Origin of the sequence: Cytobacillus sp. Bac17 (assembly GCF_024519925.1) — a bacterium.
GTDB lineage: Bacteria > Bacillota > Bacilli > Bacillales > Cytobacillaceae > Cytobacillus > Cytobacillus pseudoceanisediminis.
Map to the genome: position 1 here is coordinate 55,843 of NZ_JALJRC010000004.1, position 57,671 is coordinate 113,513.

Here is a 57,671-nt window from a genome sequence, read left to right on the forward strand (position 1 = left end):
TCATTCCTTTGCCAAATTCCTTCTCTCATATGGTACAGACCATGATAATTTAAAAATTGGATTGTGGAATTATTATAAACGCGATAAAGCTGTCGGCATCATTATCGGCAAAGCCCAAATTTATAAGCAGTTCGGCCGCCTTGATCTTGATGACCACACCTTCCCTGTCCCTTTGAGGAGCAATTACAGCTACAGAAATACCTGGGGTGACGCCAGAGGATGGGGCGGAAGGCGGATTCATGAAGGAACAGATATTTTCGCTGATTACGGGGTGCCCGTCCGGGCTACATCTTATGGAATAGTGGAAATGAAAGGCTGGAACAAATATGGAGGATGGAGAATCGGCATCCGTGATATTAATAATAACTATCATTACTTTGCCCATTTAAGCGGATTTGCAAAAGATCTGAAAGTTGGGCAAATCGTTGAGCCCGGGATGATGATAGGAGGGGTAGGAAGCTCCGGCTACGGGCCTCCGGGTACATCAGGTAAATTCCCTCCCCATCTCCATTATGGCATATACAAAGACAATGGCTATACTGAGTGGTCCTATGATCCATATCCTCATTTAAGATTATGGGAAAGACAGGATCGGATAAAAGCAAGAAGAAAATAAACATAAATAAAGGACTGCCTATTTAATTAGGCAGTCCTTCATTATTTATTATTTAGCTTTTTTTGCTTTAGATACTGCATTCATTATACTTGCTGCCAGACCGCCCCAGATAATGAGCATCCCAACCACCATCATTGTAATTGCGCCACCAGACATTATTGAGATACCTCCTTATCATTTGGGATCGTAAGCTTAGTCTGTGTTTCGTTCTTTTTAATTGCCATAAACACAAAGCCCATAATCAATGCAGCTATTGCAACTCCCCATCCTGAATAGAGCAGGAAGCTTGTAGGATATCCTTCATAATTATCTTTCACATTTGTTATAATGTTTTGAATCATCATATAACCAAGCACAATTGGTGTAATTCCAATTAAACACACTTTCCACCATGCCCCAAGTTTTATATCGGAAACAGCATCTGCATGGTTTTGAAGATTTTTCAATTCTTTTAATACCCATCCAACAATTACAACCTGGACAAGTCCTGCCAGGGCAACTCCAAACTGGTTAATGAAATAATCCGCTGCATCAAGGAAGTATAATCCGCCCTGTGTCGCAAAAAGGATTGAAATAACAGCAGATAAACCGCCGCCAACAAGAACAGCTTTATTACGTGATACATTAAACTTATCCTGTACACCGGCAACAAATGTTTCAACAATTGAAATTAGCGAAGTTAAGCCCGCCAGTGTTAAACAGATAAAGAAGAAAGACCCGAATAACCCATTTAAAGCAGGGAATTCGTTAATGATTTGCGGGAATACCACGAATGCTAATCCTACACCGGATGATACAACTTCATTAATACCCACACCCTGCTGTGCAGCCATGAATCCTAATGCGGCAAAAACTCCGATCCCTGCAAGAAGTTCAAATCCAGAGTTTGCAAAACCTGTAATGAAAGCACTGTTTGTCAAATCCGTTTTCTTAGGAAGGTAGCTTGAATATGTTACCATGATGGCAAATCCAATTGATAAACTAAAGAAGATCTGGCCATATGCCGCAACCCAAACCTTAGGATCTGCTATCATCTCCCAGTTTGGCTTAAAGAATGCATCCAATCCGGCAATAGCTCCATCAAGTGTCAATGCGCGAACAACAATAATTAAGAATAAAACTACAAGGACAGGAATAAAGATTTTGTTCGCGATTTCAATACCTTTTTTAATTCCCTTGAACAGGATGCCAAGTGTTACTACCCAAACAATAACTAAAGGAATGAAAACTCCTGGGACAATCCCGCCTATATCTCCTGGCGTTTCAGAAAGCTTCAAATATTCTCCAAAGAGGAATCCGTTTGGATCGTCACCCCATTTGAGATTAAACGAGAAGCCTGCGAAAGACATTGCCCATGCGATAATAACCGCATAATATGTTGAAATGACAAATGAGATGGCTACCTGCCACCAGCCTAACCATTCGTATTTTTTACTTAATCTAGCATAAGACAGTGGTGCTGAACCCCGATACCTATGGCCAATTGTAAATTCCATAATCAGAAGCGGTATTCCTGCTGTCAGCAGAGCAAATAAATACGGAAAAAAGAATGCTCCCCCTCCATTTTCATATGCAACTGCAGGGAAACGCCAAATGTTTCCTAGACCAATTGCAGAACCCACCGCTGCCAATATAAAGCCAGCTCTGGATCCCCACTGCGGACGATTATCCATAGTAATTACTACCCCCTGTAAATATTCCCAATTAAAAAGAACAATGGGAACTTTTTATATTTTCAGATAATTAAATCTAACTAAGCCTAGTATAGCTAGTTTTTGATAATCTGTCAAAACATTATTTTCCTAATAGTATTATTTTTCGAAATAATTTATTTTAGTACATTGCCAGAGTAAAGCACATAACCAAATTAGTATACTCGTATTTTAATTATCATTAGAATTCAACTCGGCCAGGAGTTATTCCACCAAAGCTGATCAATATATTCTTTGTCCTCACCCCCTTAGTAAAATTTATTCTTAAAAGCTAAAAACTTTCATTTTTTATTCAGAAAATTCAAAATAAAATTGGTAAGATGCCAAAATTAACCTTGTTTGCTCTTCCAAGACCCGGGAATATAACCAATGTGCTTAACCATTACCAAATATAGCATAAAGCACTGCAAAGGAGGTTTTTACAAATGGATGCCAATATTATCGGAGTTTATAATTCACAAAGGGAAGTAGTAAATGCCATTCAAGAACTGCAAAATGACGGATACCCTGTTCAGGATCTATCCATCATTGGGCAGACAGAACACCTGGATACGTCTCTTGAAGATAAAACCGGTGTTCATACAGAGACCTTCGAGACTAAAGATAGAGACAGCAGCGAGAGCGCGGGATTCTTAAATAGTCTCGCATCATGGTTTGATGATGATCGCATGACCAGCGACTCTGCAGGTGAAAAGTTCAGGGAACTGGGCATGTCAGATGATGAAGCACGCAAGTATGAAACTTATGTAAACGAGGGAAAAATCATTTTATACAGCGATAGAATGGATACTGCAACAGGCTTTACCAATGCAGGAACTGCTGAAGCCAACGTGGACAGCACTTACAATGGGGGATATAGCCAGCAGAGAAATCCCGCTGAAGAAGATGAACAATCATTAAAACTCCGGGAAGAACTGCTGGATGTGTCAAAAGAACGTGTTCAAGCCGGAGAAGTTGAAATCCATAAAGATGTTGTGGAAGAACAAAAAGCAATTAATGTACCGGTAGAGCATGAAGAAGTGTATGTAGAAAGAAGAAAAGTGGACGATCCAACTGGCGCAAGCACATCACCTATATCAGATGAGGAAACAATCAGGATCCCAATTACAGAAGAGCGTGTAGAAGTCTCCAAAAGGCCTGTTGTCACCGAAGAAATTGTCGTAGGCAAACGGGAAGTTCAGGAAACCCAGCAGGTTAAAGAAAACCTCAAGAAAGAAGAAGTGCATCTAGAAGGCGGCCAAGAATATGTTACTGACGATGAAGACTTAGATCGTTCTCTTAATAGAAGAAATAATGACAACCTATAATTAAAAAGGTCCCTTCCCGGGGACCTCTTTAATATGATGGATGAACACCAAAAGGCTTTCTCAAAGAGAAAGCCTTTTTCTATAGGTTTTTAACTAGCATTATTTTCCTGCCAGGCTTCTTTTTTACCACGGCCAAGGAAAGCAAATGCCGCTACAAGAACAGCCACTGTAAGTAATGCGATAGCAGTGCTGCCAGTAAACCCGACGATTAAATAACCAACAGCTGCGATTCCCGCTGAAATCAAGGCATATGGAAGCTGAGTCATCACATGGTCCATATGGTTACACCCTGCCCCGGTTGAGGAAAGAATCGTTGTATCGGAAATCGGTGAACAATGATCCCCGAAAACCGCTCCGGCAAGGACAGCTGACATAGCCGGCAATAACAGCGTGATATCTGTTGCAGCAGCAATATCTCCAGCAATCGGAAGCAGGATGCCGAAAGATCCCCATGAGGTTCCAGTACTGAATGCCATAATTCCCGCGATGAGGAAAAGTAAAAGCGGAAGCCATGAAGTGCTCATATTGGAACTTTCCACAATACCTGCCAAATACTTTCCAGTTTCCAGACGGCCGATCAGATCAACAATCGCCCAGGCAAACAGCAAGATATAAACAGCTGGAAGCATGGATTTTATGCCTTCCCATACCCCTTTGCCAAAAACATTTGCGTTAACACCTTTCAAAACAAAGGCCTGACGGAAGAATAATCCCATTGAAACCACTAGACCTACGAGGCCGCCAAGGATAAGTGACTTCGATACATCTGTGTTTTCAAAAATTTGCAGGATCGTCGCATTTCCTTCAACCGCCTGTGACCCCGTCCAAAGCATCGCACCAACTGTACCAATGACAAGGGCAATAATCGGCCACACAAGATCTCCGACTGATCCTTTTGAACTTGTTGGAAGGTCGTCTTTAAGCTCACCAGGTGCAGGCTTCTCAGGATCCATTACAAGTCCCTCTTCAACTGCCCGCTTCTCATGTACCCTCATTGGCCCAATTTCGATGCCCCTTATTGCAACAATAAACACAATAGCGAGTGTAGCCCATACATAAAGATTCATTGGAATCATTTGAATAAATGCCGAGAAAGCTGAATACTCGCTAACATTATGGGCAGCAAGGATAGTTCCAATCAGCGCAATGATGTATGCTCCCCAGCTTGATACTGGTGAAACCACACAAACAGGTGCTGAAGTCGAATCAATCAAATAGGCAAGTTTCGCACGGGAAACGCGCTGCCTGTCAGTAATCGGACGTGAAATCTGGCCGACTGCCAGAGCATTGAAATAGTCGTCAATGAATATGATAATACCTAAAACAGCTCCGACAATCTGTGCGCCTGCACGGGTCTTGACCCGCTTCATCGCCCATTCTCCAAATGCGCGGCTTCCGCCTGAAATAGATATAAATGCAGTAATAACTCCTAATACAAGCAAGAATAAAATAATATATACATTCCAGGTGTTCAGCTCTCCGTCTGAAACAAAAATTCCTTTTACAGCATCCCAAATGATGCTGAATGTTTCTGTGATGCTAAATTCAGCCAGCAATAGTGCGGCTGTTACGATTCCCACTCCCAATGACAGCAATACACGCCTGGTCAGGATAACCATGGCGATTGCTACCAAAGGCGGAAGCAGGGAGAAAATCGTGTTTGCCATTACTTGTCCTCCTCTGAAATTTGATTGGTGTCCAGCTACAGGCGCCGATAAGCGGGCGCCTGTAGCTTTTCGTAGGGGAAACAACAAGGATGATGACAGAGTCAAAATAAAAAAAGAGTAACGATAGAGAAAAATCTATCATTACTCTTTTGAAGTAATTAGTTTCTCCATCACGATCTGTAGCTCCCCATTATGAAGGCTTTGACAAAGTATATTCATACTTTCCCCTCATAATGACAGTGTTACTCCTATTCGAAGTAACCCCAGCAAGATTAGTTCTGACTCACTAATCATGCTTCGGCAACATTCCCTTTCGGCTGCGGTCTTAGTTGTCATCCTCGCACAGCGTACTCTTGAATCTTGCGCCTCTACCCCATCGGATATGATAAGGTTTTTATGAAATTATATTGAAATTTTATCAAAATACTAATCTATTTGCAAGTGTTATTGGCCGGCCGGTATTTCTATTGATGGTGAGGTGCCCCCTCCGCCATTATAAAATTGCGGGACCTTTCCTGGGTAAATACCATAAGCGGCAAGCACATCCTCCTGTACAGTGATAATTTTGGTGGCAAAAGGAATAATGATTTGAACCTGCACATCCAGGCGTACCAGAACCTTTACTTCAACATTATTAATGCCATGATCCTTTGTTTCAGTTATAAAATTGGAGGTAACAGAGCCCACTGCATTAAATTTTACCGGTATCCGGGGACCCAAGTTTCCGAGAAGCGCATTATTGGTTGCCTGGCCAAGCGGCACATAATAAACAATTCCATTTGTATTCTCCATTTGTTCCGTGTTGATTTCCACGTCTGTAAAGGACTCCAAAGCATCCAAATCGCCCTTTTCCGCTTTCTTAATATTATCCTGAACCAGTTCGGTTACTTCCGCTTTGACCCTGTTCAGCTTTTCAACATTGATGCTGACAACACCGCTTTCACTTGCTTCAAACATATCTTCCAAATCCATCACATTGGTAATTTTTTTATTAATCGCATTGTTTATCACCAATGATGCGATTTTCCTTGTCTGTGAATCGGCATAGCTCATAAGTGTGGGCTTAAGCCCTTCGTTGATAATCCATAGGCCGGCAGCAGTTGAGATGACGAAAAATATAAAGGTCAATAGAAATACATAGCGAAATGGCAGAGGACCTTTCCGGGGCAGCCGGCCGCGAAATTTTGCCAAAACAAATCCCCCCTTTACAAGCTATATGTATGCTGTAAAGGAGGGAACTAGGCTCAAAAATCCAAAATAGTTTATTGTTGTACAAAAGTCGTATCGCATCCTATAATGACAGAATTCAATTCAATCCTCAAATCTGCTTCATATGGCTCGACATTCCTGCCCTTTTCTTCAAGTATGCGGATGACAGGCCTATCACTCAGACCCGCGTTCTGCCGGCAGACAACGCCTTTCCTGCCATCATTCAGCTCGACTGTAACACCCACAGGATATACAGCGACCGCTTGACGAAAAACTTCGATTATCCTCTTATCAAATAACTTTTCTGCCCCTGCATACAAAATCTCCAGACCTTCATGCGGAAGCATAGCCTGTCTGTAAATGCGATTAGATGTTACTGCATCAAACACATCGGCAATCGCAATAATCTTGCCGAAATCATGTATCTCGTCTCCCTCAAGGCCGCGCGGGTAGCCGGTACCATTCAAACGCTCATGATGCTGAAAAGCACAATGTGCAACAAGGAGCGGAATCGTCTCTACTTTTCTTAATATATTAAATCCATCTTCAGGGTGCTTCTTTATTGATTCAAATTCTTTCACTGTCAATTTACCCGGTTTCAAAAGAATATCTGCCGGCACCTTCATTTTTCCTACATCATGGAGAATAGCACCTAGCCCCAGGATTTCAAGTTCCTTTGGCAGGAGCTGAAGCTTCATCCCGATTGCCAGAGAATAAAGGGTTACATTCAGGGAGTGTGTGAAAATATAGTGGTCATATGTATAAACATCTGATAAGATCGTAAGCAGCTCTCTATTTCCCCTTATTTCATCGATTAGCTGACGAATTAGCCCTGATAGCCGTTTAGAGGCTTTCTCAATCACTAAAGAGCCTGATAAATCTTTATTTGCTCCTACTTCCTTCAGAACCGATTCTATGGTTTGGATAGCCATCGTTCGCATTTTGGCAGACAGAGGGTCCTTATATTGGATATCTTCAGTGCGCCAATCCCTGATATACACATACGTAATACCCATTTCCTGCAATTTATGTATCAATTTATCAGCCAGCTCCACACCTTCATGCAAGAGGACCTGACCCTTGTCATTATATATTGCCTTGGCCAAAACGCTGCCAGTCTCAATTGTATTGGTTGCTGCTAATCTCATATGTATCTCCCATATCCTTTTTTCAGTGCTACTTTATATTTCGGGTATAATTTGGTTTTATTTACATTATACGACAAAATTCCGGCATTGGCCGATGCTCTCTAATTTTTTATGAAAGTTGATTTTTAAGGATAACATAGGGTGCTCGCCTTCATTCCAGGGAGACTTTTTCTTCAATTTATGTTTTTTGTGTGCGGATAGCCAATTTTTACATGCGGATAAAAAAATTTATGTGCCGATAACCGTTTTTTATGTTCGGATAAAAAACTTCATGTGCGTATAACCCGTATTAAAAAAATTTATGTCCGAAGTAAGCTCTTAATATAGATCCAATAAAAAAGACAGCCCTGTCAAGGCATGCCTTTAGATCATTTTAAGAAGTGCTTCTTTTCCTATCGTCCCTTTAACAATGCCCAGTTCCTCTGCCTCAAATGTGACAGATTCAAGGGGGGCATTTAACAGCTGCTCTATGGTTTTTACGCCGACCGCCCTGCCGGCAATTACTTTGCGGTCCTTAAGCTTCTCATTCAGCAAAGCTACATCAAGGGCGCCGCACATGATATACCCTTTATCATTCGTTACCACCAGCAGATTGGTCTTCGGCAATTGCACCGATACACTCAAAAAAGTATGGCCATCTATATCAATCGGTTTTAAATCAATCATACTTGCCGCCACTCCTTTCCTTTTCCATTAACACAATATGTGAGGACAAGGAAAAGGGTGAAAGTGCCTGGCATCGCTTAAAATAAATCAAGCTGTCTGGGAGCGAGCTGCTGGTATTCGATATCAAGAAGTCCGATCATTTGTTTAGCATTGTCTGCAGCGTCACCGCCAGAGTTGTTATTGAAGACGACGAATACATTTTTACAATTTTTCTCAAGTTGTTTTAGATGTTCTGCCCATTCAGCCAGTTCTTTTTCGTTATAGCGGTAAAGATATCGGACCTCTCGCCAGTTATCTCCATTCTTTTTCTGCCAGCCATGAAAATTCCGGCCATGAAACCGAACAAGCACCTTATCAGGACTGGTTGATTCCAGGACAGTTGGAACAGAACCCTCACCGGCTTGCGGCTCGTCACAGATGCTGTGAATCCAGCCTTCTTCTCTCATAAATCTTAATGTACTTTCCTTTAACTCCGGTCGAAACCATGATTGATGTCTGAATTCCAGGGCACAAGGGATATCCCCCATCTGCCCTTTGCACCAGCGAAGATAGTCGACATTGGCTTTTTTGCAGTCAAACCATGGCGGGAATTGAAACAGCACCATAGCCAGCTTGCCGGATTGGATATAAGGCTCTAATGAGTCCTTGAAAGCTGCAAACATTTCTTCTTTGCTTTCAAAGGGGATTTCGCCTCTCTGATGGCCGGTCATGCCCTGGTACGCTTTTACTATGAATTGAAAAGATTCAGGTGTGTCTTTTACCCATTTGGAAGAGTTGCGCTTTGGCTGCACCGCATAAAAAGCAGAGTCCACCTCGACAGTTGGAAAATGGCCGGCGTACTCCTTTAATTTATCTCTCGGCGATATATTGCCTGTATAAAGGCTATCATGGTCGCCCCACCCTGTTACGCCTATAATAATCATTAAAACACCTCCGTTTTTTTGCCATAAGTATTTTAAGAATAATAATTTAAAACCGTTTTTCACAAAGGGTTATATCTTCACTTTAGCAATTAAATCATTAATTTTCCAAAATTTAAACAGTTTCTGCCCTTCTCAGCCTCTTACCATTAAAAAACCCGCTTACCATGGCCGGTAAACGGGTTTTCATAAAATATCTATTAACCGATAGAACCTTCCATTTCGAATTTAATCAGGCGGTTCATCTCTACTGCGTATTCCATTGGAAGTTCTTTCGTAAATGGCTCGATGAAGCCCATTACGATCATTTCTGTTGCTTCTTCCTCTGAAATTCCACGGCTCATTAGATAGAATAACTGTTCTTCTGATACTTTTGAAACCTTCGCTTCATGCTCAAGAGAGATGTTGTCGTTCAGGATTTCATTGTAAGGAATCGTATCTGAAGTTGACTGGTTATCCATGATTAAAGTATCACACTCGATGTTGGCACGTGCACCTTCCGCTTTGCGGCCGAAGTGAACGATTCCGCGGTAAGTTACTTTACCGCCCTGCTTGGAAATCGATTTCGATACAATCGTCGAAGAAGTGTTTGGTGCAAGGTGGATCATTTTCGCACCTGCATCCTGGTGCTGTCCCTTACCTGCTAATGCAATGGAAAGGGTCATGCCGCGTGCACCTTCCCCTTTAAGAATAACTGCCGGATATTTCATTGTCAGTTTTGAACCGATGTTTCCGTCAATCCATTCCATTGTTGCGTTTGATTCACAAACAGCACGCTTCGTAACCAGGTTAAATACGTTGTTCGCCCAGTTCTGGATGGTTGTATAACGGCAGTATGCGTCTTTTTTAATGATGATTTCAACAACCGCACTGTGAAGTGAGTTTGTTGTGTAAACAGGTGCTGTACAGCCCTCTACATAGTGTACATGTGCGCCTTCATCAACAATGATTAATGTACGCTCAAACTGCCCCATGTTCTCAGAGTTAATGCGGAAATATGCCTGCAGCGGCGTATCAACCTTAATCCCTTTAGGAACATAAATGAACGATCCGCCAGACCAAACCGCTGAGTTTAATGCAGCGAATTTGTTATCTGTTGGAGGGATAACCTTTGCCCAATGCTCACGGAAAATATCTTCATTTTCGCGAAGAGCGGAATCGGTATCTTTGAACACAATTCCTTTCGCTTCAAGGTCTTCCTGCATGTTATGGTAAACAACCTCTGATTCATACTGGGCAGAAACACCTGCAAGATACTTCTGCTCTGCTTCAGGAATACCCAATTTATCAAATGTCTGTTTAATTTCGTCTGGAACCTCATCCCAAGAGCGTTCAGTTTTTTCAGAAGGCTTTACATAATACGTAATTTCATCAAAGTTTAATGACGCTAAATCTCCGCCCCATTGCGGCATAGGCATGTTATAGAAATGCTCCAATGATTTTAAACGGAAGTCAAGCATCCATTGTGGCTCTTCCTTCAATTTTGAAATCTCTTCAACAATTTCTTTTGTCAAACCGCGTTTTGATCGGAAAATGGAAACGTCTTTATCGGCAAAACCATACTTGTAATCGCCGATCTCAGGCATTTTTTTTGCCATCGTCGTATTCCTCCATTCGTATGAGAAAGGGTCTTCACACCCCATCATTTCATTATATTTTAGCACACAAGGCAGATGAAAAAATTTTTAATCAAACGTTTGATTGATTTATTCCTGTTCTTCTTTCTCCGTGCTAACGCCTTTTTCCATTGCTTTCCATGCCAATGTAGCGCATTTGATTCTGGCAGGGAATTGGGAAACTCCCTGGAGAGCTTCGATATCGCCAAGATCCAGATCGTCTTCATCATATTCTTTTCCCAGCATCATGTCTGAGAAAACTTTGGAAAGCTTTAATGCTTCTTCAATATTTTTGCCCTTGATGGCTTGAGTCATCATGGAAGCCGAGGACATGGAAATGGAACATCCTTCGCCTTCAAACTTCGCATCTGCCACTTTGCCACCTTCAAGCTTCAGCGTCAATTGAATCCGGTCTCCGCAAGTGGGGTTATTCATATTGATCGTCAGGCTGTCATCTTCAAGTACCCCTTTATTACGAGGGTTTTTATAATGATCCATTATAACCTGGCGGTAAAGGGTATCTAAATTTTTAGAAGACATCGCTGAAATACTCCTTTGTTTTGACAAGCCCTGAAACAAGCTTATCAATATCTTCTTCCGTATTGTACAGATAGAAGCTTGCACGTGCAGTTGCCGACACCTTGAGCCACTTCATCAGCGGCTGTGCACAATGGTGGCCGGCCCGGACTGCAATTCCTTCTGCATCCAATACAGTAGCCACATCATGAGGATGGACATCATTTATATTAAAAGTAATTACTCCGGCGCGTTTTGACGCTTCTTTTGGACCATATATGGTCATTCCGTCTATAGCAGACATTTTTTCCAAGGCATATGCAGCCAGTTTATGCTCATAGGCTTCAATTTCATTCAGGCCGATCTGCTCCAGGAAATCAATGGCTGCTCCTAATCCAATCGCACCTGCAATAATTGGCGTACCGCCTTCGAATTTCCAGGGAAGCTCCTTCCAAGTTGATTCATAAAGGCCTACAAAGTCAATCATTTCACCGCCAAACTCAATCGGCTCCATTTTTTCAAGATGCTTTTTCTTTCCATACAGAACACCAATGCCTGTAGGGCCGCACATCTTATGGCCGGAAAAAGCAAGGAAATCACAAGCCAGGTCTTGAACATCAACTTTCAAATGTGGAGCACTTTGTGCACCATCTACAACCATGATTGCTCCATTTTCATGGGCAATTTTCGCAATATCCTTGATTGGATTTATCACACCAAGTACATTCGATACTTGCATGATAGACACAATTTTCGTATTGCTTGTCACAGTTTCCCTAACATCATCAAGAGATATTGTTCCATCTTCCTGAAGAGGAAGGTATTTTAAGGTGGCACCCGTTTGTTTTGCTACCTGCTGCCAGGGAATGATATTGCTGTGATGCTCCATATAAGAGATAACAATCTCATCGCCTTCGTTCAGGTTGTCACGCCCATAGCTTGCTGCTACAGTATTGAGTGCAGTTGTTGTTCCTCTTGTAAAAATAACTTCCTCAGTCGATTTAGCGTTAATGAATTTACGCACCTTTTCCCGGGCGCCTTCATAGCCATCAGTCGCTCTAGTACCCAGGGTATGGACTCCTCTATGAACATTCGAGTTGTATTCCCGGTAGTATTTGTCAAGCGCTTCAATCACCGGAACAGGTTTTTGGGAAGTAGCGGAACTGTCTAAATAAACAAGAGGCTTTCCATTGACTTCCTGGTCCAGAATGGGAAACATTTGCCGAATCTCACGGGCATTCATTATTTTACTTTCCTTTCAATAACGGCTGTCAGCTGCTTTTTAACCCCTTCGATAGGAAGAGCATTCACAACTGGCGCTAAGAAGCCGTGAATAACAAGACGCTCTGCCTCTTTTTGCGAGATACCGCGGCTCATTAGATAGTAAAGCTGCAATGGATCCACACGGCCAACTGAAGCGGCGTGTCCTGCTGTTACATCATCTTCATCAATTAATAGGATGGGGTTTGCATCGCCGCGCGCTTTTTCGCTTAGCATCAGTACGCGTGATTCCTGCTCAGCATTTGACTTAGAAGCTCCATGCTCAATTTTGCCGATTCCATTAAAGATAGATGATGCAGAGTCTTTCATAACACCATGCTTTAAGATGTATCCTTCAGAATTCTTTCCGAAATGAACAACCTTCGTTGTAAAGTTTTGAGTCTGTTCCCCGCGACCTACAACAACTGTTTTTGTGTCTCCGAAAGACCCGTCTCCAATAAGGTTGGTTGTGTTTTCAGATACTGTATTGCCATCATTCATGAGGCCAAGAGCCCATTCAATGCGAGCATCACGTCCTGCAACACCACGGCGGTTCACATAAGCTGTTGTTCCTTTAGCAAGTGTGTCAACAGCACCATACTGAACGCTTGCATTTGCATTGGCAATTACTTCTGTAACTATATTGAATATGCCGTTTGCTTCCTCAACTGTAGAAACATAGTTTTCTACATACGTCACAGAGCTGTTATCATCAGCTGCAACCAATACGTGGTTGAATAAGTTGGCTTCTTTATCATCATGAATATATACAGCCTGAATAGGCGCCGAAACTTCCACGTTTTTCGGAATATACAAGAACGCTCCGCCGTTAAAAAGTGCCGCGTGCAATGCAGTTAAACGGTGTTCATCCGTTTTGACGCCGTCCTTCATAAAATACTTCTGAAGCAGGTCGCCATGTTCTCTTGCCGCCGTAAAGATATCTGTGAAAATAACACCTTTTTCCTGCAACTCTTTAGAAACAGCCAAATAGGTTGGTCTATTATTACGCTGAATGTATAGGTTCTGATCGCCGGCTTCAGTGTCAATCAGATTTCTGACATCCTCAGGAAGGTCGTTTAATGAAGAAAAATCTTCGCTTCCAACGATGTGCTTTTCAAACTGTGTAAAGTTCCATTTATCTATCTTGGTTTTATCAGGCTTTGGCATTGGCAGGTTTTCCGCGTTTGCAAGCGCATTTAGACGGAGTTCTGTCAGCCATGCCGGCTCGCCCATATCTTTTGAAAAGGAACTAACATATTCCTTATCAAATGGTAATTTTATTTCCGTTGTCATAGTGATCCCCCTAACGCTTACGCTTCTTGCCCAACTGTTTCGTCTTCAATGCCCAGTTCTTTTTTAATCCAGTCATACCCTTCAGCTTCTAAGCGCTGTGCAAGCTCTGGACCGCCAGATTTTACAACGCGTCCCTGCATCATCACGTGAACATGGTCAGGAGTGATGTAGTTTAGAAGGCGCTGGTAGTGTGTGATGATTAAGCAGCCAAACTCTTCGCCGCGCATTTCATTGATTCCTTTAGAAACAACCTTCAATGCATCGATATCCAAACCGGAATCAATTTCGTCAAGGATCGCAATTTTAGGCTCAATCATCATTAATTGAAGAATTTCATTGCGCTTCTTTTCACCGCCTGAGAAGCCTTCATTTAAATAACGCTGAGCCATATCAAGATCCATTTCAAGAAATTCCATCTTGCTGTCCATTTTGCGGATGAATTTCATAAGAGAAATTTCATTGCCTTCCTCAAGGCGGCTGTTAATTGCAGAACGTAAAAAATCGGCATTTGTTACACCGCTGATTTCACTTGGATATTGCATTGCAAGGAATAGGCCCGCTCGTGCGCGTTCGTCAACTTCCATTTCAAGAACATCTTCACCATCTAATGTGATGCTTCCCTGTGTAACTTCATATTTAGGATGGCCCATGATTGCAGAAGATAGAGTTGATTTACCTGTACCGTTCGGCCCCATAATGGCGTGAATTTCTCCGCCTTTGATTTCAAGGTTTACACCTTTTAATATTTCTTTTCCCTCAATAGCAACATGAAGGTCTTTAATTGTAAGTACTGATCCTGCCATAATATATACCTCCGTCAATAAAAGAAGATTTGTAAATCGGCCTGCAGCCGCAAATCTCTATTCTCATTTTATTCTCATTACAATCTTATAACAAATCAAATGTCATAGCAACTCTTTAAGACCATTAACAAACTTTTCAAACAAAAATGTTTAGAAAGCCTGTAAATATAGATTTTATCATATTAACTTAATGGCATCAAAGTGAAAATAACCGGGAACCTGGCATGTCCTATCTATTTTTTCCCGGGACTGTAATTTCATGTATTGCAAAAAAGAAAACCAGTGCATAATTGGCACTGGTTTCTATTTTCTTCATTATTATATATACCATTAACCTAGGAATGAATTTTTCTTTCAAGATCTGCAACTAAGCGCTGGCTTTGAAGATAATCTTCTTCGCGTTTTTTTTCAACTTCCATTCGAATATCATGTTTCCGGCTGTACACTTCATATCCAACTCCATGGGCAGCTTGCATAGCTTTTTCCATTTCACTCGTGTAGTTCAGCTGTAACTGACTGATAATGAATCAATCCTTTCGGTTTTTATGCTTTCGCATTTAGTTTTACATCTAAAATCTTAACACTCACCATATACCCCGCACAAAGCGGAAAAAACCTGATTTTTTTAGCAAAATAAGGAACGAGAACCCATGAGGCGCTTTCATAATGCGCATTCTTAAAATACTGGCCATATCCTCTGGATTAATGGTTGTTTCAATAATTTTCTGAAATTATCATAAAAAAAATAAAACTCCTGCTATTGAGCAGGAGCTGCTTATTAATGATTTTGCTGATTTAATTCTGTCATAGCCTCCTGGACAAGCGTAACCGCCTGGCTTATTGCGGCACCGCCGCCAAAAGCTGCAGTAACTCCTACTGCCTCTAGAATTTCTTCTTCTGACGCACCTTGATCGATGCATCCTTTCGTATGATAAATAATGCAATATTCATCCTGAGAATATAAGCTGATTCCAAGGGCAATCAGCTGCTTCTCCTTTTGGGATAAAACCCCTTCCTTAAAACAGGCTTCTGTAAAAGCATTATAATGCTGTGCTAAATCAGGCATTTTTTCAGTGAAAACACCCAATCCAACTTTATAGTCATGAAGGGCTGCTTCTATCGAGTTTGAAGGTTCATGATAATGTTCCATTCGGCTCCACTCCATTTCGAAATAGTTTCAAGGTTAGTATGTTTGATTACTATTCAATCTATACGGGAAGCGGGCCTGAGATATGGCAATTAAAGCGGAAGCGCCCTGCCCACTCCCGACCTTCGAGGAGGCAGGCGCTAGAACTGGACTGTTATCGACGTTCAAAAATTATACCTATACTATAAAAAAAACAGGCGCATAGACGCCTGCTTTTTTAACTCTTACTCAGATACCGGTACAACGGCACCTTCATATTTTTCAAGAATGAAATCCTGAATTTCTTTAGAACGAAGCACTTCTACAAGAGCTTTAATTCCTTCTTTTTCTTCATCGCCTGAGCGGACAGCAATTACATTTACGTATGGGGAATCTTTGTCTTCAATTGCAATTGAATCCTTAAGAGGATTCAATCCGGCATCAATTGCATAATTGGAGTTGATCAGGACTGCATCCCCTTCTTCATTATTGTAGATTTGAGGAAGAAGTGAAGCTTCATATTCAGTATCAAACTTTAACTTTTTAGGATTGTCTTTAATATCTTCCAGAGTTGCTTCGGTTTTTTCTACATCTTCATTTAAAGTAATAAGTCCCTCTGCTTCAAGCATGGAAAGTATACGGCCATGGTCTGCTACTGAGTTGCTCATGATGATAGATGCACCCTCAGGAAGTTCGTCAAGGCTCTTATATTTTTGAGAATATACTCCGATTGGCTCGATATGAATTCCGCCTGCATTTGTAAAATCATATCCATGTTCAGCTTTCTGTGACTCAAGGTAAGGAATGTGCTGGAAATAGTTTGCATCCAGCTCCTTAGACTCAAGAGCCTGGTTTGGCAATACATAATCCTGGAATGGTACAACATCAAGTTCAAAGCCTTTTTCTTCAAGTAATGGCTTTGCCTCTTCAAGGATTTCAGCGTGTGGGACGTTGGAAGCCCCTACTGTAATTTTAGTGCTTTCTTTACTTTCTCCGCCTTCACCGGCATTGCCGTCTTCTTCTGACGTTCCGCAAGCTGCAAGAACAAGTGCTACTGCAAGTGCAAGAGCAAGTGATAACCATTTTTTCATATGAATCTCTCCTTAACGTTTGTCTAATTTAGTTGTTATGATATCTCCAATAAACTGGATGATAAATACGATGATTAGAATAATGACAGTCGCCATAAGCGTCACATCACTGCGGCTCCTCTGGAATCCTTCCAGGTAAGCAAGGTTTCCAAGTCCGCCAGCACCGATGACACCGGCCATGGCCGTGTAGCCAACAAGCGCGATGGCTGTAACGGTAATTCCTGAAACAAGGGCGGGCATTGATTCCGGAAGCAGAACCTTCCAGATAATCGTGCTTGTTTTTGCCCCCATAGACTTGGCCGCTTCAATTACACCTTTATCTATTTCCCTCAAGCCTATTTCCACCATACGGGCATAAAAAGGGGCGGCACCAATAATTAATGCAGGCAGTGCTGCATCTTCCCCGATCATTGTTCCTAGAAGAAACTTGGTAAATGGAATCAATAACACGATCAGAATAATAAACGGAATTGAGCGGAATATATTGACGAAAGCAGAAATAACTTTATTAATTGCTGCGTTTTCCCAGATGTTACCCTTGGAAGTCAGGAAGAGCAGCAATCCCAGAATTGCACCTAAAATAAAAGTTGCGAGAACAGAAATAGCTGTCATATATAGGGTTTCCATTGTAGCTTCCCACATGGAATCCCATTTCACATTTGGAAACCATTCGTTAAGCATTGGAAATCACCTCCACGCCAACCTGCTGAGAATGAATAAATTCAATGGCTTTTGCAACTTCCTCTGCTTCTCCATCAACATGGATGAATAAAGTACCGTAAGAACCATTCTGTGTCTGGGAAATCTTTCCTTGAAGGATATTTACGGTTACCTGGAAATTACGGATCAGGTTTGTAATCAACGGCTGTTCAGCTGATTCGCCGACAAACCCTAATTGCACTACTTTTCCTTTTGGATACAAATCGACCAGATGATCAATCGTTTCCTTAGTTTCTTCAGGCTCTGTCACCTGCTGTACAAACCGCTTTGTAATCACAGCTTTGGGATTCCTAAATACATCCAATACAGGCCCGATTTCAACAATTCGGCCGCCTTCCATGACTGCAACCCGATGGCAGATTTTACGGATAACGTGCATTTCATGAGTAATTAGGACAATCGTTAAGCCCAGACGCTCATTGATGTCAACAAGCAGCTCCAAAATGGAATCTGTAGTCTGCGGATCAAGTGCAGATGTCGCCTCATCACAAAGCAGTACTTTTGGATTGTTGGCAAGGGCTCTAGCAATTCCAACCCTTTGTTTTTGACCGCCGCTGAGCTGGGAAGGATAGGCATCTTCTCTTCCTTCGAGGCCAACGAGTTTAATGAGCTCGTCTACCCTTTTCAGCCTTTCCTGCCGGGAAACACCAGCAATTTCAAGCGGAAAAGCGATATTCTCTCTTACCGTTCTCGACCATAATAGGTTGAAATGCTGGAAGATCATGCTTATTTCCTGACGCGCTTTTCTTAGCTTGCTTCCCTTTATCTTTGAAACCTCATTTCCTGCAACTGTCACACTGCCATGGGTAGGAAGCTCCAGCCCATTCAGCATGCGGATCAAGGTACTTTTACCTGCACCGCTATATCCGATAACTCCGAAGATTTCTCCTTCCTTTACTTCCAGGTTTACATTGTCAACAGCTTTTACCTGGCCTTTTTTTGAAGAGAAAATCTTCTGTACATCTTTTATAGAAATCAACGTGAATTGTCACCTCTTTAATCGAAAGATACAGATTATAATTATTAGACTGCTTATATTCCCCTATTTTTTACTCCTTATAGGCTTTCATGCGCTAAAAGCAAAAATGCCTTTCTGCACATGAGCAGAAAGGCATTAAAAATTAAGTCCTTTCTCTCATCTGTCAAAGCTATGCTTTGAGTGAATTGGCACCATTTCAAATAATTGACGGTTGCCGGGCTTCATAGGGCACTTCCCTCCACCTCTCTTGATAAGAGCGTAACGATTTATATTCAATTAATATTTTAATAAATTAAGCAGTTTATTAATTACGTTTGCTATCGTATCATAGCCATCAAAAAGGTGTCAACGAAGAAATTTTAAACTTTCGGAAAAAAATGAATGGTAAATTTTCCTTTATGCTTTTGCAGAAAGTGATGTAATGCCTGCAGCTGCTTCGATCGCCTGTTCCAGATCTTCAATCAAATCTTCCGCATTCTCGATTCCGATAGAAATTCGAATTAGATCCTCCGGCACTCCCGCAGCTTTTAAACCTTCTTCATCAAGCTGCTGGTGAGTTGTACTTGCAGGGTGGATAATCAGGCTCTTTGCATCCCCGACATTTGCCACATGTGCCCAAAGCTTCAGGCTGTTTATTAGCTTGGCACCTGCTTCTCTTCCGCCAGCAATTCCAAACACAGCCACAGCTCCTGCTCCTTTCGGCATGTATTTATCCGCCAATTTTTTATCCGGATGGCTTTCATTTCCAGGATACAGGACCCAATTAACAGCTGGATGCGCCTCTAGATACTCCACTACTTTTTTCGTGTTGGCAACATGCTCTTTCATCCGTACATGCAAAGTTTCAAGCCCCAGTGTGAATTGAAATGCACTTTGCGCACTCATAGCAGGCCCTAAGTCTCTCAAAAGCTGTACGCGTGCTTTGATAATATAAGCCGCCTCGCCAATTGCTTCGCTATAGACAATATCATGGTAGCTGGGATCTGGCTCTGTAAAGCCCGGGAACTTATGGGAATTCCAGTCAAATTTTCCTCCGTCTACAATAATTCCTCCCATTGTTGTTCCATTGCCTAGCAGCCATTTAGTCGCAGAGTGTATAACAATGTCAGCCCCATGTTCGATCGGCCTGCATAGATAAGGTGTAGCAAAAGTGTTATCGACAATCAGCGGCACACCATTCTCGTGTGCAATTGCTGCTACCTTTTCAATATCCAGGATTTTTAAGCTTGGGTTCCCTATCGTTTCGGCAAAGATGGCCTTTGTTTTATCTGTAATCGCGTTACGGAAATTTTCCGGCTCTTTTGGATCAACCAGTTTCACTTTAATTCCATACTTGGGAAGTGTGACTGCAAACAAATTATAAGTACCGCCATATAAATTGGACGCAGCAATAATTTCATCCCCTGCTTCAGCTATGTTTAAAATGGCAAGCGTAATGGCAGATTGTCCGCTTGCAAGAGCCAGGGCACCAACTCCTCCTTCAAGCAAGGCCACTCTTTCCTCAAATACACTTACAGTCGGATTATGTATCCTGCTATAAATATATCCTGGCTCTTTAAGAGCAAAGAGATCTGCAGCGTGATCTGTATTCTTGAACTGGTAAGCATTGTTCTGGTAAATCGGTACCGCCCTTGCGCCAGTTACAGGGTCTGGCTTCAGTCCCCCATGCACTCCAATTGTTTCAAAACGGTAATTTTTTTGTTTATCAGTCATTGCTTTCTCTCCTCTATAAAAATTTTAGTATTTCTTATCGAAAAACTAAGAAAAATGCAAGGTGCCTGGAGCTAGACAGTTATCAAATTTCAAAGAAAAAAGTCTGATATTATGAAAAAACCCTCTTCATAAGAAGAGGGCTGTATCGTCTCTTCTTATCTTCCAGAGCATCCCGCTCTGCTGGATTTAGCACCGTGTACTTTACCGGTTGCCGGGCTTCGCTGGGCCAGTCCCTCCGCCTCTCTTGATAAGAATATTCAGTTAATTGATATTAAAACGATATTATCATACTATTTAAAAAATGGTCAAGTATTGTGATATGAAATTTTCCCTAAACAGAAAAAGGATTCGAGGAGCAATTTTTTTCTGAAGGTGGTTTCCATCTTTATTTTATTTTGGAAAATAGCATCCCTTAACTTTAACTCGCCTGAAATCAGTGACAGCACAGATTCTTCAGAGCCCGAGACCTCCACATCAAAATGACTGGTGTGACTGGCCTTCCGGATTTCCCCATTCATAATTTCCAGAGGAATGCTTATATTTCCCGCCTTAATAAGCAAAGAGAAATTTGATTTTCTTAAAAAGTATCCAAGATGACCTTTAGACTTTAATTCCCGGATAAATACATCAGGTAAATCCTTCACAGCCTCACCTCTTTTAATGGGTTTATCATCTTTAATATTCAGTAATAAATGGCTTCAATCCTTTAATTTTCTTTCGACAAAATCAGAAGATCGCTGGAGCCAGACAGTTCTCGCATTTCAAATTTATTAATTCTGGAAGAACCAGAAAGACAATACCTGTTTATTAGGCATTGTCTTTCATTTCCCGAGAAATATGTCAGATTATACTGTTTTTACGGAAGGTGATGCAGTTTTTGTCTTTTTATAGTTTTTGAAAACAAAGAAAAAATAGAGAGAGCCAATCAAATATAAAGAAGCTGTAATGGAGAATACGAGTGCATATCCCCAATAATCTCCATATCTCATGACAATTCCTGTTGAAATAGGCCCCATTACAGCCCAGCCCAGATTGAAAACCATCTGATTAACGGAGTTTGCCAGCCCTTTCATCGAATCATTTACCCTAGACATCATCAGCGACATTTGTATTGGGTTTCCAGCATTCATTAATGCCTGCCGGAACAAAAAGCCGATGGCAGCCAGCCAAAGATTCTCTGTATAAGCAGTTAAAAGCAGAAAAGGAAGTGACATGAGCTGCAGGATTACAACTGCTCTGACTTCTCCCACCTTCCTTACCACAACCGGGCCGATAATCATTGCAAAAGCTGTGGCAGCCTGCCCTAATGAAATAATAATGCCAATGGCTGAATTGGAAGCTTCAAAACGGTCTGCGAAGTATAGATTTAGATAAGGGATAACCAGTCCTGCTCCAATTCCTATCAGCAGCTGCGCAAAAGCAAACATGGCGATAATTTTGACGCCTTCATTATTAGCGGATAGGTTTTTGAACGAAAAACCTTTTATGCCTCTTACATCGTTTTTATCTTTCGGAGCTTCTGCGAAACGAAGGATGGGAACAAGGCCTGCTATGAAGAAAACACTTGCAATCAGAAGTGTAATCCGGATGCTGGTGAGCTGGTCCACAAATAAAGAAAATACATCCGTAAAGATGCCTCCGCTTAAGTTTCCGATTACATTTGCACCCGTCATAATGGCAAAATGGATGCTGAATAAATGAACCCGTTGGTCAGCCTTAGAATTCTCAGCCAGCCATGGTATGCCGGATACTTGCAGAAATGCTGTAGTCAGCCCTGTAAAAAAGGCAAATAAAATCAGGAGTTCCTGCATTTCAACCATACTTCTGAAAAGCATAGCGACACCCGTTGCAACAGCCCCGAACAGCATCGCTCTTTTTCTTCCAATTCGGTCGCTTGCGATTCCTGCCGGCACAAGAATCAGTGCTGTGGCGAGTGCAGTCATAGATATGATTTGCCCATTAACACTTTCGGAGTAGCCAAGCTCCCTTATGTAAAAATTATAGATTACCATGAATATCCCAAAGCCTATTTGTGTAAGGGTATTCGCCATAAAAGCCAATTTTATATTGCGGTTATAGCCTTTAAATTGGCCTGCCCACTCCTTGTAAAATGCCATCCGGATCCCTTCCTGCACTGTATGATTATTTCGATTCCCTAAGTATCATACTCTTTCAAAAGGGTTTTGTAAATATATTTAGAATATTGAAAAGGCTAATTTCTATATTTTTTAAAATGCAAAAAACCAGGAAGCTTTGCTCCTGGCTTTCTCAATAGATGCTTCTGATTCTATCCAACAAATAGGGAACTGATCGGAATGCATATAATTTTTCCTGTAAATTTCCTTCTTTAAAGATGAGAAGACAAGGTACGCTTTCCACTCCCCATTGTTCAGCCAATTGCGGCATATAATTTAAGTCCGCTTTCCCAATCTTTTGCTCAGGCAGCAATTGTTCTGTAACTGTCAGCATCTTTCCTGCCATCTGACAGGTTCCGCACATAGGCGTGTACAAATAGATAAGGGCAGTTTCTTGCCCGTTAACCGCTTCCTCAATCTCCAGCTGCGACCATTCCTGCATTTTATCATCCTTACTTTATCTGTCTAAATATTGTGTATAAACGTCAATATTAGCTCCCAGCAGCACTGTAGCCAAATGATGTTCCGGTGCTGTCGCTACTTCTCTGTACATTCTATCGATGTATAGATGCTCTGCCTCTGGAAATTCCCTTTTAAACTGTTTTCTCAGCTTTTCACCGGCTGAATCGGCATCCACCAATATATATACATCCTTATCAAACAGTGTGTCAATTAATTCATCCAGCTTGGTAATGCTTATTGTTCCATTTGTGCAGATAATCTCTACAGGTTCTCTTATTATGTTTTTAACCTTCGTTTTATCTGACTTTCCCTCGACAATAATAACTTTTTCCGGAATTCCCTCGTTCATCGTCATCACCTGAAAGGAGTTATTTTGAAACTGTTGCTTTAATGTTAGCTGTTTACTCATGAGATTGATCTTAGATTGTAAATGAATCCCGTTGATTTCCGCTGGGAGAAATGAGAGCCTCCTGCAGGATATTGAATAAGCTTCCTGAATTAGCATCTGTACAAAGAAAATGCGGAAGCTTTTTCGAGGATCAAGTGCCCTCCGACCCAATCAACTCAGTTGACAAACTTAGTTTATCGTAAGCTAAGTTTACAAAACAGCCAAATTTAAAAAACCAGTCTTACATTGGTACTTATCTTAATATATTCAATATTCTCGGTTATGGTGTGAATCTCCTGCCCATATTGGAGGTTAGGACTGCGCTGATTTTACATATTATTCTACAGCTTGATAAAGGAAATATTTTTGAAGAAAAATAATCATTGTAGTACTCTTAAACAGCCTATTTCATTGTATGCCGGGTAATATTGCTTTAGCCTATTAAATAAACAGCGGAATCCATTCCGCTGTTTACAGTAGTCAGCACCAGCCGCCTTCGTCACAGTCTGTGTAGCGCTCTTGCGCTTTATCTGGAACGGAGACATTCTGATATATTTTTTGGTGGTCGGTCTCAAAATGATGGGCCAGGTTAAAGGAAGAGCCTTCAGGAAGACTGATTTGGCCAATTTTTTCGTTCTCAAGATAAAGATCAATCCCATTACTTTTAAGCTTGCCGACAACCCGATCTGTAATATCGATTTTCTGCTGATTCAATGTCATGGGTAACCAATCCTTTCATGCTTTTGGGTATCTATAGTTTGCCCTTTCTCTGCAAAAGAAAAAATAGCAATTAAAGCCAGTTAGAAAAGCGCAAGCGCCTTGTCCACCCCGACAATCACAAGACGAGCCTCACAGAAAGGCGTCCTTTGCCTTTTTGGGAGGATTGCCTGAAATGTGGAGGCGACTGCCCAGGCACGACAGGCATAAGACGGTTCCTGTAAGAAGGCGTTTTTCCTTCTGAAAGTAATCGGCTTATGCTTCCGAGTCCCTAGGAGCCGCAACTAGACAAACCGAAATGTGGAGGCGACTGCTCAGGGACGACAAGCATAAGACGAGCCCTGCAAGAAGGTGTTCTTTCCTTCTGGAAGGGATTGGCTTATGTCTCGAGTCCCTAGAAGCCGAAACAAGACAAGCTTGTGACCTCGAGGGGGTAGGCGCTGTAGCTAGACAGGTCTCGAAGTACATAGATACAAATTCTAATAGCAGAACCCTTGATCAGCCCCTCAGTTACATAAACAGCATGAAAGCCGGTTCTTATAGAACCGGCTTTCATACATTAGTCTTCGTTTGTCATTTCTTCATATTGCTCAGCAGTCATCAAGCTCTCTACTTCGCTTAAATCTGAAGGCTCCACCACAACCATCCATGCTTTTTCATATGGGGATTCGTTTACGAATTCAGGGTTGTCGTTAAGGTCTTCATTTACTTCAACCACTTTACCGCTTAATGGCGCATAAAGTTCAGAAACTGTTTTTACAGATTCTACGCTTCCGAATGGCTCGTTTGCACTTAGCTCATCGCCAACTTCAGGAAGCTCAACAAATACGATGTCACCAAGTTCTGATTGCGCGAAATGCGTAATCCCGATACGTACTTTCCCATCTTCTGTTTTTACCCACTCATGCTCTTCTGAATAACGTAATTCTTTTGGTGTGCTCATTATGTATCCCTCCAAATTAATATTTCAATTTATGATCAGTAAATCGATCTCATGGTTAAATATGGCTTAAAAGGCTAAAGTCCAGCGCTTAGGAAAGCCATGTCTTTTCATATTCCTCTTCTTTGAAGCCCACTGTTACCTTTTCTCCATCTGTCAGCAGCGGACGCTTAATCAGCATGCCGTCTGTTGCCAAAATATCAAGCAGTTCTTCTTCCATAGAGGTCTTCACCTTGTCCTTCAGTCCGAGTTCCCGGTATTTTTGACCACTCGTATTAAAGAACTTTTTCAGTTCTAAACCGCTCTTTTTATAAAGCGTTTCAAGTTCGCTTCGAGAAGGCGGATTGTCTGTTATATGTATTTCTTCATAGGACAGATTATGTTCATCAAGCCATTTCTTGGCCTTTCGGCATGTCCCGCATTTAGGATACCAATAAAAAGTCAACGCCATTTTTTCACCACCCATTTTAGCAAATTCAGGCTTATCCAAAATTGCTGCCTTTTAATTGAATAGTAACATAAATGGATGACAAAGCATAACATTGATCTCCAAATTTATATTCGACAAATTTCTATATTATCCTTCTGGCAAAAAAAATTTTTTGAAGGGTTATTTTTGGCAAAAAATAAAGCTCCCTTCATGATGAAGAGAGCCTAAGATCAATTAAACTGTAAAACGTTCCGCGTCGATCAGTTTTTCTGATGCTTCACGCTTCTTTGCAATGACGTTGATTGGGGTGTGGCGGGTAAATTTGCGAAGTGCTGACATCATCATGCGCAGAGCATCGCCGTTTTCTACTGCCACAAGTGTTTCTTTTGCATCCTGCTCGATTTTGTTAAATGCTTCCTGGCAGAAGATTTGAGTGTAAAGAAGTTTTTGCTTGTTCTTTTCAAGCCCTGCCTTTTCAATAGCCTTTTCCGTACGGAGAACAACCGACTCCATTGCATAAGCATTTGATATAATATCCGCAATGTTTACGAGCACTTCCTGTTCTTTTTCAAGAGCTTTTCCGTACTTCTGTGCTGCTAAACCAGCTGCAAGCAAGCCGATTTTCTTTGCATTTTTCACCAGATATTTTTCCTGTGCAAGCGGCTCGTCACCAGGCTCTTCAGGCATCAACATCATAAGCTCTTCCTGCAGTGCCTGGGCTTTCTGGAATAATGGAAGCTCTCCTTTTAATGCTTTGCGGAGGTACGTGCCCGTCACCAATAGACGATTGATTTCGTTTGTTCCTTCGAAAATACGGTTAATGCGTGAATCACGGTAAGCTCTTTCAATCTCATATTCAGCCATGAAACCGTAGCCTCCGTGGATCTGAACACCCTCATCTACTACATAGTCGAGGACTTCCGTATTAAAGAATTTATTCATGGAGCACTCTATAGCATATTCAGCGATTGACTTCGCCACTTCTTTTCCATCTTTCACTTCTTCGTCCGAAAGCTTGCTCATACGGTCCTCGAATAAGCCTACAGTCCGGTATACTGCACTTTCAGCGGCATATATCTTAGACGCCATTGTTCCCAGTTTCTCTTTTGTCAAATTAAACTGAGAGATTGGTGTCTTAAACTGCTGGCGCTGATTGGCATATTGAACAGCAAGTTCGAATGCCCGCTTCGCACCGCCGACTGCTCCAACACCTAACTTATAGCGGCCAATATTTAATATATTAAATGCAATCACATGTCCCTTGCCAAATTCACCAAGAAGGTTTTCCTTTGGCACCTGGGCATCTTCAAGAATTAACGTACGGGTAGAAGAGCTCTTAATTCCCATTTTCTTTTCTTCTGCTCCTACAGAAACACCCGGGAACTCCCTTTCAACGATAAATGCTGAGAAGTGTTCACCGTCAATTTTTGCGTATACTACGAATACATCTGCGAAGCCTGCATTCGTTATCCATTGCTTTTCCCCGTTTAATACATAGTGCGTACCTTCTGCATTCAGCTTGGCAGTCGTCTTTGCTCCAAGAGCATCAGAACCTGAGCTTGGCTCCGTCAATGCATAAGCAGCAAGTTTTTCGCCAGTAGCTAATGCAGGAAGGTATTTTTGCTTTTGCTCTTCATTTCCGAAAAGAACAATTGGAAGGGAACCAATTCCAACATGTGCACCATGCGAGATGGAAAAGCCGCCTGCACGCGCCATTTTCTCGGCTATAAGTGCAGAGCTAACTTTATCTAAAGCAAGTCCGCCGTATTCCTCTGGAACATCTGCGCCTAATAGTCCGAGGTCTCCAGCTTGCTTCAATAACTTTACCGAACGGTCAAATTCGTGGTTTTCCAGATGCTCAATTTGCGGAACAACTTCATTTACAACATAATCTTCAGTCGTCTTAGCAATCATAACCTGCTCATCTGTATAGTCTTCAGGCGTAAAAACCCGGTCATAGGAAACATCTTCGATTAAAAAGCTTCCGCCTTTGATAAGGTTTTCAGTTTGGTTTGACATTTTCTTATTTCCTCCATTCTGTTTTGCGGAGAAGCCTTTGGCTTCTCTCCAAATTCCGGCTCAATTTATAAAAGTTCAAATACTCCGGCTGCGCCCATTCCGCCACCGATGCACATTGTTACAACTCCAAATTGCTGATTGCGGCGCTTCATTTCATGAATTAGAGATAGAGTGAGCTTGGCACCGGAACAGCCCAGCGGGTGTCCAAGTGCAATGGCCCCTCCATTTACATTTACTTTCTCTTCATCTAAGTCCAGCTCACGGATAATTTGAATGGATTGGGACGCAAAAGCTTCATTCAATTCAAATAAACCGATATCAGAAAGCTCCAGCCCTGCAAGCTTTAATGCTTTAGGAATGGCCACAACTGGACCGACACCCATGATTTCAGGAGGAACACCGCCTACTGCAAAGCTTCTGAATTTAGCCATTGGCTTCAACCCAGAAGACTCCGCCTTTTCCCTGTCCATTACCATTACTGCTGCAGCTCCATCACTTGTCTGCGATGAATTCCCAGCTGTGACACTGCCGGTTACCGAGAATGCCGGACGCAGTTTTCCGAGTGTTTCAACTGTGGAATCTGAACGGACGCCTTCATCCTGGCGGAACTGGATTGTTTTTTCTTTAAGCTTATTGTCTTTTCCAACGGATCTAAACGTTACGTCTACTGGCACAATTTCTTCTTCAAATTTGCCATCCTGGATTGCCTGTGCAGCTCTCTGATGACTTCTGACCGCAAATGCATCCTGGTCTTCTCGTGTAATGCCATACTTCTTTGCAACTTCTTCAGCTGTATGTCCCATACCCATATAGTATTGGGGGGCTGTTTCGGCAAGTTTGGCATTCGGGCGGACTACATGCCCCATCATCGGCACAAGGCTCATAGATTCCGCTCCGCCTGCAATGATTGTATCAGCATGGCCAATCATGATTTTTTCAGCTGCATAAGCAATTGCCTGCAGGCCTGAAGAACAATAGCGATTAATTGTTATTCCCGGCACTTCATGTGAAAGTCCGGCAAGAGCTCCGATATTCCTTGCCATGTTCAGCCCCTGTTCGGCTTCAGGCATAGAACAGCCGATAATTAAATCATCGATGTTTCCTTCATAATTTCCTGCGCGCTTAAGGGTTTCCTTTACTACAAGTGCACCTAAGTCATCCGGCCTGACGTTTGCAAGCGTACCTTTTTTGGCTTTTCCGACCGGTGTCCTGGCACCTGCAACTATTACCGCTTCTCTCATTATTTTCCCTCTCTTTCTCTTAATGTCTCAAACTATTACTTTAATTACGCAACGGTTTCCCTTTTAAGAGCATGTGCTGCATCCGCTGCTGTGATTTCGGTTCAGCTACAAGGCTTAGGAATGCTTCTCTCTCCAAGTCAAGCAAATATTGCTCATCCACTTCTGTACCGTATGGCACTTTTCCGCCTGCGATTACATAAGCAAGCTTCTTCGCGATTTTTAGATCATGCTCTGAGATATACCCTGAGTAGAGCATTGCCTGCGCTCCAAGCAGGAGTGTTGCATATCCTGTTTCGCCGACAACCGGCACCTTCTTCCTTACAGGAGGCTTATAGCCTTTTTTGTGCAGAGCAAGAACTGCCTGCTTTGCATCATAAAGGAGATGGTCACCATTCACACTGATGCCATCTGCCAGGTTCAGAAAGTTATTATCCCTAGCTTCCTCGCCTGATGTTGAAACCTTTGCCATTGCAATCGATTCAAATACTTTATTGGCAACCTTTTGAAGGTCAAATTCCACACCATTTGGCATATTTTTAAGATGCTTAATGTAGAGCTCTTTGTTACCGCTTCCTCCTGGAATCAGGCCTACCCCCACTTCAACAAGTCCCATATATGTTTCGCTTGATGCCTGAATATGTGCTGCCGGCAGACAAACCTCAGCCCCGCCGCCAAGTGTCATGCCAAATGGAGCAGCAACTACCGGTTTCGCACTGTACTTAATTTTCATCATGGCATTCTGGAACTGACGGACTACCATATCCAATTCATAAATATTGTCATCCTGCGCTTCCATGAGGATCATTCCGAGGTTGGCGCCTACACAGAAATTCTTGCCCTGATTCCCGATAACAAGTCCTTTGTAGTTCTTCTCCACTTCATCCACTGCAAAATTGATCATTTGGATAATATCCAGTCCAATGGCATTGCTTTGCGAATGGAATTCAAGCAATGCAACACCATCGCCTAAATCAATCAGGCTTGCACCGGTATTTTTTTTAATTACACCTTTTTGCTTTTTAATCTGTTTCAAGTTGATTGCTTTAGGGTTTTCCTCGATTAATCTGTACTCGCCATTGTGATAGAAATATTGCTTGCCTTCTTCTTCTTTATAGAAAGAATCAAAGCCTTTTTCCAGCATATCCTTTACCCATGCCGGCACTTCCTCACCTGCATCTTCCATCTTCTGGACAGATTTCCCTACTCCAATGGCATCCCAGGTTTCAAATGGCCCCAATTCCCAGCCAAAGCCCCATTTCATCGCTTTGTCTATTGCTGTTACATCATCAGCTATTTCGCCGAGTAATTGCGCCGAGTAAAGAAGAGCCGGACTCAGGATGTTCCACAATAATTGGCCTGCGCGGTCATCTGAGTATACAAGCGCTTTCAATTTTCCAGGAGTGCCTTTTTCCTGCTTGCTCAATTCAGTCGAAGCTGTCTTAAGCTTTTTGCGCGGACCGTATTCCAGAGATTCAGGATTCAGTTCAAGAATCTCTTTGCCCTTTTTCAAGAAAAATCCTTGCCCTGACTTGCTTCCAAGCCAGCCTTTTTCCTGCATAACTTTCATAAAGCCCGGAACTTCAAATACTTCCTTTTCTTTCCCGTCTACCTGGTCATAAACATTGTTTGCCACGTGTATAAATGTATCAAGCCCTACTACATCAAGTGTTCTGAATGTAGCACTTTTCGGGCGGCCAATCAGCGGACCAGTTATGGAATCTACTTCACCGATACTGTACCCGCCCTTTAGCATCTCCTGCACTGTAATCAGCAGGCCATAAGTGCCGATTCGGTTGGCGATAAAGTTTGGTGTATCTTTAGCTTCAACTACTCCTTTTCCCAGTACATCTTCTCCAAATTGCTTCATAAATGACAGCACTTCGGAAGAAGTGTTTTTAGTAGGTATGACCTCGAGAAGTTTTAAGTAACGAGGAGGATTAAAGAAATGTGTTCCAAGAAAGTGTTTTTGGAAATCTTCCGAGCGCCCTTCTGACATTGCTTCTACAGATATTCCAGACGTATTGGAGCTGACGATGCTTCCTGGCTTGCGGGATTGGTCCACCTTTTCAAAAACCTGCTTCTTAATGGCGAGGTTCTCCACAACAACTTCAATAATCCAATCGACATCCTTTAGACGCTCCATGTCATCTTCAAAGTTTCCTGCCTCAACTAACGCAATATTATTTTTGGAAGTTAATGGAGCCGGTTTTTGTTTTAATAATTTTTGGCGGTTTCCTTCACTGATTCGATTGCGGACTGCTTTATCTTCAAGAGTAAGCCCCTTTGCCTTTTCAGCATCCGTTAATTCGCGAGGCGCGATATCCAATAATAATGTCGGGATCCCGATATTGGCCAGATGGGCTGCGATCCCTGAACCCATGACCCCTGAGCCTAAAACTGCCGCCTTCTTTATTTGTTGGATCAACTTTATTTCCCCCTTTAACTTTTTTGAATGAATACTCATTCATTTTATTCTCAAAAAAAATATGCATCTCTTCTGAATGAGTTCTGTTAGTTATAACTATAAAATATTTGCAAAATTTACGCAATGATTTTAAGCGGAAATTTAAAAATGTTTTGAAATTTTTCATGGCTCAAAGTAATTTATATATTTTATGCGAAATGTAAATAGGTGTTTTGGACACTCTAAAAAGGAAACATTTTTTGTTCGTTACGGAGGTGAAAGAAATGGGAAAAATGAAAAAAGATCCTTCCAAAGCAGGAGTCAGCGCTGCAAGTGTCCAGGGAGATGCAGGTCCTACCGTTGAAAGGCAAGGTCCTAAAAAAAGGAATAGCCAAAATAATCAATATAAGCGGTAACACGCTGTTTAAAGGCTGGCTGCCGTCAGCCTTTTATAGTTTCCATTATGTATATAGGTAATTCATCTTCTGCAGAATAGCAAACGTTTTTCAGAGGAAAGATATCCTCGAAAAGAATTGAAGCTATTATAGGCTAAAAGAATTGGAGGGACAATTAATGCAACAGCAAAATATGAATATGCAGAACCAGCAGGGCATTATGCAGCAGCCTCCTGCGGTTATTTCCACTAAGGATGCTCTTTACTTAACAGATATGCTTACCTGGAACCTTCTCGCCTGTAAAAAAGCGCATTTTTACGCGCAGCAATGCCAGGACCAGGAGCTAAAAACACACTTCGAGCAATGCGGCCAAATGCATCAGCGTCACTACGAACAGCTGCTTGCTCATTTAAACCAGCAAAATCAGCAGAACTTTATGGGAATGCAATAGAAAGGAGTCTTGAAAATGAACCAGAACCAGAATCCAAATACGATTCAAAATCCCGAGACACAGGTAAATAAAACTCCGCAAATGAATGATCGGGATTTTACAAATGATATTTTATCTACAGAAAAATATATGACAGATGCATATTCTGTCGCCCTAAATGAGGCAAGCCATCAGAGCCTGTATCAGGATATTCTTGCGGCTTTTAACGAAACACAAAACCAGCAGAGAGAATTTTATAACCTAATGTTCAAAAAAGGCTGGTATCAGGTTGAAGCGGCTGACCAGCAGAAGCTTCAGCAATCTTATCAGCAGTTCCAGGGCTATACAAATCAATTGCCATATGGCAATGGTCAGATGCAATAAGAAGGAGTGCCAAACAAAAAACCGCTGTTTTTATCTCCAGCGGTTTTTTAGATTCTACAAATTTTTATTTTTTGCTTCTCATCTCTTCATTCATTGTTTTAATTTCAGCGACCAGAGCCTTCATTTCCTCTTTTGCAGAAGGGTATGTATCATTCCAGTGCTTGGCTAGAGGCGGCATGGATTTCGCAATAAAAGAGTACAGCACCCAAGCTTCAACCTTTTCCTTTAACTCCGGGGAGGTCTCTCCAATTAGGAGTTCGGTATATTTTTCAAGCAGGCCATCCAGCTGTTCCTTCAACTCCTCATTCATTGCGATTCCTCCTTTGATTAGTTCAGCTATCAATCATTGGGATAAAGCCGAAGTTTCATTTTATCCTGCAGGCCTGAGGACATGTCCCGCATCGTTTTCCGCTGCTGGTCAAATAGGAATAGCAGCATGTTTTTCTTGGCCTCACCGTTTGGCCGGTACTTTCAATCAGTATTTTAGTACTGTCAAATTTCTTTAAGGGATTCGTTTTTTCGCAGCCGAACAAATTGCCTGAAGCCTTTTCCAGGATAAACTCAAAATCTTCAGCAGCCCTTTCAGAATGTGTTTCCAAAGGCAAAATCTTCTCGTAAAGCCAGAAGAGATAAATCGCTATATTCTCCCAAAGAATTAGTTTAGAAACATTTGCTTCGTTTGCTATTCCATTCAGCACCGGAAAAATATGGCCATTAAAAAGAGTCCGCAAAGCATCCTCTCTCCATTTTTCCCTTTCCTCCTCAATTTCTTGGCCTTGAAGGTGAATAAAACTAAAGCATGGAAGCCATAGTCCATCTTTTTCCTGACTGACAAATGTTATATTTTCAGGCCTTATATCTAATTTGATGTTCCAGGATGTCATGCTATACAAGTAAATTACAGGCAGAAAGGCATATCTTTTAATTAAAATAGAAGCAGCCGTTTTCTTGTCAGTTGCTCCTATATGATTTTTCACTTTATCCAGGTATGGACCTGTCTGACTCGAATCCAGCAGCTTTTTCACTTCAATTGTTAAAGGAGAACCTTCTCCTGAATCCAGGACAAGTCTGAACTGCCCGAGAGCTTCTGCCTGTTCTCCAGTTAATTTAATCATTCCTGGAATCCTTGCCCTTTTAAAATACATCTGCCCTTCCCATAAGGAATGCAAAGCGGCGTGCCGAATAATGGATCTATCGTAACCTCGCATTCCATGCCAAATACGGTTTTGACTAATCCGCAATTGATGACATGTTCAGGCTTGCCCTGAGCGAAAACCTTCTGATCCTTTATGGCAACAATATTATGGGCATAGCGGCAGGCTAAATTCAGATCATGCAGCACCATGACGATGGTACGCTCTTCAATTTCATTTAATTCAAATAATAAATCCAGTATTTCAATTTGGTGGGTCATATCTAAATACGTAGTAGGCTCATCAAGCAGAATCGTATCAGTATCCTGAGCCAACGTCATGGCAATCCAGGCGCGCTGGCGCTGTCCGCCCGATAATGAATCCACTGTCCGATCTTTCAATTCCTCCATGCCTGTAGCCTTTAATGCATTTCTGACCTTTATTTCATCTTCAGTTGACCATTGCTTCAGCCAAGTTTGATAAGGGTACCGCCCCTGTTTGACAAGCTGAAGCACTGTGAGTCCTTCTGGAGCAGAAGGGGATTGGGGCAGAATCGCCATCTTTCTGGCAACATCTTTGGTTGAAAGTTTGGCTATAGCCTCACCTTCCAATAAAACGGCACCTGATTTCGGCTTTAGCAGCCGGGCAATGGACCTTAGCAATGTCGATTTTCCGCAGCCATTTCCACCAATAAATACTGTGATTTCTCCCTTGGGAATTTCCAGGTCCAATTCATTAATAATAATGGTTTCCCCATATGACAAGGTTAAGTCTTTTGTTGCGATCGCTTGCCCTGCTGTCATTTCTGCCCTCTCCTTTTCCTTAATATCTATATCTATATCTATAGGCTATCCATTTACCAGTACGATACGAGTTTCAAGCTTTTCCAGATTAGGCGTTTCTTGTCTTGAAAAGCAGGTAAATAAAGTAAGGTGCTCCAATGCTGGCTGTAAATACACCCGCCGGGATTTCAAGCGGTGAGAACAAAGTCCTGCCTATCAGGTCGGCTGCCATCACAAGGATTCCTCCAATCAGCGCAGAAGCCGGAAGCAAAGCGCCAAAAGCAGAGCCAACCAGCCTGCGGGCCATATGAGGAGCCATCAATCCAACAAAGCCTATCCCTCCGCCAAATGCAACAGCTCCGCCAATTAATGCTGTGCTGACCATGAGCAGAAGAAACCGGTATTTTTGGACTGTGCTCCCTACACCCTTGGCAATATCATCGCCAAGTTCCTGGATATTGACATTTCGTGCTAAAACAAAGGCAAGTATCAGAAACACGATGGTCCAAGGGACCAAAATTGTGACATTATCCCAATTTGAACCGTAAACAGTCCCGGTTATCCAAATATTTGCCTGGCTTGCCTGGTAAATCGGCCCAAAGACCATCATCAAGGTGGTGAGTGCCTTCATTAGGGCTGCAAGCCCGATCCCGATTAAAACAAGCCGTACTGGTGATACCCCATCCTTATAGGCGAGAAAATAAACAAGGAAGGCCAAAATAGCAGCACCCGCGAAAGCTGCAAGAGGCATCCAATTAATACTTACAGTTAATGCATTATTTTTATCACTAAAAAAAGCAAGAAATGCTACAACTGCTGCAGAGGCCCCTCCTGTAATCCCGATTATGTCAGGAGATGCAAGCGGATTTCTGATTATCCCCTGCAGGATTCCCCCGGCTGCAGCAAGCGCCATTCCTACCATTAAGGCAACGATAATTCTTGGAAGTCTGAATGACTGAATGACCAGTCTATCCATATCCGAACCCCCGCCAAAGAAAACCTGCACTACCTTCAGAGGGCTGATTTTCATTTCACCCGTGCCGGTGCTGATGACAAATACTCCGGCAGCAGCTGCTGCCAATAATAAAAAAGTGATAAGTGCTTTCCGGTTTACTAAAAAAGAAATTCTATCGCCAAACAGGCGCAAGTTATAATATTTTTTCATTACTGATTGAACCCCCTTCTGGCAATATACACAAAGAAAGGAGTTCCAATTACAGCTGTCATGACGCCAACAGGAACTTCCTGCGGCATGATGATATACCTTGATGCTATGTCCGCTACAAGAAGGAGCATCCCCCCGAATAGACCCGCATAAGGAATGACCCAGCGATGATCAATGCCGACAACCGCCCGGGTTAAATGGGGAATGACAATGCCTAAAAAGCCGATAGGACCAGCAACAGCTACCGCTCCTCCTGACAGAAGCACAATAACAATGCCCGCACCCAATTTCAGCAATCCTGTTTTCAAGCCCAGCCCCTTTGCGACATCCTCGCCCATTGATAAGACGTTCAATTTCCCCGCAATGAACAGGGAAAAGATCCAGCCGGCTAATAAATATGGAAATACAGCTGCGAGGGTGTCCAGCTTCCTTCCCGATACCGATCCTGCCAGCCAAAATAGCACCTGTTCCAGGGCAGTCTCATTAATAACGAGGAAGCCTTGTGTCATCGAAGCAAACATGGCACTCATCGCTGCACCGGCAAGGGTCAATTTCATGGGGGTCAGCCCTTCCCTGCCGATAGACCCAATTATATATACGAATATAAATGAAACGGCAGCTCCCAGAAATGAAACCCATGTAAAGACCTGAAGATTACTAATTGAAAAAAGCGTTACTGTAATAACGACTGCAAATCCAGCACCTGCGTTTATTCCAAAAATTTCAGGAGCAGCAAGGGGATTCTTTGTCAATGTCTGGAGCAGTACACCCGCAATCGCAAGGCTTGCCCCTACGGCCGCCGCAATCAATGCTCTCGGCAGACGGACTGATTGAATGATTATGTGTTCATTCGTTCCATCGAATTGGGTAAAGGCATCAAGTGCCATCTTCCAGGTTGTGTCGGTATACCCGTATACAATACTGAAAGACATTAATACTAATAATAGGAGCATAGCTGCAAATAGCCCAGCCCACCTCAGAGAATTTGTTTTTAATAGCATAGCGAGACCCTTCTTGCGTCTATTTAATAAGGTTTAGTTACATTTTCAGTCTATTGTACAGAGGATTAGCTGTCAATGAGTTTGAAAATCATTTTCAGTGATGATTTGAAAAAATTAAATGAAAATGATTTTCAATTACCTATTGACATTTTACCGTGGCCACATTACTATAAAAATGTCAAATGAAAATGATTATCATTAACAACGCGATGGAGGAGTACATAATGAAATTCAAATCTTTACTTGCCATTCTTTCAGTTTTCACAATCTTGTTCCTGGCAGCCTGCGGGAACAACAATGAACAGGATGAGACAGCTGACAAAGAAAAAGAAGGAAGCAAAACAGAAGATACAGGTTACACAGTAGAGCATGCAATGGGCACAACTAAGCTTGATAAAACACCTGAAAAGGTAGTAATTCTGACAAACGAAGGTACAGAAGCATTACTTTCCATGGGTGTTACTCCAGTCGGTGCCGTTCAGTCCTGGACTGGCGATCCATGGTATGAACATATAGCAGAAGATATGAAAGATGTTCAGGTTGTGGGAACAGAAAGCGAAGTCAATGTAGAAGCAATTGCAGCGCTGCAGCCGGACCTTATCATCGGAAACAAGATGCGCCAGGAAAAAATCTATGATCAATTAAATGATATTGCCCCTACTGTTTTTGCTGAAACATTGCGCGGAGACTGGAAGGAAAACTTTGAGCTTTACGCTAAAGCACTGAATAAAGAAGAAGAAGGCAAAAAAGTCCTTGCTGATTATGACAGCCGCATCCAGGAAATCAAAACAAGCCTTGGCGACAAAATAAACCAGGAAGTTTCCATTGTCCGCTTTATGGCTGGAGATGTCCGTATCTACCATAAAGATACCTTCTCTGGTGTAATCCTTGACCAAATCGGTTTTGCAAGACCTGAAAGCCAGAATGTTGATGATTTTGCAGAAAAAAATGCTACAAAAGAGCGAATTCCTGCCATGGATGGAGATATCCTATTCTACTTCACATATGAAACTGGCGACGGTGAAGCAAGCCAGCTTGAGAAAGAATGGATTGAAGATCCACTATTCAAAAACTTAAAGGTATCCCAGGACGGCAATGTCCACAAGGTTAATGACACAATCTGGAACACTGCCGGCGGAGTCATAGCTGCAAACCTGCTTCTGGATGATATCGAAGAATATTTTTCCAAGTAATCTCAACTCGTGATTGCGCTCCCATAATACCCCCTCTTTTATAGGAGCTCAAATATATTAAAAGGAACCTGAACCAACCAGGTTCCTTTTTTATTTTTCCATATTACATTTTCCCGATCTTACCTGCCGTACATCCAAACCCTTCTTTTTTTATTGCCTTCCATTCATAAGTTTTCCAAAACCGGCAACAATAAGCGTAATGCCGAAAATGATGGTGATTTTCCTATGAGAAACTGGTTGAAAAACAAACGGATTAAAGAGGATATCCAGCATAAGGATTGGGAAAAATCCTTGATTAAATCCAAAGACTTCAAAAAAATATTTTATTATAACCAAAAAACAAATGTGCGCTTTGGACTTACTTTCATGGCTACTTTAATTGATGAAAATATTATTCAGGATGGGGTTCTCCCTAATCTTCTGGAAGAAGAATTCCGGGAAATAGAGGATATTAAGCAGCTTGTCCCTGTGGCCGATGTACAGATTTGTGATGACCCTTCTCTAATCGAACAAAAGCTTTTAAATGGCTACGTCATGCTGACGATTGAGACAGAACTTAAACATTTCGGCTTTATAGCTGCGCAAAAAGAAATCGTCAGGGGGTTAAGCCAGCCTGAAGTTGAATTTTCGGTTATCGGCCCTAAAGAAGCCTTTGTAGAGTCAATGGGCCAAAATTTAAACTTAATCAGGAAACGTCTTCCGGTAAAAGAACTGATTATTGAAGAGTTTAAGCTAGGAAGCCTGTCAAAAACCGCTGTAGCCATGCTTTATATGGAAGATATCACAAATGAGGATAATGTAAATACTGTCAGGCAGAGACTTACAAACGTGAAGTTTGATGCCATTACAGACAGTTCTTATATTGTACAGCTGATTAGTGATAACTCCAATTCCCCTTTTCCTCAGTTGCTTGATACGGAGCGGCCTGATAGGGTCGCGGGAATTTTGGCAGAGGGAAAAATAGCCATTGTGGTTGACGGCTCACCCCATGTGTTAATCACACCAACCACGCTTGTTGAATTTTTCAGTTCTTTTGAAGATTATTTTTTAAATTGGATTTTGTCTTCTTTTTTCCGGCTGATCCGGTTGTTCGCGGTTGCGTTTTCAATTCTCATTACACCTATTTATGTAGCAACCCTTTCATATCATTATGAACTTATTCCAAAAGACTTGCTGAGCACATTAATTACATCAAGACGGGAAATTCCGCTCCCTCCCATTTTGGAGGCATTATTTCTGGAGCTGACCATTGAACTGCTGCGTGAGGCAGGAGCCCGCCTTCCGACCAAGGTCGGCCAGACAATCGGTATCGTTGGAGGAATCGTAATCGGGACTGCATCTGTAGAAGCAGGCTTGACGAGTAACGTCCTGCTCATTATTGTAGCTCTCGCCGCTCTCGCCTCCTTTACAACACCTGTATACAGGATGGGCAATACGATCCGCCTGCTTCGCTTCCCTTTCCTGTTTTTTGCAGAACTATGGGGCCTGCTCGGGATTGTGTTTTGTTTCTGTGTACTGCTGACTCATTTAATAAGGCTGACCTCACTTGGAAGGCCATTCCTTGAGCCGCTCTATCCGCCTCGGGTTATGGATATGAAAGATGCCCTTATCAGGCTTCCATTTGAAAAGCAATCCAAAAGGCCGATATTTTTACGGACAAAAAATCCAATCCGTTTCAGTAGGAAAAAGGCCAAAGAGAAAAAAGATATCGACGAGTAATGCCCAATGTACCAACTTAAGTGGAGGTGAACCAGATGAAGGAACAGCCAGTACCAGAGAGATTGCAGATATCTCCCTTTTTAGTATTTTACTTGGTCATGTCCATGCAAATTGGGATCGGTGTGTTAGGCTATCAGAGGATTATCGCAATGGATGCAGGATACGATGCCTGGATCTCCATATTATTTGCCGGCGCATGCATTCATGTAATTGTTTGGATGATCTATAAAATTGGCGATACCGTTGGCGGCGATATTGTAACAGCACATAAATACGTCGTGGGTAACTTTCTCGGCAAGGCACTCTGCTTCATTTTTATTGGCTATTTTATCCTGTATTCCTTAACAGTAGTAAGGACATTTATTGAAGTCATACAGGTTTGGATGTTCCCTGAATTAAGCACTTTCTGGTTCTCCTTCGGTTTTATGATTCTTTGTGTTTATATTATTTTTGGAGGATTTAGAACGGTAGTCGGTACAGCCTTCTTCGGGCTTGTTCTGCCGGCTTACCTCCTCCTCACATTCGGCTGGGCGATTAAATTCTCCAACTTTTACAATCTGTTGCCCATCTGGGATCATTCCATTAAAGAACTGCTTACAGCTTCTTATCATATGTCCCTTACTTTCATTGGGTTTGAGATCATCCTTTTTTTCTATCCATTTATTAAAGAACCAAAAAAATCGCAGAAATGGGCTCATCTGGCCGTATTAACAACTACTCTTATTTACACTATTCTAGCCATCATTACTTTTGCCTATTTTTCTGAAGACCAGCTGGCTAAACAAATTTGGGCCAGCTTAACGATGTGGAAAATAGTTGAGATGCCCTTTGTTGAACGATTTGAATATATCGGGATAGCCAACTGGAACTTAATCATCCTTCCTAATGTTTGCATTTCCATTTGGATCGCCTCCAGACTTATTAAAAGGGTATTTAACATCCGCCAGAAAGTGGGAGTGTTTTTTGTTGTTGCAGCAGTGCTTTCCGTTATACATTTTCTGGACACAAGAGAAAAAATTAATATGCTTAATAACTATGTTGGAAAAATGGGATTTGCTTTTACCTTTCTTTATATTCCTTTGCTTTTCGCTGCTGTAATGATCGCCAAGAAGCTAAAAAAGGGGAAGAAGAAATGAAGAAGCTAATACTGTTCTGTCTCGTCTTGCTGCTTTCCGGCTGTGTGGATAAAGAAATACTAGATGATATTAATATTGAAGTAGGAGTGGGCTACGATTTAGCAGATGATTTAAAAGACAAGTATAGAGGTACTGTATTATTTCAGGAATTTCAGCCTGATAAAAGTGTGATTAATCGGACATTTTCCGGAAGTGGAAAACTGCGCCAGGACCTTCTGCTCGAAGTGACTAAACAATCATCAGAGCCAGTCGTAACAGGAGGGTTAAAACTGGCAGTCTTTGGACCTGAACTTTCCAAGAAAGGAATTTATGATCTTGTAGATTCCTTTCAAAGAGACGCAAGTATCGGAGCACGTGTATTTATTGCAACTTCGGAAGGGAAGGCAGAAGACATGTTAAATGGTGAGTATGGAACACGAGGAAACTCAACCTACATCTACAATCTAATCCAGCATAATATTGAACATCGGGATATTCCTAAAACCAACTTGCATATCCTAGCCAATGATTATTACCAGGAAGGCAAGGACCCATTTCTGCCGCGTCTTAAAAAATTAGATGATGATAAAGTGGAAATAGCCGGCATCAGCCTTTTCAGCAAGGATAGGGAAGTAGAGGTCCTTCCTGTGAAAGACATGTTCTTTTTTAAATTGCTGGTCGATAAATATAGCGAAGGAAACTTCGATGTTAAGTTAAAAAAGGACGAGTTAGCTGCTGTAAAGAGTTTAAGGTCCAAGCATAAAATTAAGATAACTGATCATCATGCTTCCATAACCATTAACATTGAAGGGATTATTCGTGAGTATACCGGAGATAAGTTAGCATCAGAGGTTGTTGGCGCCGTTCAAAAGAACCTGGAGAAAAAGGTCGAAAAGGAATGCCTCAGACTACTAAAACAGTTTCAGGAACTCGGAATTGATCCAATTGGGCTTGGCCAAATGAAAAAATCCAAGCATCGGAATTTTGATTTTAAAAAGTGGGAAGATGATTATAAAACGCTGAGTTTTGATGTAAAATGCAATGTAACAATTGAGGAAACCGGCGTAATTGAGTAAAAGAGCGGGCTTTCACAGCCCGCTCTTTCAATTTTAATCATTTGTCGAGAACATATATTTTTTATAGTGATAACGAATCGAGAAAATCAGCCCCATGGCCAGCATATTCCCCATCAGCGAGCTTCCTCCATAGCTGATGAAAGGAAGCGGTATGCCTGTGATTGGCAAAAGGCCGATAGTCATCCCGATATTTTGAAAGACATGGAATGTAACCATGCTGATGACACCTACACAAATATAGGTATAAAAGTTGTTTTTGGTTTCCATGCCGATCTTAGTAATATGGTAAATCAGCAGAAAGAAAAGGCTGACGACAATACTTGCGCCTACAAAGCCAAACTCTTCCCCTACGATACTGAAAATAAAGTCGGTATGGCTTTCAGGCAGATAGACTTCCCTCGTTCCATATCCTTTCCCGCTTGTTTCCCCTGATCCAATGGCAAGGAGTGAGCGTGTCAGCTGAAATCCGGTTGAACTTTGATAGTTATAAGGATCAATCCAGGAATAAATACGCGCAAACTGATATTCCTTTACCCCTAGATACTTCTCAAGAATATCCGGATGCCATAAAACAAAATACAAAATAGTGCCAGCCAGAGCCGCCCCTGTTCCAAATATTGGCGCCAGAAGCTTCCAGCTGATTCCTGAAATGAATATCATGCCAAGCATGATTGCCAGAAATACAAGGCTTGTCCCTAAATCGGGCTGCTGCATAACAAGCAGCAGAGGCACCATAGTTAAACCAACCAGTTTAATGAGCAGCCATAAATCAGTCTGCATGGTTTTGTATACATTTTTTTGATGATGCTCGTCAATTGTTTTTGCCAATACCAGAATAATAAACACTTTAACAAGCTCGGCAGGCTGAAGTGAGCCCATACCCGGAACCTTGTACCATGCCTTTGCCCCATTAATGACAGGGGCAATGCTTGATGGCGCCACAATCAGGAATCCAAGCAGTACAATCCCCAGGCCATACACATACCAGGATATCTTCTTCAACTGATCGGAATCCAGTGTGATTACCGCAGCTATGATTCCTGTTCCAACAGCATACCAGACAACCTGCTTCAAAAGGAAGTTTTCTGTATATTGTCCTGTTGTCTGTGCGCTGTAAATGGAAATGGCGCTTACCAGGAATAAAAGCATCAATATTAATACTAAGCCCCAATCCAGCTTAGGAGGTGTATATCGATTTGAGGTCATGATCATTCTCCTTTAAAGAAAAGCGGAAGCGCCTTGCCCACCCCCGACAAGCACAAGACGAGCCTCACGGAAAGGCGTCCTTTGCCTTTTTGGGGGGCTCGGCTTGTGACCTCGAGGGGGTAGGCGCTGGAGCTAGACAGTTATCTAACTTCAGAATTTATACATTCTATCAATTAACAAAACCATTTGCCTTTATCTTTTAAGGCATAACGGAGCACAGCGCAAGAAATAAAATATGTACTTCACATTATTTCTCACTACAATATTTCATTATATTTTTTATAGAGATAAATCACAACTTCTAAAAGCGAATGGTTATTATTTCAAATTTTTACGATTACTGAGAATGGTTATTTCCGTCCATATCCGGCATCCGTCGAAGGTACCCATCAATTGGGTACACCAGGCATTAAGGCCTGACTTTAAATTCCCCGCTGAAATATCTCACTTTTATATCATCTCTCATCCATTCAAGATTATTAGGAACCTGAGGGATGCTGTAGCCAATAAAAATTGGCGTGGTAATATAGCGTGGAACAATTTTTGCGTAAATATCCCTGCCCAGCTTGTAGAAAAACAAATTATAGCTATTGCTCGGAAAAGGAAAGGCATTCAGAATATAATGAGCAGCTGTCTGGATGCATTTTGCAAAGTGCGGAATATCATCCTGATCGGCAAGCTTAACGTTGAATTCATAGAAACCGATTCTCGGAGAAGTCGATAAAGTGAACACCGTATTGCTTACCTCATGAATAAGGAGACCTTCAAAGTCCTCTGCCTGAATTTTTTCCTTGTAATCAATATTTCTCAATCCGACAATTTGCATATGCGGATGGGCGATACTCCCACCGGATAATGGGCCGTGGTTTTTGAAAAATAACACAGATTCATATTCTCCGCTCTTTTCCATCTGAAGCCAATGCTTCAACCCAAATGAAATCAGCCTGACCAAATGCTCCTCTGAATAAATGGACAGCTCCCCGTCACATTGATCCGTTTCAATCAGCACGGTCTGATAGGAACTTTCAAGAACAGGAAACTTATTTTTCAGCAGAATGATTGAATCCTCTACGGCGATGATATCCGTTAGCTCCTCCCTTGCACAAAAAGGGCAGCTTATATCCTTATTCCGAATGCTATTAGGCTTTTGGACCCCAATCCCCGTATTAAAATGCAAATGTGTATCTGACATCTCTTTGACACCTGCTTTTCTGTAATCTCTCCTTTTATTTTATCATGAAAATGGCAGCGAAGTACCTGAGGCAGTTTCTTGGGTGATTTTGACCGAAGAACCCCCGGGTTTGGACAGACTCTGGACTTTTTCTGCCTTTCCTGTCCGAACTTGCCTCAGGTTCGGGCAGACTCTGGACATTTCTTGCCTTTCCTGTCCGAACCCGGCCCGGGTTCGGACAGATTCTGGCCTTTTTCTGTCTTTTCTGTCCGAACTTGCCCGGGATTCGGACAGACTCTGGACTTTTCCTGCCTTTCCTGTCCGGACTTGCCTCAGGTTCGGACAAACTCTGGCCCTTTTCTGCCTTTCCTGTCCGAATTTGCCCCGGGTTCGGACAGACTCTGGACTTTTCCTGCCTTCCCTGTCCGAACTTGCCTCAGGTTCGGACAGACTCGGGCCCTTTTCTGCCTTTCCTGTCCGAACTTGCCTCAGGTTCGGACAGACTCTGGACTTTTTCTGCCTTTCCTGTCCGAATTTGCCCCGGGTTCGGACAGAACTCTGGACTTTTCCTACCTTCCCTGTCCGAACTTGCCCGGGATTCGGACAGACTGGGGCCCTTTTCTCGCTTTTCTGTCCGAACTTGCCCTGGGTTCGGACAACAACAGGCAATTTCCTGCCTTTCCTGTCCGAACTTACCCCGCATTATTTAAAACTACAGCTAAAGTTCATCTGTTTAATTAAATATTTCCTGTCTGACCCAACAAAAAATCAGCAGGGCATGAAAAACCCCGCTGATTAATGCTTTATTGTACCGTTAATTCAGTTTCTGTGTGCTCGTGAATATCGTCGCCTTTTTCAACATGGGTCGTGATCGTGTATGTGCCCGGTTCGGTAAACTGGTGGTCGGCAGTGTATTTGCCTGGTTCTGTTTCAGACATGTTCACCCATTGAGGTGTTGCGCCATTAAGCGCAATTTCAAGCTTTACTTTAGCCTCCGCCAGCGGTTCCCCTTCATTATCAACCTTGACAGATAAAGCTGTTTGTTCGTTTGCATGAATTTGGTCAGATGCCTGCAGCTCAATGGATACCTCTCCGCCATGACTGTGAGAGTGGCCTTCTTCATGTCCCTCATTTTCTTGTTCATGCCCCGTTCCTGAGTCCTCCGCTTTTGCCTCGCCAACTTGTACGGAAACCATTGGCATTGTATGCTGGCTTCTAGCCGTTACATGGGACTGAACATAGTAAAGGCCTTCTTCTGCAAATATATGATCAGCGGTATATTTCCCCTCTGAATCATGCTTTGCCTCTGCCATATCACCGTTTTCTTTTTGTCCTTCCTGCCATATTTCAAATTTCACCTCATCCGCATCCGTTACGGCCTCATCGCCCTGTCTTACAGTGACGGCAAGGGTTGCCTCCTCTCCAGGTTTAATGGTTTCAGGCACCTGGATGACGGCTTCAATGATTTGCGGCACTTCGTCGTTTTTTGCGGGCTTTTCTTCTTCTGATTGGCTGCATCCGCCAAGAACAAGCAAGCTCGCTATTATGCTGAATAATATCTTTTTCAATTTAGTGTCCCTCTCTTTATCTATATTGTCTTTTGATATTATCAATATAAAAGCCAATTGTGATAAAACAATGAAATTTTTTCAAAAAATAAAAGACCCTCCTTTTCAGGCCTTTTGAGATTTAGTAAAAAGGATTGCTTTTTATAATGTGTTTTATACCAGATGGACGCAAGATCATTCAGGACCGCTTTTTTGCCCCCTTCTTTCGAGATCTCTTCTGCAGCCTCTTTTCATATTAAGGGAATCCCCCATCTTCTAAATCAGCTTATCCGTCATATATTTAGAGAGTGGAGGGATTTATATGAATTCTAAATTAACAATCCATTCTATTTTCTTTTATATAAACAGCTGGCTTTTCAGTATTTGTGCAGTAGTCGCGATCGCTGGAATTGTTACGCTTTATCCGGCTGCCTTCTCTTCATCACATATGAATGTGCTGCTTAAGGACATTAAAGCCGACCAGCTCTTCATTCACTTTTTGAAAGCTGAAAACCATTATTTTCACAAGGATGTTCCTGCTGAAAGCTACTCCCTATCCGGAACCCTTTTTAAGCTGGCAACCAACACACAGCCGAAGGATATCAGAACATTCCTTGGCCGGGAGCTGCCTGGTTTTTCAATCTTTGACACCGGTATTGCTGTTGCCGGAGAGGGTACCGACTTTACCAACCTGCCAGTGGAATCTGCCCCTCCCCTTGAAGTCCTTTTAAAAGAAAAAGAACTTGCTATGAATGACGGTCAAAATGAAGAAAATACGGCTCCTCCAGTTATTCCGGACAAGAAAGGGGTCCTTATTTACCATTCCCACAGCTGGGAATCGTTCGCTCCGCTTTTAAAAGATGTAACGGATACAGATGAGGCCGTTAGTCCAAATGAGCAGGTGAATGTAATTGCTGTCGGGAAAAAGCTTAGTGAAGAGCTGGCGAGAAAAGGCATAGGTGCTGAGCATGATAAAACCAATATTGCCGCAGAACTGAAAAAGAAGGGCTGGAACTGGGAAAATTCCTATGCCATGTCCAGAGAGACTGTACAATCCGCCATGACAGAGAATAAGGATGTTAAATTCCTAATTGATATCCATAGGGATTCGCTGCCCCGAGGGAAAACAACCGCAGTAATTGGCCAGGAACCATACGCGCGACTATTTTTTGTCGTCGGCAAAGAGCACAAAAACTATGAACAGAATTTAAAAGTGGCTACCGAGCTCCATAAAGCGCTGGAAGCAAAATATAAAGGAATAAGCAGAGGGGTATTTGTTAAAGGAAAAAGTGAAGGCAACGGCATTTACAACCAGGATCTTTCCGAGCGGGCCCTTTTGCTGGAATTTGGAGGTGTGGAAAACAATCTGGATGAACTAAATAACTCCATAAAAGCATTTGCTGATGTATTTAGTGATTATTATTGGAAGGCAGAGCCAGTCAATGCGGAAAATTAAAGCTTGCCATTATTGTCTGCTGTTTACTTTTTTCATCACGTTTATTCTTTACCTTCTGTTTGGCATAAGCACTATTACGGTTTCCTGCCTGTTTTCAGGAATTATCCTCTCAATCATCAATTTAATAGAAGATGAAATGATGGCATTCAGAAAGGACCATAATGGCTGATAAAAGAAAAAATGGTTATTTTCTGTTTTAATAGAAGATAATGAAACAGGAAATAGGAGTGATCTAAGTGAAATTAGCTATCATAACAGGTGCATCCAAAGGTTTAGGAGCTTCCATCGCCGAGAGAATGATAATAGAAGGAACTGGCATCATATCTGTATCAAGGACTGAAAACCCTGAGTTGGCAAAACTTGCTGCAGAGAATCAAGTTTTTTTTGCGCAATATTTCTGCAATCTCTCCTCACCGGATGAGCTTGAATCTGCTTTCAGCGAACTGACAGCACTATTGCAGGAAAAACAGCCGGAAACCCTATATGTATTTAACAACGCAGGGGTCATAGACCCCATTGGAACAGCCGGGAATCTTGATCATGCGGCATTAATTCAAAATGCCCACGTTAATCTGATTGCTCCTATTATGATTTCCAACATCCTGCTGCGTGAGGTTTCAAGTGAAATGACCATTGTCAACATTACTTCAGGTGCTGCTGAAAGGCCCATACAGGGGTGGAGTGCTTACTGCAGCACTAAAGCCGGAATAAATATGTTCACGGAAACAGCAGCATTGGAATTGCAGACAGCAGGCAGCAGCCATAAGGTTATTGCCTTTAGTCCCGGTGTTATGGATACCGCTATGCAGGGAACCATACGTTCTTCAGCGAAGGAAGCATTTCATGATCTTGAGAAATTCCAGGCATACAAGGAGAAAGGAATGCTGCGGGATACGGAAACTGTGGCTAATGCACTAGTCGATTTGCTGCTCCAGAAGGAAATTGAGAGCGGAAAAGTTTATTATGTAAATGACTTAATCTAAAAGGCAACAAAAGCCGGCTAAATGAGCCGGCTTATTTATCTCCCAATATATTACTATCTACAACACCATGGTGAATACGGAGCACTTCATGATTATTATCTTTTTGTATAACAAAAAAACCGTTCGAGAAGTCGGAGGATAATTCTTTAAAGAAGATGCCCTTTATTCCATTTTCCTGATCTTCCCCAATGATCAGGTGATAATCGGAGCCTTTTTTGACTATCTGGGCCGGGAGCCCTTTATCCCAGTCGTCAGAGGGATCATGAACCTTTCTTGAAACTTCAACGACATGTATGTCCACCCCTTCAAGCAGCTGGAATAAATCATTGATCAGCGAATGCTTTACCATCCGCTCCAGCTTGGTTTGAACAGCCTGCCCAAGGATAATCTGGGTAATTTTATGCTCCTGTACCACATCAGCTATCACCCTGGCGACTTTTTTGCCCTCAGCATACTTGGAGAGCATATTTAGCCCGTATTTCTCTGCCAAACTTTCGAACAAATATTTTGTCTGAAGCTCGTTAAAGTCAAGCTCTTCCTGCTTCCGGTTTTCCACGTAGAGAATATAGCCATCCCCCTGAAATGCTTCCTTCAGTTTTTTGCCTCTATGGGCCAGTATCTCCGCATGATTGGGATTGCTTACACATATTAGAATATTTTCCTTCATTTTTACACCTCTCCCACGGATTCTATATTCAGTATAGCACGAATACCATGGAATAAACCCCGCGGCAAAAGGGCTCCATGAGAATGTGTTAAAATCAATTAATAATTTTTAGAAAATATGAATAAGAATATCTCTGCCCGGGCATACTAATCCTACAAGTGTAAATCCCCCTTTTTTTCCGCTTCCTGTTAAGGAAGCATTTTTTTTGATAAAAATTGACCTCTGCCAGTATGCAGAGGTCTTTTTATTGAATTAAATTCAGGAATTGGCTGGTGCGCGCTTCTTTTGGACTGGAAAATATCTGTTCAGGCATGCCGCGTTCTATTATAATACCGCCGTCCATGAAAATGACTTCATCCGCTGCTTCCCTGGCAAATCTCATCTCATGAGTAACGATCACCATTGTCATTCCTTCAGCGGCCAGGTCCCTCATCACCTTCAGCACTTCTCCAACAAGTTCAGGGTCCAGTGCCGAAGTAGGCTCATCGAAAAGCATAACCTTTGGCTCCATAGCAAGAGCCCTAGCAATCCCAACCCGCTGCTGCTGGCCCCCTGAAAGCTGGTAAGGATAATAGCCGGCTTTATCCGCTAAACCAACTTTTCTTAAAAGCAGCTCCCCCTTTTCCTTTGCAGTTTCCTTTGATTCGCCTTTAACTGTAACCGGCCCTTCCATGACATTTTCCAGTGCAGTCATATGCGGAAATAAGTTATAGTTCTGAAAAACCATTCCTGTAAGGCGCCTGAAGGGAGGAATTTGCCTTTTCGAGACCTGCTGAGAAAAGTCGAGGACTTGATCGCCAATGGCAAGCAGTCCTGAAGTAGGCTGCTCCAGCACATTTATGCACCGCAGCAAGGTTGTTTTTCCGGAGCCGGATGGCCCAATCACTACAACCACTTGCCCTGTTTTCACTTCCAAATTAATTCCTTTCAGTACTTTCAGCTGATCAAATTGCTTATGCAAATCCTTTATATTAATCATCTATAGCACTGCCTCTTTTCATGAAGAAATATATCTGTCCAGACGGCGTTCAAGCCTCCCCTGCAAGATCGAGAGCATGAAGCAAATCACCCAATATATGAAGGCAGCCTGTGTATAGAGAAGTAAAAATTCATAATTGGTTGCAGCTATTTCCTGTGCTCTTCGAAACATCTCTGTAACCAAAATCATGGAAGCCAGAGAGGTATCTTTTACAAGGCTGATGAATGAATTGGATAGCGGCGGTATCGATACCCTGGATGCCTGCGGAAGAATAATTCTCTTAAGCGTCTGCGAATAAGACATGCCAATGGAATACCCCGCTTCCCATTGTCCTTCTGGGATCGAAAGGATGGCTGCCCGGATAATTTCTGAGGAGTACGCCCCTACATTCAGCGAAAATCCTATAATCGCCGAAGGGAAAGGATCAATAATGACACCAATCGTCGGGAGCCCGTAAAAAATGATGAACAGCTGCACAAGAAGCGGCGTGCCCCTTATTGCTGATACATATATTCCCGCTATCGTCTCCAGTGCCTTATTACCCGAAATTCGTGCAAGTGCCGTAAATATTGCCAATGCCAGCCCGAATATAAATGAAATCAATGTTAAAGGGATGGTATAAACAATGGCCCCCTCCAGCAATGGCTGGAATGAATTCTTCCCAATCTCTATAAGTCTTTCGACCCTTTCCGGGTTGGCAAAAATACTACTTAAGTACATCTTCGCCAAACCATTTTTCCGATATTTTCAAGTAAGTGCCATCCTCCACCATTTCGGTCAAAGCTTTATTAACTTCATTAACCAATGTATCGCTTCCCTTCCTGAACATTAGGCCGCTTTGGGAAGCATCTTCGGATTCATCCGCGATTTTGACTGGAGCATCAGGCTTATGTTTTTTAAAGTCCAAAAAAGACAAATTATCGTTGAGTGTAACATCTGCTCGCTTTGAATTAATCAGCTCAATCGCCTGGTTAAATCCGTCTACTCCTACAATTTCTGCTCCATAAGACTTTGCCAGATCAGCATAATTGCTTGTCATGGACTGTGCGGCTTTCAAACCCTCTATGTCTTCAAAGCTTGAAACTGATTCATTTGATTCATGAGTAATCAAAACAGCTGAAGAAGAAATGTAGGGATCCGAGAAATCATATTTCTCCTGGCGATCAGGTCGAATCCCCACCTGGTTTGCAATCATATCGAATCGTTTTGAATCCAATCCGGCGAACATGGCATCCCATTGTGTTTCCAGAAATTCCGGCTTTAAACCAAGCCTTTTGGCCACTTCCTTTGAGATTTCCACATCAAAACCGGTAAGCTCGCCTTTATCGTCATGGAACGTGAATGGCGGATAAGTGCCTTCCGTTCCAATTAGCAGCTTCCCCTCATCCTGGACCTTTTTCCATAAGTCCTGCTCCTGCTCTTCTGACGCAGGCTGATCCTGATTGTCCGGGTTTGCTTTATTCGTTCCGCACCCTGAAATGATTAAAACAAAACAGATTAGAACAGCAGTAAAAAGAGTCTTTTTCATGTTTGCCTCCTGTTTGAGAAATGATTTTATTTTATCTTTTCCTAAAGTGCTTAGTTTATAGGAGGCCAAAGAAAAAAACCCTCTTTCTAAAAGAAGGCTTTAGGATACTAAGTATAAGATGGTTTTTTCAAAGAACATTTAGAAGCTTCTTCCGCCAGTTCAGGTGCATAGTAGCTGAGCTTTTTAATTAAATAGCAGGCTTCAGGGAAATGATGTTCGAGAAACCTCAGAGTTGTCTTATTGAGAATCCTTTTGCCGGCGTATTTCTGGACTATCCCCTTAATGTATTCATTCATTTCAATCACAGCCAGCCCTACATCCCTGGCCATTTCCTGCTGCCGCGGAAATCCTGGCTGCGTAAACCGGAGATATCCTTTCATATGTCGGTTCTGCACCAGGAAACCCTGAAAAATCCGGGTATAAATTTCTGCCTGTTCATTTACAAATACCTCAATGGGATCGATTGAATTTCTCAGAAGAATGATGTGCCCCAGCTGGTCCTCCAGCCACAAATCCAGCAAATCAAATAGGGATTGCGGCTGCGGTATAAGCCCTTTAACATAATAGGACAGCAAGCGCAGATATTCCTCATTTTCACTTAATGTGCCGTTAAAATATGTTGGCGAGAGATTAAGATTGATTAAATTATTGATTCTCAGATTCTGAAGCTTTCCTTCAAATTGAAAATAGCCGTTAGCAATTGGCCATATCTCCATGGCCATGGCGATTGCCCCCTGTGAGTTTGCTTCTGAAGATGGAGATAACTGATTAAGCCTATTTCTTAGGTTATGGAAGGCTTGTCTGTATTCATCCGCTCTTTTTACATACTTGCTTTCTGTTGGAGAAAGATTGTCCCTGACAAAAATTGCATGGTCTTCAAGAATCTCCAGCCAAAAGGCGTGCTCCTCCCAAGGTGTCAATCCTATCTCATTCATTTAGATCCCCCCATTATAATCCTTTTAGATGTATATGCCATTCATAAAGGAAAGATGAAGGCCGGTCCGGATAAAAAAGGAGCGCTTTAGAAAAAATAAGGAAGCATTTATAAGAAAGGAGAACCGCTATGACAAAAAAGTTCAATAAAGGCAGTAATAATCAAAACTCACCAAGAGGGAATCAATCAGCCATCAGCGGAGATAACAGCAAGGGCAATAAGAGGAATAAAGATCAAAAGGATAAGACTGATTTGGATTAAGAAAAGCGCAAGGCGCCCGCCTATCGGCGACATGCATAAGACAAGCCGGCTGAAAGGTTGTTCTTTAACCTTTTGGACGGATTGGCTTAGACCCGAGAGCCTATGGCGCCTGGAGCTAGACAGTTATCGAAGTTCAAAGTTATACTTTTAATCTTTTAAGAGAAAACCGGCTTCCTTATCGAAGCCGGTTTCTATTCGTCATCTCCTGAAATTTTAATTGCAGGCGTGTTGTTATAAAGATAGGTTGGAGCCATGTTTTGTGTCTGATCACGATTATTCATAGCTTCTTGCAATTTTAGATTAGCATCCTCTGTTTCTGTCTTGCTGTTCGTTTGGAAGTGAACAGTCTGATCCTCAAGCTTTTCATTAAGCTTGATATTGGTTTCAGCAGTTTTATCATCCATTTGCCTAATCCTCCTTTTGTTATAGTTTGTTATAATCGGTTATAAATTATTTACCACATCCTGTTCCCACAAAACAAAAAGCATAAACCCATGGTCTATGCTTCTAAAAGTTCTCCATAACCGAGTTTTCCGGAACTCTGAACGGATCATTTCTATTAATTCGATCATAAAACATTATTCCGTTCAGATGGTCGATTTCATGCTGCATAATGATGGCCGGAATCCCCTTGAATCGGAGTGTCACTTCTTCGCCTTCAAGATTATGGGCTTTTACCTTAATGCGCTCATAACGGGGCACATACCCTTTTACGTCACGGTCTACTGACAGGCAGCCCTCTCCCTCAGGCAGGAAAATGACACCGACAGAGTGGCTGATGATTTTCGGGTTAATTACGAAATACTCCTGAGGCTCAGCTTTTTCATTGGTAAAATAGGCGGTAAACATGCGTTTGTTAAGGCCGATTTGGTTGGCAGATAGCCCAATGCCCGGACGTAAGCCATATTTCTTTGCAATGGCAGGGTCCTGGCTGTTCTTCAAATATTGCATCATCGCAATCAGCGTTCCGCGATCTTCTTCAGTCAAAGGCACTGTGACTTCTTTTGTTACCTCCCGCAGGATCGGATCCCCTTCCCGCACAATATCTTTCATAGTAATGATCGTATCAGCATTAAATTTACTCATAAATAAACAATTCATCTACCTTTACTTTTAATGTTTTGGAAATTTTAAAAGCGAGCTCCAGTGTGGGATCATATTTATTATTTTCTATGCAATTGATTGTCTGCCTGGCCACACTGCATTCTTGAGCGAGCCTTTTCTGTGTTATTCCCAGCTTTTTTCGTATTTCCTTTATTTTATTTTTCATCCTATCACCTTTTGGGCTGAAACTATTGTTATGGTAGCATTTCAGGCGGCAGGATGTCCAATACTTTGGACATTAGTTGATGCGCATGAAAATTTTTCGCGAAAAACAGAAGATAATCGCGATATTTTGATTTTATCCGCTATTTTACTTGGTTTATCCGCGAAAAAACACAAATATCCGTGAAATTGCAAAAAAACCAGTGCAGATCTTTCTCCACACTGGTTCCTTATTTGACTACGCCTCTGCTTCAACCAGAGTTTCAGCTGGTTTTTTCTTTTTCAGCAGCAGCTTGAGCTCTCTTTTATATTTTCTCTTAGTAAGGATGTAAAGAAAATCTCCCTGCTCAATTTGGGTGTTGCCTGTCGGAGTAATTAACTCATCTTTACGAATGATTGCATTGACCAGTGCGCCTTCAGGAAACGGGATCTCCATCAGATTTTGCCCGATAATGAATGCATCATCTTCTATTTCGAATTCAATCATTTCAGCATCTGCTTTTCCAAGGGAAACCAATTCCAGGGAATGCATGGGAGTAGCCTTCTCAGGCCCAGTAAGACCGAGCTTTTCGGCTAACAATGTAATCGTTGACCCCTGGATAAGAGCGCTTGTCAGGACAACGAAGAAGACAACATTGAAAATTTCGTGACTTCCTTCCACACCGGATAACAGCGGGAAAGTGGCCAGCACGATTGGCACAGCTCCTTTTAATCCTGCCCAAGATAAGAAGATCAATTCCTTCATTGAGAAGCCCATCTTGATGGTGGTTAAGAACACAGCAGCAGGTCTGGCAACAAATATAAGAAGAGCTGAAAGAGCCAGGCCTTTTAGCAAAATGTCAGATTGGAAAAGCTCATTCGGGAAGACCAGGAGACCCAAAATAACGAACATCGCAATTTGCATCATCCAGGCAAACCCTTCTGTAAAACGGAAAACAGAGTGGCGATAGGCAATGTCTGCGTTTCCTATCATAATACCCGCCACATATACAGCAAGAAGGCCGCTGCCTCCCAGATAAGCTGTTATTCCATATGTCAGCATGGCAAATCCTGTTGCAAACACAGGATAAAGCCCGCTTGAATCCAAGTTAATTTTATTCAATGACCATATTGCGAATTTGCCAAACAGGAGACCGGCTATTGCTCCCACTCCCATTTGGATAAAGAAGGAACCAACAAGCGAGAAAATGCCGGAGCCGGGAGTCATGATTAATTCAATCATGGCAACTGTCAGGAATACTGCCATGGGATCATTGGAGCCAGATTCGGCTTCCAATGTTGCGGAAATCCTGGATTTTATATTTTGCCCTTTCAATACAGCAAAAACGGCAGCTGCATCAGTCGATCCGACAATCGCGCCAAAAAGCACCGCGACAGTCCAATCCACCCCAAGAATAAACTTTGCCGCCACAGCAACAAGACCAGTGGTAATCACAACACCTAAGGTTGCCAGTGATAAGGAAGGTGCAATGACCGTCCGAGCTGTTTTCCAGTTCGTCTGCAGTCCACCTTCAAACAAAATAATGATAAAGGCCAAAACCCCAATCATCTGAGCAATTCTCGCATTATCAAAATAAATGAATTGCCCTAATCCCATCCCGACCGCGATAAAGAGAACAAGAGCAGGCACGCCGAGCCGTGCAGAAAATTTAGTTGTCATAACTCCAGTAATAAACAGAATAGCAGCCAATAGGATAAGTGCATCTGTGTGCCAAATAAATTCAGCCAATACGAATCACCTTCTTTATTTAGATTTAATTAAAGGATATAGGTTATAAAAAATGTTTTATTATTGTTGAGGAATTCTTTTTATGACTCAGTAAAGCTGTATGAAAGGAGACAATATCATGCAAAATTAAGTCTCAGTTTGTTCAGACTTAAGTGACTTTTTTACAACGGAGAATTTGCCTTGCTTTTGAACAATTTCTTTTAAAGTGAAGAATGACTTGTGTTCTTTACGAAAAAGGCAGAATTTAATGTTAGCCAGTGTAATGCCCGGAGAAGTGATGACAACAGTTCATGACGGATCTTTAGCATGGTGAAGAGCTGCTGTTAGAATAGAAGTGACAGTGAGCCGCGAGCTTTGTTTCCAGCATAAGATTATCTTTTGCCGCTTCCGCTGTCTTTATCGTTTTTTTAATGTAACATAAATACATCATAACATATATTATGTAACATTGCACTTCATATGCATGCTTTTAATAAAAATCGGACTTGCCATTAGGCAAATCCGCTAAATTTCTTTAGATAGATGAATCATCTCATCTTCCAGTTTATACTCCTTATATCCGCAGCGTTTATAGAGGTTTACCGCACTATTCCAGGCAATATTTGTTTCGAGGACAACTTTTCTGTAACCGGCTGCTTTGGCGCGTTCCCCCAGTTGCCGTACCATCATACTGGCAATGCCCTGACCCCGGAATTCCTTTTTTACAGACATTCGCTGCAGCCTGCATTCCCCTTTGCCTTCATTGGTCATTGCACCCGTACACACCAGTTCATTTTCAATCAAACCAGCCAGAAAAAGGGTACCCTCACCGTTATATGTTTCTGTAAGGTAATTCAAATCAGAATTTAACGAATGGTCAATAAATCCGAAGCGTTCCTGGAATCCATTCAGTATTAATTCTTTTGCAGCAGTCTCGTGATCTTTTGAGATCTGTACAATCTTTAAATCCGATTTAATCATTTTCAGCTCAGCAGCAGCCAGTTTTTTATCGCATACCTCAGGCATACCGCCATTAATTGTTTTTCCATTGACAGTAGTGGTTTTCATAGATTCTCCTGTTTTTTCCTTTTATAATAAGATATTAGCAGTAAAAAGAAAATTCTTTTTAGAAAGTTAAAATAAGCGGAGCTTCTCTCTAGAACTTTTGCTGCTCTGAATACATTCCAGTTTGCGCATCCCCGCCGGACAAAAAAACGTTATACTTTATTCCGTACGCCTCAAGTCTTAGCTGAATTTAAAGCTGGGGCTCAATGTGCATGAATTGGGATTAACATAAAATATAATTAAGAAATTTATGAAGGAAAGCAGGGGTTCATAGTGAAAAGGATTTTCGCCATTTTTATCATTTTAATCTGTTCTTATTTGCTCTTTACCGGCGTAAACAGCTGGCTCAGTTCTGGAGGAAACAGTACCGAAGCTTCTCTCAGCAAGAGGACAGATCATATCAGCATAGATGTATCAAGTTCAGATACAGTCATTATTCCTGAAAAGAGAAATGATGTTAGAGCAGTGCTTGACGGTAAAGGGAAAGTGACCGTAAATAAGTCAGGAAACGAAGTTCGTGTAGAATACAAAAGAAAATGGCTGGACGGCTTTCAGTTTTTCAATAATAAAAGCAATCTGAGGATTTACATTCCTGAAGATTTCAATAAGTCCATGTCAATTGACATTGGTTCTGGCCGTCTGAATTTTGCCGGTGAATCTAAAAGCAAGCCTTTCGAGCTTGAGAGTCTGGATGTTCATATGAGCTCCGGCAAAGTTAGCCTTGCCAACATTAAGACTGATGAATTTGAGCATGAAGGGTCATCAGGGATGATGGAAGCAGATCATATAACTACCCGTGCAGGAGAAATAGATATGAGTTCCGGCAAAGTAAAGATCCGCAACTACCAGGGCAAGCTTGATGCCGGAGTATCGTCGGGACAGCTGGATATAATGGTCGGCAAACTGATTGACTCAATTAAAGTGGAAGCAAGTTCAGGCTTTGTCCGTCTTGATTTGCCTGATGATGCGGGCTTCACCTTAAAGGGCAAAGCAAGCAGCGGCCATATCAGCAGCAATATTGAATTGGATGATGAGAAACGCGATAAAAATGATATTTCCGGCAAACATGGATCTGGAGAACATGACATCCGTATCTCTGTCTCCAGCGGAAAAGCTGAAATTAATTAACTGCTGCATTGAAGTCCGGGAAACCGGGCTTTTTTTAATGCTGAATGAGGATTAAGACTCGACACCATGGGGAAATAGTCTTATACCATCATTTTGACAAGCGAAATCTCACAAAGGAGTGTGAATCTTGAAGAAAGCTATTTTACTGGCATCCATTCTGTTGTCAGGCTGCTCTTCATCATCCTGGATTCCCGGCCAGGAAAGTGAAACTGAATCCGCAGAGCAGGAGGACGGCAAAGTGTTAATTGATGCCCCTCATTATTCGCAAAAGCCTGAACTTG

61 protein-coding genes and 3 riboswitches (2 of these 64 only partly in view) are annotated in these 57,671 nt (G+C 42.1%); of the genes, 15 read left to right on the forward strand and 46 right to left on the reverse strand.

From position 1 onward, the window contains the following. Positions 1-616, forward strand: partial view of a M23 family metallopeptidase gene (locus NR125_RS08215; protein ID WP_009331719.1) — the 3' portion only. Its footprint begins 377 nt before the window's first position; the window shows 616 of its 993 coding nt (coding positions 378-993); its start codon lies beyond the left edge, outside the window; the stop codon is at positions 614-616. Between the two features lie 48 nt (positions 617-664). On the opposite strand, the gene NR125_RS08220 is transcribed toward NR125_RS08215, so the two are convergent. Both NR125_RS08220 and NR125_RS08225 read right to left on the reverse strand, forming a co-directional pair. Beyond that, on the reverse strand, positions 665-772 hold the full coding sequence (locus NR125_RS08220; protein WP_019382719.1) for a methionine/alanine import family NSS transporter small subunit: 108 nt from the start codon (positions 770-772) through the stop codon (positions 665-667). Further along, the gene (locus NR125_RS08225) at positions 772-2,289 is read right to left on the reverse strand and encodes a sodium-dependent transporter (protein WP_071156678.1); all 1,518 of its coding nucleotides are present in this window, start codon (positions 2,287-2,289) and stop codon (positions 772-774) included. Before NR125_RS08225 ends, NR125_RS08220 begins: the two co-directional genes overlap by 1 nt. 464 nt (positions 2,290-2,753) lie before the next feature. Here NR125_RS08225 and NR125_RS08230 point away from each other — a divergent pair, with 464 nt between their 5' ends. Beyond that, on the forward strand, positions 2,754-3,635 hold the full coding sequence (locus NR125_RS08230) for a YsnF/AvaK domain-containing protein (protein ID WP_256814996.1): 882 nt from the start codon (positions 2,754-2,756) through the stop codon (positions 3,633-3,635). Between the two features lie 89 nt (positions 3,636-3,724). On the opposite strand, the gene NR125_RS08235 is transcribed toward NR125_RS08230, so the two are convergent. From NR125_RS08235 to NR125_RS08360, 26 genes are all read right to left on the reverse strand, one after another. Then, positions 3,725-5,302, reverse strand: coding sequence for a Na+/H+ antiporter NhaC family protein (locus NR125_RS08235; RefSeq protein WP_071156676.1), 1,578 nt, complete (start codon positions 5,300-5,302; stop codon positions 3,725-3,727). 172 nt (positions 5,303-5,474) lie between these two features. Then, positions 5,475-5,681: riboswitch (Lysine riboswitch) on the reverse strand. Between the two features lie 65 nt (positions 5,682-5,746). Then, positions 5,747-6,493, reverse strand: a complete 747-nt coding sequence (gene yunB / locus NR125_RS08240; RefSeq protein WP_009331724.1) for a sporulation protein YunB — start codon at positions 6,491-6,493, stop codon at positions 5,747-5,749. A gap of 71 nt (positions 6,494-6,564) precedes the next feature. Next, positions 6,565-7,659 (reverse strand): HD-GYP domain-containing protein, encoded by a 1,095-nt coding sequence (locus NR125_RS08245; RefSeq protein WP_009331725.1) that lies wholly within the window; start codon positions 7,657-7,659, stop codon positions 6,565-6,567. A 363-nt stretch (positions 7,660-8,022) separates the two neighbouring features. After that, entirely contained in the window at positions 8,023-8,325 is a 303-nt protein-coding gene (locus tag NR125_RS08250) for a YunC family protein (RefSeq protein WP_009331726.1), read from the reverse strand. A gap of 77 nt (positions 8,326-8,402) precedes the next feature. Next, positions 8,403-9,248 carry a DUF72 domain-containing protein gene (locus NR125_RS08255; protein ID WP_009331727.1) on the reverse strand — a complete coding sequence of 282 codons (846 nt, stop codon included), beginning with the start codon at positions 9,246-9,248 and terminating at the stop codon, positions 8,403-8,405. Between the two features lie 197 nt (positions 9,249-9,445). Continuing rightward, positions 9,446-10,843 carry a Fe-S cluster assembly protein SufB gene (sufB, locus tag NR125_RS08260; protein WP_009331728.1) on the reverse strand — a complete coding sequence of 466 codons (1,398 nt, stop codon included), beginning with the start codon at positions 10,841-10,843 and terminating at the stop codon, positions 9,446-9,448. A gap of 108 nt (positions 10,844-10,951) precedes the next feature. After that, entirely contained in the window at positions 10,952-11,401 is a 450-nt protein-coding gene (sufU, locus tag NR125_RS08265) for a Fe-S cluster assembly sulfur transfer protein SufU (protein WP_256815008.1), read from the reverse strand. Continuing rightward, the gene (locus NR125_RS08270) at positions 11,391-12,620 is read right to left on the reverse strand and encodes a cysteine desulfurase (RefSeq protein ID WP_256815010.1); all 1,230 of its coding nucleotides are present in this window, start codon (positions 12,618-12,620) and stop codon (positions 11,391-11,393) included. Before NR125_RS08270 ends, sufU begins: the two co-directional genes overlap by 11 nt. After that, the gene (gene sufD / locus NR125_RS08275; protein WP_009331731.1) at positions 12,620-13,930 is read right to left on the reverse strand and encodes a Fe-S cluster assembly protein SufD; all 1,311 of its coding nucleotides are present in this window, start codon (positions 13,928-13,930) and stop codon (positions 12,620-12,622) included. The genes NR125_RS08270 and sufD overlap by 1 nt, the downstream gene beginning before the upstream one ends. Before the next feature lie 17 nt (positions 13,931-13,947). After that, the gene (gene sufC, locus NR125_RS08280) at positions 13,948-14,733 is read right to left on the reverse strand and encodes a Fe-S cluster assembly ATPase SufC (protein WP_009331732.1); all 786 of its coding nucleotides are present in this window, start codon (positions 14,731-14,733) and stop codon (positions 13,948-13,950) included. A gap of 335 nt (positions 14,734-15,068) precedes the next feature. Beyond that, positions 15,069-15,221 carry a YuzK family famiily protein gene (locus tag NR125_RS08285; protein WP_009331733.1) on the reverse strand — a complete coding sequence of 51 codons (153 nt, stop codon included), beginning with the start codon at positions 15,219-15,221 and terminating at the stop codon, positions 15,069-15,071. 290 nt (positions 15,222-15,511) lie between these two features. After that, positions 15,512-15,883, reverse strand: a complete 372-nt coding sequence (locus NR125_RS08290; protein WP_306219740.1) for a carboxymuconolactone decarboxylase family protein — start codon at positions 15,881-15,883, stop codon at positions 15,512-15,514. Between the two features lie 221 nt (positions 15,884-16,104). After that, entirely contained in the window at positions 16,105-16,950 is an 846-nt protein-coding gene (locus tag NR125_RS08295; protein WP_009331735.1) for a MetQ/NlpA family ABC transporter substrate-binding protein, read from the reverse strand. Between the two features lie 12 nt (positions 16,951-16,962). Continuing rightward, positions 16,963-17,631 (reverse strand): methionine ABC transporter permease, encoded by a 669-nt coding sequence (locus tag NR125_RS08300; RefSeq protein WP_009331736.1) that lies wholly within the window; start codon positions 17,629-17,631, stop codon positions 16,963-16,965. After that, positions 17,624-18,649, reverse strand: coding sequence for a methionine ABC transporter ATP-binding protein (locus NR125_RS08305; protein ID WP_009331737.1), 1,026 nt, complete (start codon positions 18,647-18,649; stop codon positions 17,624-17,626). Before NR125_RS08305 ends, NR125_RS08300 begins: the two co-directional genes overlap by 8 nt. Positions 18,650-18,802: 153 nt before the next feature. Further along, positions 18,803-18,906, reverse strand: a riboswitch (SAM riboswitch). A 139-nt stretch (positions 18,907-19,045) separates the two neighbouring features. After that, entirely contained in the window at positions 19,046-20,362 is a 1,317-nt protein-coding gene (locus NR125_RS08310) for an O-acetylhomoserine aminocarboxypropyltransferase/cysteine synthase family protein (protein ID WP_256815013.1), read from the reverse strand. 152 nt (positions 20,363-20,514) lie between these two features. Further along, positions 20,515-20,616, reverse strand: a riboswitch (SAM riboswitch). A 51-nt stretch (positions 20,617-20,667) separates the two neighbouring features. Then, a complete protein-coding gene (locus NR125_RS08315) occupies positions 20,668-21,006 on the reverse strand; it encodes an SCP2 sterol-binding domain-containing protein (protein ID WP_009331739.1) in 339 nt (112 codons plus the stop codon). Between the two features lie 201 nt (positions 21,007-21,207). Then, positions 21,208-22,479, reverse strand: coding sequence for an MFS transporter (locus NR125_RS08320; RefSeq protein WP_019382731.1), 1,272 nt, complete (start codon positions 22,477-22,479; stop codon positions 21,208-21,210). Between the two features lie 151 nt (positions 22,480-22,630). Then, positions 22,631-22,939 (reverse strand): thioredoxin family protein, encoded by a 309-nt coding sequence (locus NR125_RS08325; protein ID WP_071156669.1) that lies wholly within the window; start codon positions 22,937-22,939, stop codon positions 22,631-22,633. Positions 22,940-22,954: 15 nt separating this feature from the next. Further along, positions 22,955-23,308: a toprim domain-containing protein gene (locus tag NR125_RS08330; protein ID WP_034296067.1), complete on the reverse strand. Its 354-nt coding sequence runs from the start codon at positions 23,306-23,308 to the stop codon at positions 22,955-22,957. A 519-nt stretch (positions 23,309-23,827) separates the two neighbouring features. Further along, positions 23,828-24,067 (reverse strand): YusG family protein, encoded by a 240-nt coding sequence (locus tag NR125_RS08335; protein WP_009331743.1) that lies wholly within the window; start codon positions 24,065-24,067, stop codon positions 23,828-23,830. A gap of 556 nt (positions 24,068-24,623) precedes the next feature. Beyond that, a complete protein-coding gene (gcvH, locus tag NR125_RS08340; protein WP_009331744.1) occupies positions 24,624-25,007 on the reverse strand; it encodes a glycine cleavage system protein GcvH in 384 nt (127 codons plus the stop codon). An 88-nt stretch (positions 25,008-25,095) separates the two neighbouring features. Continuing rightward, on the reverse strand, positions 25,096-25,455 hold the full coding sequence (locus NR125_RS08345) for an arsenate reductase family protein (RefSeq protein ID WP_026041835.1): 360 nt from the start codon (positions 25,453-25,455) through the stop codon (positions 25,096-25,098). Between the two features lie 213 nt (positions 25,456-25,668). Next, on the reverse strand, positions 25,669-27,453 hold the full coding sequence (locus NR125_RS08350) for an acyl-CoA dehydrogenase family protein (protein WP_071156666.1): 1,785 nt from the start codon (positions 27,451-27,453) through the stop codon (positions 25,669-25,671). Between the two features lie 65 nt (positions 27,454-27,518). Next, positions 27,519-28,694: an acetyl-CoA C-acetyltransferase gene (locus NR125_RS08355; protein ID WP_009331747.1), complete on the reverse strand. Its 1,176-nt coding sequence runs from the start codon at positions 28,692-28,694 to the stop codon at positions 27,519-27,521. Between the two features lie 40 nt (positions 28,695-28,734). Continuing rightward, a complete protein-coding gene (locus NR125_RS08360) occupies positions 28,735-31,116 on the reverse strand; it encodes a 3-hydroxyacyl-CoA dehydrogenase/enoyl-CoA hydratase family protein (protein ID WP_034296266.1) in 2,382 nt (793 codons plus the stop codon). A 266-nt stretch (positions 31,117-31,382) separates the two neighbouring features. On the opposite strand from NR125_RS08360, the gene NR125_RS08365 reads away from it, so the two are divergent. From NR125_RS08365 to NR125_RS08375, 3 genes are all read left to right on the forward strand, one after another. Then, the gene (locus tag NR125_RS08365) at positions 31,383-31,514 is read left to right on the forward strand and encodes a YuzL family protein (RefSeq protein ID WP_019383262.1); all 132 of its coding nucleotides are present in this window, start codon (positions 31,383-31,385) and stop codon (positions 31,512-31,514) included. 157 nt (positions 31,515-31,671) lie between these two features. Further along, positions 31,672-31,944, forward strand: coding sequence for a hypothetical protein (locus NR125_RS08370; RefSeq protein ID WP_009331749.1), 273 nt, complete (start codon positions 31,672-31,674; stop codon positions 31,942-31,944). A gap of 15 nt (positions 31,945-31,959) precedes the next feature. Next, positions 31,960-32,307, forward strand: coding sequence for a spore coat protein (locus NR125_RS08375; protein ID WP_256815026.1), 348 nt, complete (start codon positions 31,960-31,962; stop codon positions 32,305-32,307). 64 nt (positions 32,308-32,371) lie between these two features. Here the strand turns inward: NR125_RS08375 and NR125_RS08380 are convergent, their stop codons facing one another. From NR125_RS08380 to NR125_RS08400, 5 genes are all read right to left on the reverse strand, one after another. Beyond that, a complete protein-coding gene (locus NR125_RS08380; protein WP_019383264.1) occupies positions 32,372-32,617 on the reverse strand; it encodes a DUF2573 family protein in 246 nt (81 codons plus the stop codon). Positions 32,618-32,672: 55 nt separating this feature from the next. After that, positions 32,673-33,422: an IucA/IucC family C-terminal-domain containing protein gene (locus NR125_RS08385; protein WP_009331752.1), complete on the reverse strand. Its 750-nt coding sequence runs from the start codon at positions 33,420-33,422 to the stop codon at positions 32,673-32,675. After that, complete coding sequence (locus NR125_RS08390; protein WP_009331753.1) at positions 33,419-34,243, reverse strand: ABC transporter ATP-binding protein; 825 nt, start codon at positions 34,241-34,243, stop codon at positions 33,419-33,421. The genes NR125_RS08385 and NR125_RS08390 overlap by 4 nt, the downstream gene beginning before the upstream one ends. A gap of 88 nt (positions 34,244-34,331) precedes the next feature. Next, a complete protein-coding gene (locus NR125_RS08395) occupies positions 34,332-35,387 on the reverse strand; it encodes a FecCD family ABC transporter permease (protein ID WP_009331754.1) in 1,056 nt (351 codons plus the stop codon). Next, the gene (locus tag NR125_RS08400) at positions 35,387-36,388 is read right to left on the reverse strand and encodes a FecCD family ABC transporter permease (protein ID WP_009331755.1); all 1,002 of its coding nucleotides are present in this window, start codon (positions 36,386-36,388) and stop codon (positions 35,387-35,389) included. The genes NR125_RS08395 and NR125_RS08400 overlap by 1 nt, the downstream gene beginning before the upstream one ends. 224 nt (positions 36,389-36,612) lie before the next feature. On the opposite strand from NR125_RS08400, the gene NR125_RS08405 reads away from it, so the two are divergent. From NR125_RS08405 to NR125_RS08420, 4 genes are all read left to right on the forward strand, one after another. Beyond that, complete coding sequence (locus tag NR125_RS08405; protein WP_009331756.1) at positions 36,613-37,581, forward strand: ABC transporter substrate-binding protein; 969 nt, start codon at positions 36,613-36,615, stop codon at positions 37,579-37,581. Between the two features lie 225 nt (positions 37,582-37,806). After that, a complete protein-coding gene (locus tag NR125_RS08410) occupies positions 37,807-39,300 on the forward strand; it encodes a spore germination protein (protein WP_009331757.1) in 1,494 nt (497 codons plus the stop codon). A gap of 35 nt (positions 39,301-39,335) precedes the next feature. Continuing rightward, complete coding sequence (locus tag NR125_RS08415) at positions 39,336-40,436, forward strand: GerAB/ArcD/ProY family transporter (protein WP_009331758.1); 1,101 nt, start codon at positions 39,336-39,338, stop codon at positions 40,434-40,436. Further along, the gene (locus NR125_RS08420) at positions 40,433-41,491 is read left to right on the forward strand and encodes a Ger(x)C family spore germination protein (RefSeq protein WP_256815031.1); all 1,059 of its coding nucleotides are present in this window, start codon (positions 40,433-40,435) and stop codon (positions 41,489-41,491) included. The genes NR125_RS08415 and NR125_RS08420 overlap by 4 nt, the downstream gene beginning before the upstream one ends. A gap of 33 nt (positions 41,492-41,524) precedes the next feature. Here the strand turns inward: NR125_RS08420 and rodA are convergent, their stop codons facing one another. The 3 genes from rodA to NR125_RS08435 all read right to left on the reverse strand — a co-directional run bounded on the left by rodA (position 41,525) and on the right by NR125_RS08435 (position 45,436). Continuing rightward, positions 41,525-42,697 carry a rod shape-determining protein RodA gene (rodA, locus tag NR125_RS08425; protein ID WP_009331760.1) on the reverse strand — a complete coding sequence of 391 codons (1,173 nt, stop codon included), beginning with the start codon at positions 42,695-42,697 and terminating at the stop codon, positions 41,525-41,527. A 409-nt stretch (positions 42,698-43,106) separates the two neighbouring features. After that, positions 43,107-43,889: a DUF4931 domain-containing protein gene (locus tag NR125_RS08430; RefSeq protein ID WP_009331761.1), complete on the reverse strand. Its 783-nt coding sequence runs from the start codon at positions 43,887-43,889 to the stop codon at positions 43,107-43,109. Between the two features lie 782 nt (positions 43,890-44,671). Beyond that, positions 44,672-45,436 carry a FixH family protein gene (locus NR125_RS08435; RefSeq protein WP_256815032.1) on the reverse strand — a complete coding sequence of 255 codons (765 nt, stop codon included), beginning with the start codon at positions 45,434-45,436 and terminating at the stop codon, positions 44,672-44,674. Between the two features lie 301 nt (positions 45,437-45,737). Here NR125_RS08435 and spoIIP point away from each other — a divergent pair, with 301 nt between their 5' ends. The 3 genes from spoIIP to NR125_RS08450 all read left to right on the forward strand — a co-directional run bounded on the left by spoIIP (position 45,738) and on the right by NR125_RS08450 (position 47,854). Then, positions 45,738-46,871, forward strand: coding sequence for a stage II sporulation protein P (gene spoIIP / locus NR125_RS08440; protein WP_071156654.1), 1,134 nt, complete (start codon positions 45,738-45,740; stop codon positions 46,869-46,871). Further along, positions 46,858-47,040 (forward strand): hypothetical protein, encoded by a 183-nt coding sequence (locus NR125_RS08445; protein WP_019383274.1) that lies wholly within the window; start codon positions 46,858-46,860, stop codon positions 47,038-47,040. Before spoIIP ends, NR125_RS08445 begins: the two co-directional genes overlap by 14 nt. A 67-nt stretch (positions 47,041-47,107) precedes the next feature. Next, positions 47,108-47,854 carry a (S)-benzoin forming benzil reductase gene (locus NR125_RS08450; RefSeq protein WP_256815035.1) on the forward strand — a complete coding sequence of 249 codons (747 nt, stop codon included), beginning with the start codon at positions 47,108-47,110 and terminating at the stop codon, positions 47,852-47,854. A gap of 31 nt (positions 47,855-47,885) precedes the next feature. Here NR125_RS08450 and NR125_RS08455 read toward each other — a convergent pair whose 3' ends face one another. The 5 genes from NR125_RS08455 to NR125_RS08475 all read right to left on the reverse strand — a co-directional run bounded on the left by NR125_RS08455 (position 47,886) and on the right by NR125_RS08475 (position 51,963). Next, entirely contained in the window at positions 47,886-48,521 is a 636-nt protein-coding gene (locus NR125_RS08455) for an adenine nucleotide alpha hydrolase family protein (protein ID WP_009331766.1), read from the reverse strand. 244 nt (positions 48,522-48,765) lie between these two features. Next, positions 48,766-49,500: an amino acid ABC transporter ATP-binding protein gene (locus tag NR125_RS08460; protein ID WP_256815036.1), complete on the reverse strand. Its 735-nt coding sequence runs from the start codon at positions 49,498-49,500 to the stop codon at positions 48,766-48,768. An 18-nt stretch (positions 49,501-49,518) separates the two neighbouring features. Further along, positions 49,519-50,220 carry an amino acid ABC transporter permease gene (locus NR125_RS08465; RefSeq protein WP_256815092.1) on the reverse strand — a complete coding sequence of 234 codons (702 nt, stop codon included), beginning with the start codon at positions 50,218-50,220 and terminating at the stop codon, positions 49,519-49,521. Beyond that, positions 50,207-51,028, reverse strand: a complete 822-nt coding sequence (locus NR125_RS08470) for an amino acid ABC transporter substrate-binding protein (RefSeq protein ID WP_256815037.1) — start codon at positions 51,026-51,028, stop codon at positions 50,207-50,209. The genes NR125_RS08465 and NR125_RS08470 overlap by 14 nt, the downstream gene beginning before the upstream one ends. Positions 51,029-51,135: 107 nt before the next feature. After that, positions 51,136-51,963: a DUF2935 domain-containing protein gene (locus NR125_RS08475; protein ID WP_071156652.1), complete on the reverse strand. Its 828-nt coding sequence runs from the start codon at positions 51,961-51,963 to the stop codon at positions 51,136-51,138. 128 nt (positions 51,964-52,091) lie between these two features. Here NR125_RS08475 and NR125_RS08480 point away from each other — a divergent pair, with 128 nt between their 5' ends. Continuing rightward, positions 52,092-52,223: a hypothetical protein gene (locus NR125_RS08480; RefSeq protein ID WP_019383278.1), complete on the forward strand. Its 132-nt coding sequence runs from the start codon at positions 52,092-52,094 to the stop codon at positions 52,221-52,223. Positions 52,224-52,414: 191 nt separating this feature from the next. On the opposite strand, the gene NR125_RS08485 is transcribed toward NR125_RS08480, so the two are convergent. From NR125_RS08485 to NR125_RS08505, 5 genes are all read right to left on the reverse strand, one after another. Next, positions 52,415-52,627, reverse strand: a complete 213-nt coding sequence (locus tag NR125_RS08485) for a hypothetical protein (RefSeq protein WP_071156650.1) — start codon at positions 52,625-52,627, stop codon at positions 52,415-52,417. Between the two features lie 103 nt (positions 52,628-52,730). Continuing rightward, the gene (def, locus tag NR125_RS08490; protein ID WP_019383279.1) at positions 52,731-53,309 is read right to left on the reverse strand and encodes a peptide deformylase; all 579 of its coding nucleotides are present in this window, start codon (positions 53,307-53,309) and stop codon (positions 52,731-52,733) included. Beyond that, on the reverse strand, positions 53,302-53,493 hold the full coding sequence (locus tag NR125_RS08495) for a helix-turn-helix transcriptional regulator (protein WP_009331775.1): 192 nt from the start codon (positions 53,491-53,493) through the stop codon (positions 53,302-53,304). Before NR125_RS08495 ends, def begins: the two co-directional genes overlap by 8 nt. Before the next feature lie 234 nt (positions 53,494-53,727). Further along, positions 53,728-55,218 carry a potassium/proton antiporter gene (locus NR125_RS08500; protein ID WP_009331776.1) on the reverse strand — a complete coding sequence of 497 codons (1,491 nt, stop codon included), beginning with the start codon at positions 55,216-55,218 and terminating at the stop codon, positions 53,728-53,730. A 504-nt stretch (positions 55,219-55,722) separates the two neighbouring features. Next, positions 55,723-56,265 carry a GNAT family N-acetyltransferase gene (locus NR125_RS08505; RefSeq protein ID WP_009331785.1) on the reverse strand — a complete coding sequence of 181 codons (543 nt, stop codon included), beginning with the start codon at positions 56,263-56,265 and terminating at the stop codon, positions 55,723-55,725. A gap of 270 nt (positions 56,266-56,535) precedes the next feature. On the opposite strand from NR125_RS08505, the gene liaG reads away from it, so the two are divergent. Together liaG and NR125_RS08515 are read left to right on the forward strand one after the other, a co-directional pair. Then, entirely contained in the window at positions 56,536-57,390 is an 855-nt protein-coding gene (liaG, locus tag NR125_RS08510) for a LiaG family protein (protein ID WP_009331787.1), read from the forward strand. 127 nt (positions 57,391-57,517) lie between these two features. Then, positions 57,518-57,671, forward strand: the 5' end (the start) of a protein-coding gene (locus NR125_RS08515; protein WP_009331788.1) for a C39 family peptidase. It continues 539 nt past the right edge of the window; the window shows 154 of its 693 coding nt (coding positions 1-154); its start codon is at positions 57,518-57,520; its stop codon lies beyond the right edge, outside the window.

Bases quoted from the DNA above. Each gene is read 5' to 3' on its own strand.
- NR125_RS08220 (WP_019382719.1), bottom strand. From the start codon at position 772: ATGTCTGGTGGCGCAATTACAATGATGGTGGTTGGGATGCTCATTATC.
- NR125_RS08225 (WP_071156678.1), bottom strand. From the start codon at position 2,289: ATGGATAATCGTCCGCAGTGGGGATCCAGAGCTGGCTTTATATTGGCA.
- NR125_RS08230 (WP_256814996.1), top strand. From the start codon at position 2,754: ATGGATGCCAATATTATCGGAGTTTATAATTCACAAAGGGAAGTAGTA.
- NR125_RS08235 (WP_071156676.1), bottom strand. From the start codon at position 5,302: ATGGCAAACACGATTTTCTCCCTGCTTCCGCCTTTGGTAGCAATCGCC.
- NR125_RS08245 (WP_009331725.1), bottom strand. From the start codon at position 7,659: ATGAGATTAGCAGCAACCAATACAATTGAGACTGGCAGCGTTTTGGCC.
- NR125_RS08250 (WP_009331726.1), bottom strand. From the start codon at position 8,325: ATGATTGATTTAAAACCGATTGATATAGATGGCCATACTTTTTTGAGT.
- NR125_RS08255 (WP_009331727.1), bottom strand. From the start codon at position 9,248: ATGATTATTATAGGCGTAACAGGGTGGGGCGACCATGATAGCCTTTAT.
- sufB (WP_009331728.1), bottom strand. From the start codon at position 10,843: ATGGCAAAAAAAATGCCTGAGATCGGCGATTACAAGTATGGTTTTGCC.
- sufU (WP_256815008.1), bottom strand. From the start codon at position 11,401: ATGTCTTCTAAAAATTTAGATACCCTTTACCGCCAGGTTATAATGGAT.
- NR125_RS08270 (WP_256815010.1), bottom strand. From the start codon at position 12,620: ATGAATGCCCGTGAGATTCGGCAAATGTTTCCCATTCTGGACCAGGAA.
- sufD (WP_009331731.1), bottom strand. From the start codon at position 13,930: ATGACAACGGAAATAAAATTACCATTTGATAAGGAATATGTTAGTTCC.
- sufC (WP_009331732.1), bottom strand. From the start codon at position 14,733: ATGGCAGGATCAGTACTTACAATTAAAGACCTTCATGTTGCTATTGAG.
- NR125_RS08285 (WP_009331733.1), bottom strand. From the start codon at position 15,221: ATGGAAAAAGCTATGCAAGCTGCCCATGGAGTTGGATATGAAGTGTAC.
- NR125_RS08290 (WP_306219740.1), bottom strand. From the start codon at position 15,883: ATGGAACATTATCATGAACCTTCAAACTCGATAGAAGCAGCCCTTCAT.
- NR125_RS08295 (WP_009331735.1), bottom strand. From the start codon at position 16,950: ATGAAAAAATGGTTATCACTTGCTCTTGCACTTGCAGTAGCACTTGTT.
- NR125_RS08300 (WP_009331736.1), bottom strand. From the start codon at position 17,631: ATGCTTAACGAATGGTTTCCAAATGTGAAATGGGATTCCATGTGGGAA.
- NR125_RS08310 (WP_256815013.1), bottom strand. From the start codon at position 20,362: ATGACTGATAAACAAAAAAATTACCGTTTTGAAACAATTGGAGTGCAT.
- NR125_RS08320 (WP_019382731.1), bottom strand. From the start codon at position 22,479: ATGGCATTTTACAAGGAGTGGGCAGGCCAATTTAAAGGCTATAACCGC.
- NR125_RS08325 (WP_071156669.1), bottom strand. From the start codon at position 22,939: ATGCAGGAATGGTCGCAGCTGGAGATTGAGGAAGCGGTTAACGGGCAA.
- NR125_RS08330 (WP_034296067.1), bottom strand. From the start codon at position 23,308: ATGAACGAGGGAATTCCGGAAAAAGTTATTATTGTCGAGGGAAAGTCA.
- NR125_RS08335 (WP_009331743.1), bottom strand. From the start codon at position 24,067: ATGACATTGAATCAGCAGAAAATCGATATTACAGATCGGGTTGTCGGC.
- gcvH (WP_009331744.1), bottom strand. From the start codon at position 25,007: ATGAGCACACCAAAAGAATTACGTTATTCAGAAGAGCATGAGTGGGTA.
- NR125_RS08345 (WP_026041835.1), bottom strand. From the start codon at position 25,455: ATGGCGTTGACTTTTTATTGGTATCCTAAATGCGGGACATGCCGAAAG.
- NR125_RS08350 (WP_071156666.1), bottom strand. From the start codon at position 27,453: ATGTCAAACCAAACTGAAAACCTTATCAAAGGCGGAAGCTTTTTAATC.
- NR125_RS08355 (WP_009331747.1), bottom strand. From the start codon at position 28,694: ATGAGAGAAGCGGTAATAGTTGCAGGTGCCAGGACACCGGTCGGAAAA.
- NR125_RS08365 (WP_019383262.1), top strand. From the start codon at position 31,383: ATGGGAAAAATGAAAAAAGATCCTTCCAAAGCAGGAGTCAGCGCTGCA.
- NR125_RS08370 (WP_009331749.1), top strand. From the start codon at position 31,672: ATGCAACAGCAAAATATGAATATGCAGAACCAGCAGGGCATTATGCAG.
- NR125_RS08375 (WP_256815026.1), top strand. From the start codon at position 31,960: ATGAACCAGAACCAGAATCCAAATACGATTCAAAATCCCGAGACACAG.
- NR125_RS08380 (WP_019383264.1), bottom strand. From the start codon at position 32,617: ATGAATGAGGAGTTGAAGGAACAGCTGGATGGCCTGCTTGAAAAATAT.
- NR125_RS08385 (WP_009331752.1), bottom strand. From the start codon at position 33,422: ATGATTAAATTAACTGGAGAACAGGCAGAAGCTCTCGGGCAGTTCAGA.
- NR125_RS08390 (WP_009331753.1), bottom strand. From the start codon at position 34,243: ATGACAGCAGGGCAAGCGATCGCAACAAAAGACTTAACCTTGTCATAT.
- NR125_RS08395 (WP_009331754.1), bottom strand. From the start codon at position 35,387: ATGAAAAAATATTATAACTTGCGCCTGTTTGGCGATAGAATTTCTTTT.
- NR125_RS08400 (WP_009331755.1), bottom strand. From the start codon at position 36,388: ATGCTATTAAAAACAAATTCTCTGAGGTGGGCTGGGCTATTTGCAGCT.
- NR125_RS08405 (WP_009331756.1), top strand. From the start codon at position 36,613: ATGAAATTCAAATCTTTACTTGCCATTCTTTCAGTTTTCACAATCTTG.
- NR125_RS08410 (WP_009331757.1), top strand. From the start codon at position 37,807: ATGAGAAACTGGTTGAAAAACAAACGGATTAAAGAGGATATCCAGCAT.
- NR125_RS08415 (WP_009331758.1), top strand. From the start codon at position 39,336: ATGAAGGAACAGCCAGTACCAGAGAGATTGCAGATATCTCCCTTTTTA.
- NR125_RS08420 (WP_256815031.1), top strand. From the start codon at position 40,433: ATGAAGAAGCTAATACTGTTCTGTCTCGTCTTGCTGCTTTCCGGCTGT.
- rodA (WP_009331760.1), bottom strand. From the start codon at position 42,697: ATGACCTCAAATCGATATACACCTCCTAAGCTGGATTGGGGCTTAGTA.
- NR125_RS08430 (WP_009331761.1), bottom strand. From the start codon at position 43,889: ATGTCAGATACACATTTGCATTTTAATACGGGGATTGGGGTCCAAAAG.
- spoIIP (WP_071156654.1), top strand. From the start codon at position 45,738: ATGAATTCTAAATTAACAATCCATTCTATTTTCTTTTATATAAACAGC.
- NR125_RS08445 (WP_019383274.1), top strand. From the start codon at position 46,858: ATGCGGAAAATTAAAGCTTGCCATTATTGTCTGCTGTTTACTTTTTTC.
- NR125_RS08455 (WP_009331766.1), bottom strand. From the start codon at position 48,521: ATGAAGGAAAATATTCTAATATGTGTAAGCAATCCCAATCATGCGGAG.
- NR125_RS08460 (WP_256815036.1), bottom strand. From the start codon at position 49,500: ATGATTAATATAAAGGATTTGCATAAGCAATTTGATCAGCTGAAAGTA.
- NR125_RS08465 (WP_256815092.1), bottom strand. From the start codon at position 50,220: ATGTACTTAAGTAGTATTTTTGCCAACCCGGAAAGGGTCGAAAGACTT.
- NR125_RS08470 (WP_256815037.1), bottom strand. From the start codon at position 51,028: ATGAAAAAGACTCTTTTTACTGCTGTTCTAATCTGTTTTGTTTTAATC.
- NR125_RS08475 (WP_071156652.1), bottom strand. From the start codon at position 51,963: ATGAATGAGATAGGATTGACACCTTGGGAGGAGCACGCCTTTTGGCTG.
- NR125_RS08480 (WP_019383278.1), top strand. From the start codon at position 52,092: ATGACAAAAAAGTTCAATAAAGGCAGTAATAATCAAAACTCACCAAGA.
- NR125_RS08485 (WP_071156650.1), bottom strand. From the start codon at position 52,627: ATGGATGATAAAACTGCTGAAACCAATATCAAGCTTAATGAAAAGCTT.
- def (WP_019383279.1), bottom strand. From the start codon at position 53,309: ATGAGTAAATTTAATGCTGATACGATCATTACTATGAAAGATATTGTG.
- NR125_RS08495 (WP_009331775.1), bottom strand. From the start codon at position 53,493: ATGAAAAATAAAATAAAGGAAATACGAAAAAAGCTGGGAATAACACAG.
- NR125_RS08505 (WP_009331785.1), bottom strand. From the start codon at position 56,265: ATGAAAACCACTACTGTCAATGGAAAAACAATTAATGGCGGTATGCCT.